The sequence below is a fragment of the Actinopolymorpha sp. B17G11 genome, assembly GCF_040196095.1.
Lineage (GTDB): Bacteria > Actinomycetota > Actinomycetes > Propionibacteriales > Actinopolymorphaceae > Thermasporomyces.
Map to the genome: position 1 here is coordinate 171,547 of NZ_JBEFTW010000006.1, position 57,671 is coordinate 229,217.

A 57,671-nucleotide genomic window follows, 5' to 3' on the forward strand; every position below is an offset into this window, starting at 1 on the left:
AGCGCTGCCACAGGCACGCGGCGAGGGAACCGTGCTTGCTGGCGTCCACGACGACGCCGCAGCCGCTGACCGAGGCGATCGCCGCGTAGAGCCGGTGGTACAGCTCGGTGTAGCGGTCGATCCTGGCGGCGAGTTCGCGCGGCGGGCGCGCGCGCAGGAGGGACGGAACGAAGCGCATCCGGTCGACCGAGTCCTTGAGGGCGAGGATCTCGCCGGCGTCGACGCGATCCCATCCGCCGTAGGCATGGTCGCCGACGGCGCGCCAGAACCCGCAGTCGCCGAAGGGTGCGCCACATCCGCAGGCTTCGTTGTCGACCAGGCTTCGCCGCCACATGTGCACGACCTCGCCGACCGAACACACGCCGGGCAGCTCGCCGAGGAGCCGCTCGACCAGCGTTGATCCTGACCGGCCCATCCCGCCGACGAAGACCAGCCGGAAATCATCCACGAGCAGGCATCTTGCCATGCCGACGTCGGCTCACAGGCGTTCGATGCGGAACACCCCGCAGTGCGGCGCGGCGGCCTCGAAGCCTTCAGGGGTAGGGCTCTCGACCGTCCCCGTCTTGAGGAACATCGTCACGCCCTGGGGCACCTTCACCGGAAACTCGCGCAGGATCCGGCCCCGCTCGTCCACCGGCAGCTCGGTCAGCCGGACCGTCTCGTGACGACGCCCACGCGTGAGGACCCCCTGGCCTGCTGCCCGAGCGTTCTTCGCCCAGTCGCCGTCCACCTGACCGGCGACGACGTAGCGCTGCCCGTCGACGGTGTACGGCGACACCGGGGTCGTGCGCGGCGCCCCGGTGCGGCGGCCAGGCACGGTGAGGAGGTGCATTGTGCCGAAGGGGAGGCCGAGCCGTTGGAGGCCGATGATGATCTTGTTGGCCCACTTCAGCCAGGGCGGGGGAAACGTCGAACTGCTCATGGGTTCTCCTTGTCGCTAGGTGTGGCGGACGTCTCCGCTCGCTCGGGCCCATCGATCCATGGAAGGGCCCCTTCGCGTATTGCGTCCACGATCTGGCGCAGCCAGTGGAGTTCCGCTCGGCGCAGAACCTGGGCGTACTCCACTTCGAGGAGGACGACGCGGGCGATGCCGGACTCGCGCAGCGGCTCGAGTTGGCGGTCGGTCTCGTCGATCTCGGCGTGCAGGGAGTCCGCGCGCGCGTCGAGCAGGTCGGCCGCGTCGCCCGCGGTCACGTTGAGGATGTGGGCCAGGCCGGCCGCGAAGACCGGGTACTCCTGCGCGGGGACGCCGACGTACTCGCGGACGAGCGCGTCCAGTAGGTCGCGTCCAGCGTCGGTGATGGCGTAGGCCGTGCGCTCAGGCCGGCCGCCGGACCGGCTGGTTTCCACCGGCTCGACCAGTCCGGCCCGATGGAGGCGCCCCACGCTGTCGTAGAGCGAACCGCCGCGCAACTTCACCACCTCGCCGATGTGGCGGGCGCGGACGAGCGCCTGCAGCTCGTACGGATGCCGCGGTTGTTCGCGGAGCAGGCTCAGCACGGCCATGGTCAATGGCGTGCGGAGAGCGCGGAGCGACATCGACGATCTCCCTTCGCACCTTGCCGTGACGGTGACGTTGACGTTAGTCGAATTCGGTTAATCGATATCGACTATACGTCCGAAGGCGGCGCGCGGACAACCGGGGCGGCGGTCCGGCGGCATGCTGGTGCGTACATCCGGCTGGTGATGTGGTCCCGGAGCGGAAAGCAGGGTGGGATGGTCGGCGACAGGGTCCACAGCGACGGTGTGATCGGAGTCGACATCGGGACGACCGGCGCCAAGGCGGTCCTGGTCGACGACGCCGGGCGGGTCCGTGCCGAGGCCGGCGAGGAGTACCCCACCCGGTACCTCGAGCCGAACGGCGCCGAGCAGGACCCCGACGACTGGTGGGCCGCGACCTGCCGGTGCGTACGGGTGGTCCTCGGTCGGTCCGGCGTCGACCCCGCGCGTATCGGCGGGATCGGCATCAGCAGCCAGGCCCCGAGCGTGGTCGTCGTCGACGCGGCGGGTGTTCCCGTGCGGCCCGCACTGCTCTGGCTCGACCGGCGTGGGCAGCCCGCCTGCCGGCAGCGCGCGGACGCCGCCGCAACGGTCGTCTCCACGACCGGCAACCGGATCGACGCGTACTTCGCGGCTCCCAAGCTCGCCTGGCTCCTGGCGAACGAGCCCGGGATTCGGCAGGCAGGCGCCGGCGTCCTGATGGCCAACGGCTATGTCGTACGCAGGCTCACCGGCGTGGCGGTCTGCGACTCCGGGCACCTCGGGCTGACCCTGCTCGGGGACCTCGACACCGGCCAGTGGTCGGCCGGCATGGTCGACCTGTGGGGCGTGCCGCCCGCGTGGCTGCCCCCGGTAGCGGAACCGACCGACGTCGTGGGAACGGTGACGAACGACGCCGCGGAGGCGACCGGACTGCTCGCCGGTACGCCGGTGGTGGCGGGTGTCGTCGACGGCGCGGCGGCCAGCCTGGAGGCGGGACTCGCCCACCACGGCGACGTCTGCGAGATGACCGGCCAGTCGACCGTCGTCAACGCGGCAGTCGAGGCGAAGCGCCTCCGCCGCGACCGGCTCGGCACCCTGAGCGTCCTGCCGTACCCCCTGCCCGGCCACCATCTCGTCTACGGCTCCATGGTCGCGACGGGCGGGATCCTGCGCTGGTTCCGCGACGAGTTCGGCGACGCCGAACCTGCCCCCGACGCGTTCGCCGCTCTCGACGCTCTCGCCGCGACGGCCCCGCCCGGTAGCGGCGGCCTCGTGCTCCTGCCGTACTTCCTGGGCGAGCGCTCGCCGCTGTGGAACGCCGACGCGCGAGGTGCGCTGGTCGGCCTGTCGATGGCGAGCCGGCGGGCCGACGTCGTCCGCGCGATCCTCGAGGGCACGGCGTACGGTCTCGCCCACAACCTCGAGGAGCTGGGACGGCTCGGCCTGCGGCCGGGTGTGCTGCGCTCGGTCGGCGGAGGCGCCCGCGGAACCACCTGGACCCAGATCAAGGCCGACGTCACGGGCCTGCCGATCGACGTGCCGAAGGAGTCGCGTGGCGCGCCCGTCGGCGCCGCACTGGTGGCGGCAGCCGGAGTCGGGCTCGTCCCCGACCTGGCCGCGACGGTGCGTTCCCGGGCCGCCGGCGTTCTCCGGCACGTCGAACCCGATCCGGCGCGTCATGAGGTGTACCAGCGCTACTACGCGGTCTTTCGGGACCTCTACCCGGCACTCGGTCGTACGTTTGACCAGCTCGCCGACCTCCGCGTCACCTGAGGACTCCGAGCCGGAAGCTCTAAGATCGTTTCGCCGCGTACCGACACGGGAGGGTTCGAACGGGTGCTGACGCGACTGCGACGCATGCTTGACCTTCAGACCAGGACGCGGAACGGCATCGTCGGACGGGTCCGCGACCGTGGCCGCGGCCGCACGCAGGAGCCCGCTGCGGAGCGTTCCGACACCAGGAAGGCCACCCGGACGACCGGCCACTACGTCGTGTGTGGCTCGGACAGCACCGCCGCGCGGATCACCACCGAGCTGCTGGCGGTCAACGAGGCCGTGACGGTGATCGTCCCCGACGCCGACTCCGACCATGCCCAGGAGATGGCGGCCATGGGAGCGACTCTCGTCGTCGCCGCGCGACCCCACGAAGCGGCGCTGCGGGAAGCCGGGGTCGAGACCGCGCAGGCGATCGCCCTCGTCGCGCCCGATGATCTCGGCAATGTCCATGCCGCCTTGACCGCGGAGGAGCTGAACAAGTCGATCCGGCTGGTCGTCCACATCGTCAACCCGCGGCTCGCCGAGTTCGTCGAAAACCTGGTCGCCTGCGAGGCCATGTCGGCGGCGGACATGGCCGCGCCGGAGTTCGTGGCCGCGGCGTTGGGGGAGTCCGAGATCCAGTCGATGACGGTGGGTGGGCGGAAGGTCGTCGCGGGGCCGGCCGAGCTCCTCGCCGACCCGCCACTGACCGGGCTCGCGCGGACATCGGACGGTCGTACGGAGCTGTTGCCGAACGAGCACGCCGACCTGGTCCTTGCCACCGGAGTCCGGCGGAGGCCCAGGCGGGTGCATCCCCGACTGGACGACTTCCTCACCGACCTGCGGCGGGTATTCGACGCCCGCCTCCGGCTGGTCGCCCTGTTCCTGGTCGCTGTCATCGCCGTGGGCAGTCTGCTCGTGCACTTCTGGCCGCGGAAGCAGAACCAGGAGATCGAGTGGCCCGACGCCATCTACATCGCCGTCTCGACCGTGACTTTGACCGGTTTCGACGACCCGCGAACGTCCGGCGCGACCACCTGGGTGAAGCTTTTCGCGGTCGGTGTCCAGCTTTTCGGGCTCGTGATGGTGTCGCTGGTGACGGCAGCGATCGTCGACGCGTTCGTGGGGGCCTCACTGGCGCGGTCGCTCGGCGTGCTGCGCGGCCGGCCGCGCGGGCATGTCGTGGTGTGCGGGCTCGGCACGGTCGGCACCAGGGTCGCCGAGTTGCTCCACGACAGGGGCTTCAACGTCGTCGCGGTGGAGGTCGATCCTGAGAAGCCGGGCGTCCGCACCGCCCGCGCGCTCCGCATCCCCGTTCTCATCGGCGATGTCAGCCAGGACGCGGTGCTTCGCGAAGCCCGGCTTCATCGCTGCCGAGCGCTGCTCGCCGTCACGAACGACGACGTGGCCAATCTGCAGGCCGGGCTGTACGCACGAGCACGCAACGCCGATGCCCGCGTCGTCCTGCGCCTCTTCGACCACGAGTTCGCCGGACGGGTCCAGGACCGTAAGGGAATGGGCTTCACCACGCGAAGCGTGTCCACGCTCGCCGCTCCCGCGTTCGCCGACGCGCTGCTGGAGCGACGGGTCGACGCGGTCGTGCCGGCCGGGCGGCGGGTGATCGTCGTCACCGAGGTGACCATCCGCGACGGTGCCTCCGTCGTCGGTGACCTGCTCGGCGACCTGGTGGAGCCGCAGATGGTCCGGTTCCTCGCCCACCGGACACTCGCCGGGGGGTGGAACTGGGATCCCGCTCTCACGACGCCGCTGCGCGCCGGCGACCGCGTGGCGGTCGTCACCAGCCGCGCCGGGCTGGCCCGCGTCCTGCTGGCCGCCAGGCCCGCGCGGCAGCCTTCGGCCTCATCCGCCGCCGACCAGGACGATTCGCTGAGTTCCGACATCCACGCTGAGGCATGAGTGGTGCCGCCTCGCCGGCGAGGCGTGACCAGCGGACCCGTCCCTGCCCAAGCGCATGGATGGGGACCTCCCGTGGCAGGGAGAAGTCCAGTCGGGAAGAATCGCCCTCATGACGTCCGAGAGCTTCTCGCGCCCCGGTGCCGTCGACCTGTCCGGCCTCAGCGCACCAACAGGCTCACCGGGAGCGACGACGGGTCAACCCGGTGCGCCCGGCCAGGGTGCTGCGGGTGGCGGATACGTCGTCGAGGTGACCGAGGCCAACTTCCAGACCGAAGTGGTCGAACGGTCGGTCACCGCACCTGTCGTCCTCGACTTCTGGGCGACCTGGTGTCAGCCCTGCAAGCAACTGAGCCCAGTGCTCGAGCGTCTCGCGACGGAGTACGCGGGACGCTTCCTGCTCGGCACGATCGACGTCGACCAGAATCCCCGGATCGCCCAGGCGGCCGGGGTCCAGAGCATCCCGCTCGTCGTGGCCGTCGTCCGGGGTCAGCTCGTGCCGTTGTTCCAGGGGGCGGTGCCCGAGGGGCAGGTCCGGCAGTTCATCGAGGAACTCCTTCGACTGAGCGAAGGTCAGGGTGCCGCCGGTACGCACCAGCCGGTCGGTGGCGCACCGGTCGAGGATGCCGGTGACGAACCCGCCCGCGACCCGCGATACGCCGATGCCGACGCGGCCCTGGAACGCGGCGATCTCGACGGGGCCGTCGCCGCCTTCGAACGGATCCTCGCTCAGGCACCCAGCGACGCCGAGGCAACCCGTGGCCTCGCCCGCGCCAAGCTCCTGCGGCGGGTTTCGGCTCTCGGCTCCGGCGCCGAGGTCCGGGCGGAAGCGGCGGCGAAGCCTGACGACGCGCGCGTCCAGTGCGCGGTCGCCGATCTCGACGTGGCCGGCGGTCATGTGGCCGACGCGTTCAGCCGGCTCGTCGACACGGTCCGGCGTACGACCGGAGACGACCGCAACGTCGTCCGGCTGCATCTGCTGGAGCTGTTCGAGGCCGTCGGGCCCGAGGACGAGCGGGTCCGACAGGGCCGGAAGGACCTGAGCGCCGCGCTCTTCTGACCCGCCGGATCGAGGGTCGCCGGGTTGTCCACCGGTGGAGAATCGTGCCTGACCCGACCTGGCTCGGCTTGGTTAGGCTACGGATCAGCAGGTACTTCCGACTTTGGTCACAGGGGTCATCAGGTGAGCATGCGTGCTTTGCGTGTGGCTGCCGGGATCCTGGCTGCCCTCGTCGGAGTGGTGGCGCTCGGCGTCGGCGCCGTGGTGGGTTTCTGGATCGTCGGCCCCGACGACGTCCTGAGCGCCGAACCGCGGCAGGTCGCCAGCAAGGGGCTGGCGCTCACGACCCCACCCGATCTCGTCGACTACTACGGAAGTCGCGCCGTGGTGAGGGTCGATCCCGCGATGGCGGACAGGGACGTGTTCGTCGGCGTTGGCCACGACATCGACGTCCGCAGCTACCTCGACAAGGTGGCGCAGACCCGGTTCACCGAGGTCAGCTACCCGTCGACGGTGAAAACCCAGGAGGTCAGAGGCGCTACCTCGCGCGTCCTGCCACCGACCGAGCTGGACTGGTGGACCGCCCACGTCTCGGGTCGCGGCGCCCAGACGCTGGAGTGGGAACTCCCCGACGGTCCCTACGACCTGGTGATCATGGCCGCCGACGGCACGCCCGGTGTCGACGTGACCGCCACGTTCGGATTGGAGATCAAGGGCGCCTTCGCAAGCTCGCTCGCCGTGGCTGGCGCAGGGATGGTGCTCCTCGCTGGCGCCGGTCTGCTCTTCCGATCCCTCCGGAAGGATTCTGCGCTCGGCAATGACGTGCTGTGGGAGGACCGGGAGCTCTGGGAGAGCAACGGCTACTGGGGATCACCCGAGCGGTCGGTGCCGTTGGCGGAGCTCCCCGGAATACCGGCAGACCCCCGCGCCGTGCCTGCCCACGCATCCAGCGCGCAAGGCACTGCGCGGAGCGCCCCCGCTCATCCCGGGCAGGGAGGGCACCCCGGTCACCAGGGAGGGCACCCCGGTCAGCAGGGACAGGGGATGCCGACAGGACCCTCGGCGGCACCACCCCCGGGCAGCGCGTGGCCGCCGCCGGGGGTGTGGAATCCCGACAGCCGGCCACAGCGCATCTCGGGCGGCTCCGCGACCGTTCCGCCCTCGCCTTCCTCAGCGCCCGCAGGGCACAACGGCAGTTGGCCGCCGGCGCATCGCCACCCTCCTGATCTGCCGGGGAGGCCGACGGACCCGCAACACCACATCCCGCGGAGCGCACCTCCGCGCACGCCACAGGGCGCGCCTCCCGGTGGTCCGACCGGCTTCAGCGAGGCGTCCGCCCGACTTCCCTGGCAACCGCCGAGCGGGCCCAGCGAACTGAGCGCCCCCGACGGCGTTGGCGGACCGAGCGGGGTTGGCGGCGTTGGCGGGCCGAGTGAGGTTGGTGGACCGAGTGAGGTTGGTGGACCGAGTGAGGTAGGTGGACCGCGTGAGGTAGGTGGACCGCGTGAGGTAGGTGGACCGCGTGAGGTTGGTGGACCGAGCGGGGGCGCCGACGTTGGCTGGTCTGGCCCACCGGCAAGCCTGACTGCGCCCGACCAGCCGACTGCGCCTGGCCGGCCGAGCACAGCCGATGGTCCGGGTTGGCAGGGCGGACCGCAGGGAAGTGGGCAGGGCGGACCCCAGGGAAGTGGGCAGAGCAGACTTCAGGGAGGTGGGCAGAGCAGACCTCAGGGAGGTGGGCAGAGCGGACCCCAGGGAAACGAATGGTGGAGCGCTGCACGTGGCGCACCCACCTCGCCAGCTTCCCGTGCACCGGAAGGGCCCGACTGGCGGCCCCAGCGAGGACCTGCAGCTTCGCCGACGCCCGATCTGTCGGACTTCCCGGCGTTCGAACCGGATCTCTCCGACTTCCCGTCCTTCCCGCCCGTCGACGCCAGCGGGCACGGTTACTCCCCGCCCGAGGACCGTGCGTACGACGACGACCGGACCACCATCGACGCCCTGTTGCGGGGCGACGCCGACCGGGCGGAAGGTCGGTGACGGAGGATGCCTGACCGGCGCCCCCGGCCCGTCCGCCGTGCCGTCCCCCTCGGTGTCCTGCTGCTCGCACTGGCCGCGAGTGCGGGCTGCGTCTCGCTGCCCGAGACCAGGACCGGAAGGTCGCCCGAGTGGTCACCGGCGAGCCAGGACAAGACGATCGGGTTCCTCCAGCGGTACGACAAGATCAACGCCAAGGCGAGCGCCGCACGCGATTCCGACCTCATCGAGTCGATCCAGTCCGGCCCGCTCCTGACGGCGAGCCAGGCCCAGTTCCGGATCGCCAAACGGCTCGACCCGGACGACAAGAATCCCGGCGCGGCGGTCAGCCACAGCGATCCACGGGCCTACCTCCCCGCGTTCGAGGGCTACCCGGTCTGGTACTTCGCCGTCTCGAAGGTCGCCGGCGAGGGCGACACCGCCGTCGACCTGGTCATGCGCCCGACCGCGGGATCATTGTGGCGGAAGGCCCAGTCCGTCGTCCTCGACGACGACGCGGAGGTCCCGGAGATCCTCGACCGTGACAGCGCTGCCGTCGTGGTGCCTCCGGGCGAACGAGAGGGCCGGGCCCGGGCACCCGCCGAGGCGGCGGCCGCCTACGCGGCCTTGCTCGAGGAGGGGCCGGAGGCGCCCCAGGCACCGGCGTTCGTCCCTCATCCGGACACCGAACGCAGCCACCGCGCCTCCCAGCAGAACCGCAGCCAGGCCAACGCCTTCACCTACGAGCAGGAGTTCTCCGTGACGTCGGTGCGGGCGCTCGCGACCAAGGACGGTGGCGCGCTCGTGCTCTTCACGATGACGGAGGCGGAGAGTCTCGCGATGCGCAACGCGAGCCTGGAGTTCGACCAGGACGACGCCGTCGCCGCCTACACCGGGCTCGCCAAGGGGGAGGCGTTCTTGCGTACGTCATGGATCTGGCAGGTGGTCGCGGCGGTCCCGACGCAGGACGCCGAGGACATCAGGGTCCGCATCCTCGGCACGGAGCGTTCCCTGGCGTCGGCTGACATGAAGTGACGGCCCGCCTCCCGACCGCCTCCCCAGCCCTCCCGTACGCGAGGGAACGCACCCGACCGCAGTGACCGCTCAGCAGGAGCCGAGCAGTGACTGCAGGGCCTGCTTCTCGGCACTGTCCACGGTGAGCCCGTAGCTGCTCTTCACCCAGATCCACTCCCGGGCGTAGATGCACCACGTGTTCTGGTTCGGTGGTATCCACTCGGCTGGGTCCTTGTCACTCTTCGAGGCGTTACTTGACGCGGACACGGCGATGAGTTGGGCGATCGAGAGGTTGTTCGCGAACTCCTGCCGCCGCGTGGTGGTCCACCCGCTGGCACCGGACCGCCACGCCTCGGCGAGGGCGACGATGTGGTCGATGTCGACGTCGGATGAGTCGGTGACCCAGGTCGCGTCGTAGACGCTGTACCACTGGCCCGAGGTGGGCTGGCAGGACGAGTCGACGGCGACGCCGGTCCCGTCCCGCTGGAGGACGACCTCACGGGTGTCGCATGACCCGCTCTGGTTGATCCAGTGCGGGAAGAGGTCGCGGTCGTATCCGTCGGACGATCCCTCCGGAGCGACCGTGAGCGCGGCGAGCATCGACGCGGCCTCGCCGCCGCTCGGCGGGGTGGGCGGGTACGCCACGGCGGACTGCTGGGTGGACAGGACGAGCGCCACGCTCGCCAGGACGACGGCGAGGATCGCCGGCCGCTTGCGGGGACTTCGACGGGCTGGGTCGGGACCTGATCGCCACCTGGACACGGCTGCCACCTCCGGGCTCATCGCCATCGCGGATCTCGCGAACTGATGCGGTGTCTTTCGGTGTCTCGGGTTTCTCATCCCAGTTTGGACCGTTTGCGGGTGAGCCGGAGGAACGCCTGGGTAAGCACCTGATGACCTGTCCGGGTCTGGCAGGGGGTGCCAGGGAAATCCCCAGAGGCGTACCGGGGGATCCGGTCACAGGTGAGGGGGACGCCGCGGCGATGGGTGGACGTGAGCGAGGCGGGCTCGTACGCCGGTTGGTCGTGGCGGCGGTGGGGGTCCTCGTGGCCGTGGCGATGCTGCCGAGCGCCGAGGCCGAGGTTGCGCGCTCCTTCGAGGGATTCGGCCTGATCGGCCCCGTCGGGATCGTCCGCGGCGTCGATTCCGACGAGCAGACCGAGCAACTGGTCCGCGATGTCCTCGCCCGCGCCGGTGTCCGCAAGGTGGTCGACACGGACGGAACACAGCCGCGCACCCACCTCACCGTGTGGCTCGGCGACGCTGCCACGACTCTGGCGGCGCTCGGCTCCAAGACGGCCGCGACGCTCCCCGCCGACAGCTACATCCTCGCTGTCGGGAAGGACCACGACGGGCGTGGTCACGTGGTGCTGGACGGTGCGGACGCCGACGGGACCTTCTACGCGGCCCACGCACTGGCCGACCTGGTTCAACGTCGCAGCGGACCCGACTTCATGCCGCCGACGCACGTGCAGGAGACGCCCTCGATGCGGTACCGCGGCGCGGTCGAGGGTTTCTACGGCACGCCGTGGTCGTTAGAGGAGCGCCTCGACCTGCTCGACTTCATGGGTAGGCATCGGATGAACACCTACGAGTACGCACCGAAGGACGATCCGTACCAGCGCAAGCTCTGGCGGATGCCGTATCCCGCCGAGAAGCGCTCCCAACTGGACACGCTGGTGCGCAGGGCACGGCAGAACCGGGTCGACCTCGGATTCACGCTGTCGCCGGGACTGTCGATGTGCTTCAGCGGCGAACAGGACTACAAGGCCCTGACGGCGAAGCTCGACTCGATCTACGCCCTCGGCGTCCGGTCCTTCACGATGGGCTTCGACGACATCGATCCCACCCAGTGGCACTGTGCCGCGGACGAGACGACGTACGCCGACAAGCCGGGAGGGGCGGCCGAGGCGCAGGCCGCTCTGCTCACCCGCCTCCAGCACGAGTGGGCGAACGGCAAGCCCGACATCGCGGCGCTGCGGATCGTGCCGACGGAGTACGACAGCGTCACCGACTCGCCCTACAAGAAGGTCCTGCGGGCCAAGCTGCAGACGGGTGTGACGGTGTACTGGAGCGGGGTGGCCAACATCCCGCGCTCAGTCAGCCGCGACCAGGCGGCGCAGGCGGCCAGGGTGTTCGGGCACGAGATCATCCTCTGGGACAACTATCCGACCAACGACTACATCCCCGGCCGGATCCCGCTCGGTGCGTACTCCGGCCGGGAGAACGGGCTGTCCGGTGAGGTCGCGGGCGTCCTGTCCAACCCGATGAACCAGTCGGCGTTGAGCAAGATCGCGTTGTCCGCGGTCGGCGAGTTCGGCTGGGACGACGAGGGCTTCGACCCGGCGGCGGCGTGGACGCGCGCACTGGCCGACCAGGCCGGTGGCGACCGGAGAGTGGCCGGCGCTCTCCGCTGGTTGGCAGACCTCAACAACTTCGACGGCGCGCTGCACTATGCCCGGGCGCCGGTGCTCTCGGTGAAACTGGCGGACTTCTGGACCGCGTGGAACGACGGCGACCGGACCCGCGCGGCGGCGGAGCTGCGTCGCACGCTGGCTGAGATCGCCGGGTCACCGCAACTGATCCGGGAAGGTGTCGACGACCCGAACTTCGCGACCCAGGCCGCCGGCTGGCTCGACGCGACCGAACTGTGGGCACGTGCCATGCAGGCATCGCTCGCCGCCCTGGTAGCTGCGGCGGAGAACGACCTCGCGGCGGCCGCGGACGCCCGCGCGGCGGCGAACGGCCTGGTCGAGCGCGCCAAGGAGGTCCGGGACACCCGAAGCCCGCACGCTGGTCGTCAGCTGATGGTCGGCGACGGGGTGGTCGACGAGTTCGTCGCCCGGGTCGACCGGGCAGTCGACGCCGCCCTCGGCATCGGGCTCGACCGGCCGCAGGCGCAGGCATCCATGGACACCTACGCGGGCCACGAACCGGCCCAGATGCTCGACGGCGACAAGAGCACCTACTACTCCAGTGCGCGGGCTCCCGTGGTCGGCGACTTCGTCCAGGTCGATCTCCGTGTCGAGCACGAAATCGGCGAGGTGCGGCTCGAGCTGGCGTACGCCAACTCACCGAAGGACTACCTCCGGTCGGGCGTACTGGAGTACTCCACCGACGGCGAGACCTGGACCGTTCTTACCCGAGGCGACGCCGCGGAGGTGCTGGCGAAGGCCCCGAAGGGGACGCGGGCGCGCTACGTCCGCTACCGCGCTGCGGCGGCGAACGCTCCGTACTGGCTCGTGGTCCGTGAGTTCGACGTCGAGGTTCTCGACCGTACGACTCTCTCCGTCGACGGTGGCTCCGACCATGAGGACGAGTCCGACGACGAGAACGAGTCTGACGACGAGAACGCGGCGGACGGCGAGAACGATGCGGGCGACGCGAGCGGTACGGCGAATGCCGCGGTGGACGGCGACCCCCACTCGAGTTACCTCGGGACCGGTCCGGAGGGCGACGATGACCATCTGGTCGTCACGCTGTCGACGGCCCGCCCGCTGGAGCGGGTGAGCGTCCTGCAGGCCGCAGGGGAGACCTCGCAGGGGACGCTGGAGGTGCGCAGGAGCGGGACATGGACGGTGATCGGCCAGGTGGGCGGCACCTACACGTCGATCCCGGTGCGGGACCATGCCCCGGTCGAGGCACTCCGCCTACGGTGGAAACGCGGCGAGGTCGCTCCCAGGGTCGCGGAGATCGTTCCGCACTACCTGCCCGACTGAGGCAGCCCACGCCGCCGTGGGGGCGGGGCGGGCTCAGGAAGTTGGACCCGGACCAGAAATATCTTGCGAAGACTGGAATGTCCGACCAGGCTACGACGTTGCCACTTATTGGTTGGGAAGGCACCAAGCCGAAGCACCGCAGAAATACTGTCCACACAAACCCGGATCATCATCGAAGGAGTGGTCAGCCAGCGAGCTGCCACGCGAGCCAGCCGGTCGCACCAGCGCCGGTTCGGCCGCCGGAGTCGACCCAGAAGTCGACGCCACTCGATGTCGGGGGGTCAAGGAAGACGCCTGGGCAAGGCGGCGTGCGGCTGGTCGTCGAGGGAGTGAACCTCCCCGTTCCCGACCATTCATCACCAAACCTACGGAGATCGAAGAACCATGTGGCCTGCCATCAGCAATTTCGCCAACGACTACAACTACCGGTACGACGAGCGGACCCGGCACCAGGTGGTGCCCTTCCCGCGTCAGCGCAACCGGTGGGTCGTCCGGTCGCTTCGCGGCACCGGGGCGCAGCTGGTCCGGTTCGCCGACCGGCTCGACGCCCCCCGTCCCAACGCCGAGACCTGCTGACCGGACCGGACGGGCCCGGTCAATGACCTGACCGGACCGTCCAGGTCACGCACGCACAGCGCTACCTGGAGCAGCACGTCCTGCGGGGCCCCTTTTGCAGGGGCCCCGCAGTCTTGTGTGCGACGGGCGGAGCGCCCCCGAGCGTTGTCCCAGACGGGGCGGCCCTGCGAGCGTTGTCCCAGACCGGGGGTCCGGGCGTTGTCCCAGACGAGGGCGCCTCGCGTCTGGTACAGACGTTGCGGCGTCGGAAAACCGCTCGCGGCGACCCGTCGTGGGGGTCATCCTTCTCGCTATGGCCAGCACAACAGCGTCGTTCGAAGAGTTGCTCGCCGAAGGCGAGGCCGTACCCGTCGAAGGGTGGGACTTCTCCTGGTTCGAGGGGCGGGCGACCGAGGAACGTCCCTCCTGGGGCTACTCACGCCTCCTCGCCGCCCGCATGGCCACCGCCGAAGCCGGCCTCGACATCCAGACCGGGGGCGGTGAGGTCCTGGCCAGCATCCCCCAAGCACCGCCCGTGCTGGCCGCCACCGAGTCGTGGCCGCCGAACATCGAGGTCGCCCGAGGGAACCTGCGCCGGCTGGGCGCGTCGGTGGTCGAGGTCGCCGACGAAGCGCCGCTCCCGTTCCCGGATGGGTCGTTCGATCTGGTGGTGAGCCGGCACCCGACGGTCACGCTGTGGGACGAGATCGCACGGGTTCTCCAGCCGGGTGGGACCTACCTGTCGCAGCAGGTGGGTGCCGGTACGGTCCGCGAACTCAAAGACTTCATGATGGGCACCCAGCCGGTGGGAGGCGACAGCACCCAGCGGGCCGCGACGGAGGCCGAGCGGGTCGGCCTCGAGGTGGTCGACCTGCGCCACGAGTCGCTGCGTGCGGAATTCTTCGATGTCGCCGCCGTGGTGCACTTCCTGCGCAAGGTGATCTGGATCGTCCCCGGCTTCACGGTCGAGGCGTACCGCCCCAGGCTGGCTGACATGCACGCGCACATCGAGCGGCAAGGGTCCTTCGTCGCCCACACCCAACGGTTCCTCGTCGAGGCCCGCAAGCCCGATGTGAGCTGACCCTCAGGCTCACTGTCGACCTGCCGGCCGCCGCCCCGCCGCCTCCCCGGTGCCGCCCCGTCCCCTCCCCGGTGCCGCCCCGCCGCCCGGTAAATGACCACGCTGAGCATGCCAGTGGTACCGGGAACAGCCATCCACGCCTCGCCGGATACCACGGGCATGCTCAGCGTGGTCATTTACCGGGCGCTGCGGTGCTCAGCGTGGTCATTTGCCTCAATCGCTTCAATCGCCGGGTCGTTGCGGAGCGCCAAGACCCGAGTCCCGGTCAGGGCGCAGGCTTGTGGCGGAGCCAGACGGTGCCGAGGGGCGGGACCCGGAGGGTCGCCGACGCCGGACGGCCGTGCCAGGGTTCGGCCACTGCCTCGACGGCACCCAGGTTGCCGACGCTACTGCCGCCGTATGCATCGCCGTCGGTGTTGAGCACCTCGTGCCACGCGCCCGTCGTCGGAAGTCCGATCCGATACCCCTCGTGCGGTACGGCGGCGAAGTTGGCGACGCACGCCAGCAGCGAGCCGTCCGGCCCGGCGCGGACGAAGCTGAAGACGTTGTTGCCCGCGTCGTTCGCGTCGATCCACGCGAACGCACCGGAGTCCTGCTCGCGCGCCCACAGCTCGGGCGACTCGCGGTAGACCCGGTTGAGGTCGCGTACCAGCGCCTGCACGCCCTGGTGTTCGGCGAACTCCAGCAGCCACCAGTCCAGCTCGCGCGACTCTGCCCATTCGTTGCTCTGGGCGAACTCCCCGCCCATGAAGAGCAGCTGCTTGCCCGGATGAGCCCACATGTATCCGAAGAACGCCCGCAGGTTGGCGAGCTGCTGCCACCGATCACCAGGCATCTTCGCGATCAGAGACCCCTTGCCGTGCACGACCTCGTCGTGGGAGAGCGGCAGGACGAAGTTCTCGGAGTACGCATAGATGAGGGAGAACGTCATCTGGTGATGGTGGTACTGCCGGTGGACCGGCTCGTGTCGGATGTACTCCAACGAGTCGTTCATCCAGCCCATGTTCCACTTGAACCCGAACCCGAGCCCGCCCAGATGCGTGGGCCTGGTGACCCCGGGCCACGAGGTCGACTCCTCGGCGGCCGTGACGATGCCGGGCACCCGCCGGTAGCAGGTCGCGTTGACGTCCTGCAGGAAGCTCACCGCGTCGAGGTTCTCCCGCCCGCCGTACTCGTTGGGGGTCCACTCGCCTTCCTTCCGCGAGTAGTCGAGGTAGAGCATCGACGCGACCGCGTCGACGCGCAGCCCGTCGATGTGGAACTCCTCCAGCCAGTAGAGCGCGTTGGCCAGCAGGAAGTTGCGGACCTCCCGGCGGCCGAAGTCGAAGACCAGCGTGCCCCAGTCCGGGTGCTCGCCGCGGCGTGGATCGGCGTGTTCGTACAGCGGAGTGCCGTCGAACCGCGCCAAGGCCCACTCGTCGCGCGGGAAGTGTGCCGGAACCCAGTCGAGCAGGACCCCGATGCCGGCCTGGTGCAGCGCGTCGACAAGCGCTCGGAAGCCGTCCGGGTCACCCATCCGCGCCGTCGGCGCGAAGTACGACGAGACCTGGTAGCCCCACGACGGACCGTACGGATGCTCCATCACCGGCATGAGCTCGACATGGGTGAAGCCGAGGTCGCGGACGTACGGCACCAGCTCGTCGGCGATCTCGCGGTAGGACCGCCCCATCCGCCACGATCCGAGATGCACTTCGTAGATGCTCATCGGTTCGGCGTGCGGCTGGGCGGCGGCGCGCCGGGCGAGCCACTCGGCGTCGTCCCAGGCATACGACGAGGTGTAGACGATGGAGGCGTTGGCCGGTGGTGCCTCGGACCGGAACGCCAGCGGGTCGGACTTCTGCCGCCACCCGCCGTCGCGCCCGAGGATCTCGTAGCGGTAGAGGGTGCCGTCGCCGACGTCGGGGATGAACAGCTCCCAGACGCCGCTGCTGCCGAGCGAGCGCATCGGATGCCCGCGCCCCTCCCAGAAGTTGAAGTCGCCGACCACTCGGACACCGCGCGCGTTGGGCGCCCAGACGGCGAACGACGTACCGGTGACCGGACCGGCCGGGGTGTCGTAGGTGCGGACGTGCGCACCCAGCACGGTCCAGAGCTGTTCGTGACGACCCTCGCCGATGAGGTGCAGGTCCATCTCGCCGAGCGTGGGCAGGAAGCGGTAAGGGTCGTCCGTACGGACGCTCACTCCGTCGGGATAGCCGACCTCGAGCCGGTAATCGGGCACCTGCGAGCCCGGGAGGACGCCGACCCAGATGCCTTCGTACTCGTGGGTGAGCTCGACGAGGGTGCTCGTGTCAGGTGTGGCGCCCACGCGGACGCAGACCTTCTCCGCCAGCGGACGCAGGACGCGGACGGTCACCACGCCGTCGGAGCCGACGTGGGGGCCGAGGATCCCGTGCGGGTCGTGGTGCTCCCCGGCGACCAGCCGGGCCAGCTCCTCGCGGGCGATCTCGGCGGGCTGGGCGGGAACGGTGGTGTGGTCGGGCATCGTGGGGCACCTTCTTCGGGCCGATGCTGCGGCGTGTCTCGCGGTATGAGGGTGGCGCACTCCAAGGTGTTCGGTGCCTATTACCTCATCAACGGACTGTTCAACCGGCGAGGCGCCGGATCGCCGCGAGGGGGATCCCGATCCAGTCGGGTCGGGTGCGGGCTTCGTAGACGACCTCGTAGACCGCCTTGTCGGTTTCGTACGCACGCATCAGGACGCCCTGGTCGCGCGGGTCGCTGCCGGCCACCTCGCCGTAGCCCTCACAGAACGCCGAGCGGTTGCGCTCGGACCACTCGGCCGCGCGGTAGGCGAGCTGGTGCTCGTCGGGGTGGTCGTGGCCGGCGAGCAGGTGCTGGGCGGCGTAGTCGAACGAGCGGAGCATCGCCGCAACGTCGCGGATCGGGGAGTCGAGCGCGGTGCGTTCGGCCCAGGCGCGGGCCGGCTCGCCCTCGAAGTCGATGATCCGCCAGCCGCCGACGGTCCGCATGGTCTGGCCGAGGTGGAAGTCGCCGTGGATCCGCTGGACCTGGACGGACTCGAGGGCGCCCTCGAGGTCGTCGTAGGCCTGGCGCAGGCCGCCGGCGTAGGTCTGCAGGGCCGGTACGACGTCGATCGCCGCGGCCAGCCGGGACCGCATCGCGCCGGCCAGGCTGACCAGCTCGTCGCGCCCCCACTCGCCGGTCGGGAGGTAGCGGGCCATGTCGGCGTGGATCTGAGCGGTCGTGGCGCCCAGCCGGTGGGACTCAGCCGCGAAGTCGCCGCCTACCTCGTCGGCGTGCAGGTCGGCTTCGGCGTAGAGGTCGCGCACACTGGTGATGGCCAGCTCCCACCCGTCGGTCGCCGTACGGAAGAAGTCGCTGAACATTCCCAGGTCGCCGCGCCCTGGCTTGCCGTCGGCGTCGGGCCACTCCGCCTCGATCCAGCCGAAGAGGCGGGCGACGTTGCCACAGTCGTGCCGGGCGAAGGCCTCGTGCACCTCGATGTCGGGGTTGCGCCCGTGGTGCACCCGCCGGAACACCTTCAGCAGCACGTCCTCACCGAACACCAGGGACGTGTTGCTCTGTTCGCCGGTCAACACCAGCGACGGCAGCTCGGTTTCGACGTCCATGGTCCCGATCCGCTGGAACGCCACGTCGCCTGTGACCGTCGTACGCAGCAGACCCTGGAGGAAGGCCGGCGTGGCCTCCTTGTCGTGCAGGGCGTCGTAGGCCCAGACGATCTTGCCGCCGAGCTCGGGCTCGGCCCAGTCGGCGATCGCGGCGTGGCCGAGGTGGTCCTCCGGTTCGTGCCGGTAGGAGACCGGGAGCTGGTAGACGTCGACCAGGTTGCCTCCCCCGTCGGCATAGCGAACGGTCACCAGCTCGATCCGGACCGCGGGCCAGGCCGTGTTGTTCGAGTCGGCCGGCGGTGCGGAGAGCCAGCTCAGGGGGTGGATGGCTTCCACGGTGAACTCTCGTCCCTTGCCCGCGAACCATCGCTGGCGTTCGAGATAGTCATGGAGACCGGTGGTCTGAGCGGCTTGTCCCATCATCGCCTTTCGGTCGCCTTCCTCGAGGGCGGTGTTGTCTCAAGACTGTGTTGGCTCAAGGAAGTGTCGTCTCGCCCTGTCGCTTTGCCTCAGGCCAAGGGCTCCTCACCTGTGGGTAGGGGCAGCCGGAACCAGTAGAACCCGTGGCCACCGAGGGTCAGCAGGTACGGCAGCTCGCCGATCTTCGGGAACCGCACCCCGCCGATCAGCTCGATGGGCTCGACCCCCTCCCATCGGCGCAGGTCGAGCTCGACCGGCTGCGGGAACCGGGACAGGTTGTTGACGCAGAGCACCGCGTCGTCGCCCTGTTCCCGAACGAACGACAGGACGCTGGGGTTGCTACCCCCAAGATCGGTGAACGAACCGGAACCGAACGCCGGATTCTGCTTGCGTACCCAGATCATCCGGCGCACCCAGTGCAGCAGCGAGGAGCTGTTCTGCAGTTCGGCCTCGACGTTGACGGCCTGGTAGCCGTAGATCGAGTCCATGATGACCGGCAGCGCGAGCCGGCCGGGGTCGCAGGCGGAGAAGCCGGCGTTGCGGTCCGGGGTCCACTGCATGGGAGTACGCACGCCGTCACGGTCGCCCAACCAGATGTTGTCGCCCATGCCGATCTCGTCGCCGTAGTAGAGCACCGGCGATCCGGGCAGCGCCAGCAGGAGCGCGGTGAACAGCTCCATCTGGTTGGTGTCGTTCTCCAGCAGGGGAGCGAGGCGCCGGCGGATCCCGATGTTCGCCTTCATGCGGGGGTCCTTGGCGTACTCCGCCCACATGTAGTCGCGGTCCTCGTCGGTGACCATCTCCAGCGTCAGCTCGTCGTGGTTGCGCAGGAAGATGCCCCACTGGCAGCGGTCGGGGATCTTCGGCGTCTGCGCCATGATCTCCGAGATCGGGTAGCGCGACTCCCGGCGTACGGACATGAAGATGCGGGGCATCACCGGGAAGTGGAACGCCATGTGGCATTCGTCGCCACCGCTGCCGAGATCCCCGAAGTACTCCACGACGTCGGCCGGCCACTGGTTGGCCTCGCAGAGCAGCACCCGGTCGGGGTACTCCTTGTCGACCTCCTTGCGGATCCGGCGCAGGAACTCGTGGGTCTTCGGGAGGTTCTCGCAGTTCGTGCCCTCCTCTTCGAAGAGGTACGGCACGGCGTCGAGGCGGAACCCGTCGATCCCGAGGTCGAGCCAGAACTTCAGCGCGTCGATGATCGCTTCGCAGACCTTCGGATTCTCGAAGTTGAGGTCCGGCTGGTGGGAGAAGAACCGGTGCCAGAAGTACTGCTTGCGTACGGGGTCGAAGGTCCAGTTGCTGGTCTCGGTGTCGACGAAGATGATCCGCGCGTCCGGGTATCCCTCGTCGGTGTCGGCCCAGACGTAGAAGTCGCCGTACGGACCGTCGGGGTCGTTGCGGGACGCCTGGAACCACGGGTGCTGGTCGGAGGTGTGGTTCATGACGAAGTCGATGATCACCCGGATACCCCGGGCGTGAGCGGCCTCGACGAACGACACGAAGTCGTCGTGGCTGCCGATGTCGGGCGCGATGGCGGTGTAGTCGGCGACGTCGTACCCGCCGTCGCGCAGCGGCGAGGCGTAGAACGGCGGCAGCCACAGGCAGTCGATACCCAGCCACTCGAGGTAGTCGAGCTTCTCCCTCAGCCCGCTGATGTCACCGATCCCGTCGCTGGTGGAGTCGGCGAAGGAACGGACGAGCACTTCGTAGAAGACCGCCCGCTTGTACCACTCGGGATCCGACCCGAGGCCGCCCACCACGCCGGACGCGCTGGCGTCCGGTGCCGTCGAGGTGGAACCAGCCGTCGAGGTGGAACCAGCCGTCGAGGTGGAACCAGCCGTCGAGGTGGAACCAGCCGTCGAGGTGGAACCAGCCGTCGATGTGGAGCCGGCCGTCGATGTGGAGCCGGCCGTCGACGTGGAGCCGGCCGTCGATGTGGAACTGGGGTCGGGAGGGCGCCCGCCGGAGCTCCCGGACGGACGGTCCCCTGGGGCAGCAGTCTGGATCATGCGATACCTCGTCGGAGGGAGAGGATGTGGGCCGGCTGGACAGCGGGGTCGAGCCGGAGATAGTTGTGCTGTCCCCAGCGCCATGTCTCGCCGGTCAGCTCGTCGTGCACGACAAAGGTGTCGTGCCAGTCCAGGCCCAGGTCGGGCATGGTGAGGGAAACGACCGACTCACGGGTCCCGTGCGGGTCGAGGTTGACTGCGACGATAACGGTGTCGGCTGCGCCGCTGTGAGCGCTGTCGCGCTGCCCGTCGGTGTGGTCGCCGTCCGGCAGCTGCCCGCGCTTGGAGAAGACGAGCAGGCTGTCGTCTGGAACATGGTGGAAACGTAGGTTGCGCAGGCGTTGCAGGGCCGGATGTGCACGGCGGATGTCGTTCAGTTGGCGCAGATAGGGCATGATCGACTGGCCCTCGCGGTCGCCGCCCGGCTCGTAGGCGGACCAGTCGCGGGGTCGGTACTGATACTTCTCGGAGTCGAGATACTCCTCGCTGCCCGGGCGCAGAGCCAGGTGCTCGCAGAGCTCGAAGCCGGAGTAGACACCCCAGGTGGGGGAGAGCATCGCCGCCAGGACGGCGCGGATCTTGAACGCCGCCGGCCCGCCGTCCTGCAGGAACGCGGTCAGGATGTCCTGGGTGTTGACGAAGAAGTTCGGCCGCAGGAACGCCGACGTCTGCTGGCTGAGCTCGGTGAGGTAGGACTCGAGCTCGTCCTTGGTGTTGCGCCAGGTGAAGTACGTGTAGGACTGGTGGAAGCCCACCTTGGCCAGCGTCTGCATCATGGCCGGCCGGGTGAACGCCTCGGACAGGAAGAGCACGTCCGGATCGGTCGTACGAATCTCGGCGAGCAGCCACTCCCAGAACTGCACCGGCTTGGTGTGCGGGTTGTCGACCCGGAAGATGCGTACGCCGTGGTCCATCCAGTGCCGGACGATCCGCAGCACCTCGGCGTAGATCCCCTCGGGGTCGTTGTCGAAGTTCAGCGGGTAGATGTCCTGGTACTTCTTCGGCGGGTTCTCGGCGTAGGCGATGGTTCCGTCGGACAGCGTGGTGAACCACTCGGGGTGCTCGGCGACCCACGGGTGGTCGGGCGCGGCCTGCAGGGCCAGGTCCAGCGCGACCTCCAGGCCCAGTTCGCCCGCGCGGGCCACGAACGCGTCGAAGTCCTCCAGGGTGCCCAGGTCGGGATGGACGGCGTCGTGGCCGCCCTCGTCGGACCCGATCGCCCAGGGCGAGCCGGGATCGCCGAGCCCAGGGTCGAGGGTGTTGTTGGGGCCCTTGCGGTTGACCTTGCCGACCGGGTGGATCGGTGGCAGGTAGACGACGTCGAAGCCGTTGGCGGCGATGGCGGGCAGGCGTTCGGCGGCGGTCTTGAACGTGCCGGAGACCCAGCGGCCCTCCTCCGCGGCGAGGTAGGCGCCCTCGGACCGCGGGAAGAACTCGTACCAACTGCCGTACAACGCCCGCTCGCGGTCGACCCGCAGCGGGAAGGGTTCGGAGGCGGTCAGCAGGTCGCGCAGCGGGTGCGCGGCCAGGACCGCGGACACCTCCGGCGCCGTGGCGACATGCAGCCGGGCCTCGGCGGGGCGGGAGTCGTCGCGGAGCGCGTGTACGGCAGCCTCGAGGATCCGGCGACCGGCCCGGTCGGCCGCCGGAAGGTTGTCAGCGGCGCGCCGCAGGACCTGCGCCCCCTCGGCGAGCATGAGTGGGACGTCGAGACCAGCGGGGACTTTGATCTCCGCAGCGTGCCGCCAGGTGGACACGGGGTCGCCCCACGCTTCGATCGTGTAGGTCCAGTCACCCTCCGCATCGGGACGGATCTCCGCGAACCACCGGTCGGTCCCCGGCTCGCCGGGGCGCATGGGGATCCAGCCGAGGGTGCGGCCGTCCGGGCCACGGGTGACGACATTGGCGCCGAGCGCGTCGTGGCCCTCGCGGAAGATCGTCGCCGCGACCGTGAACGCCTCGCCGACGACGGCCTTCGCGGGGAACTGCCCGCCGGCGCGTACGACCGGATCCACCGAGATGATCGGGATCCGGCCGATCACGGTGTGCGGGTCCCAGGACCGGTCCGCTGCCGGGTCGGGCCGGTGGCGCGCTCCGGTGGTGTCCTCGCCGACCTCCGCGACCTCGGGGGCCTCGGTTTCGGTCCCCTCCGTGACCTCGGGGGCCTCGGTCGCTTCGGCGACCTCCCCCGAGGTGATGGTGCCGCGGCCGGGATCCGGCGCGCCGTGAGCCTGCTGCCTGGGGTCTTGGGGCATCTCGTTGGGAGCCATGGAAGTCCGGGAGCTGGGGGATGGGCGGGCGTGGGATCGGTTGTTTCGGGATCGACGCTGAGACACAGCGGTGAACCTACTCATCCCAGTATCACGGGTAGAGCCAGGGCATGCTCGGGTTGGGTACGGTTGGCGCCGCGCAGCCAACGCGAGGCCCGCCACGAGGCCGACCAGCAGCAGGTTCATACCCGGGTGGTTCCCCCGGAGCGGCTGCAAAACCTTGCTTGTTCTGCAACGACAGAGCAGGCCCCACGGCGTGTCGGAGATGGCGCTGGGTTAGCGTGTGCCCTCGTGCGTGCCATCCGTCGTTTCACCGTCCGTCCGATGCTCCCCGAGCCGCTCGCGCCGCTCGGCGACCTCGCCCTCAACCTCCGCTGGTCGTGGCACCCGCCCACCCAGGACCTGTTCGCCGCCGTCGACGGCGAGTTGTGGGAGGCGAGCGGCCATGATCCCGTACGCCTGCTGGGCGAGGTCACGGCCGAGCGCCTCGCCGAACTGGGCTCCGACCAGGGCTTCCTGGCTCGCCTTGGAGAGGCAGCGGACGACCTGCGCGACTACCTCACGAGCGACCGTTGGTACCAAGCGCAGGGGCCGGATGCTCCGCGCCAGATTGCGTACTTCTCACCCGAGTTCGGGATCAGCGCGGTGCTTCCGCAGTACTCCGGCGGCCTCGGCATCCTGGCCGGCGACCACCTCAAGGCGGCCAGCGACCTCGGCGTACCGCTGATCGGTGTCGGCCTGCTCTACCGGCACGGCTACTTCGTCCAGTCACTCTCCCGCGAAGGCTGGCAGCAGGAGCGCTACCCGATCGTCGATCCGCAGGCGATGCCGCTCACGCTGCTCCGCGAGGCGGGCGGTACGCCTGCCCGGGTGAGCGTCGCGCTGCCCGGTGGCCGGCAGCTGGCCGCCCAGATCTGGGTCGCCCAGGTCGGCCGGGCGCCCTTGCTCCTCCTCGACTCCGGCATCGAGGACAACCAGCCCCTCGAACGGGACGTGACCGACCGGCTCTACGGCGGTGGCACCGAACACCGGCTGCTGCAGGAGATGTTGCTCGGCATCGGCGGCGTACGCGCCCTGCGGGTCTACAGCCGGATCACCGGCGCGACCCCACCGGAGGTGTTCCACACCAACGAGGGGCATGCGGGCTTCCTCGGCCTCGAACGGATCCGGGAGTACGTCGAGGGACACGGGCTCGACTTCGACGCCGCGCTGGAGATCACCCGGGCCGGCACCGTCTTCACCACCCACACGCCGGTCCCTGCCGGCATCGACCGGTTCACCCGCGAGCTCGTGGAGCAGCACTTCACCGTGTGGGCGCGTACGCCGGTGGCAACGTCCGCGGCATGGGAGCGCGGGCAGGACGGGTCCGGCACCACCGCAGGCTCTGGCTCCGGCGATGGCGGAGCGGCGGGCGCCGGCATCCCGATCGGCCAGGTGCTCGCACTCGGCGCCGAGGACTACGAGGGCGGCGACCCAGGCCTGTTCAACATGGCGGTGATGGGTCTGCGGCTCGGTCAGCGCGCCAACGGCGTCAGCGCCCTGCACGGCGAGGTGAGCCGGGGCATGTTCGCCGGGCTGTGGCCCGGCTTCGACGCCACCGAGCTTCCGGTGATCTCCGTCACCAACGGGGTCCACGCTCCGACCTGGGTAGCCCGGGAGATGAGCGAGCTCGAGGCTGGCGCCGACGGGTCGGGCGATCCTGACGACCGCCTCGCCGGGATCGTCGATGCCCCCGGCACCTGGGACGTCGCCGACCAGATCCCGATGGCGGAGATCTGGTCGGCCAAGGCGAAGCTCCGGGCCCGGCTCGTGGAGTTCTCCCGTGCGCGGCTGCGCAAGGCGTGGCTCGCCCGTGGTGCCTCCGAGGCCGAGCTGGGCTGGATCGACGACGCTCTGGACCCGAACGTGTTGACCATCGGCTTCGCCCGGCGGGTTCCTTCGTACAAGCGACTCACTCTCATGCTCACCGACCGCGAGCGGCTCAAGCGGCTGCTGCTCGACCCCGAGCGGCCGATCCAGCTGGTGATCGCCGGCAAGTCGCACCCGGCCGACGACGGTGGCAAGAAGCTCATCCAGGAGATCGTGTGGTTCGCCGACGATCCCGAGGTGCGCCACCGGATCGTGTTCCTGCCCGACTACGACATGTCGCTGGCGCATCCGCTGGTCACCGGCTGCGACGTGTGGCTCAACAACCCGTTGCGCCCGTACGAAGCCTGCGGAACGTCCGGGATGAAGGCGGCCCTCAACGGCGGGCTCAACGTCTCGATCCGCGACGGCTGGTGGGACGAGTGGTTCGACGGCGAGAACGGCTGGGCGATCCCGTCCGCCGACGGGGTGGACGACGCCTACCGCCGGGACGAGCTCGAGGCGACCGCGTTGTACGACCTGGTCGAGAACCAGGTCGCGAGGCGCTTCTACGACCGTGACGCCGCCGGTCTGCCGCGCCGCTGGCTGGAGATGGTGCGGCACACGCTGAAGTCGCTCGGGCCGAAGGTGCTGGCGAGCCGGATGGTCGGTGACTACGTACGCGAGCTGTACACGCCGGCCGCCCAGAGCTCCCGGGCGCTCAACTCCTCGTTCGACGGGGCGCGGGCGCTCGCGGCGTGGAAGCGCAGCGTGCGTGACGGCTGGTCCGGCGTACGCGTCGACCACGTGGAGTCGACGGGCGCCGGCGATGGCGCCCAACTGGGTGGCTCGGCCGCGTTGCGGGTCTTCGTCAGCCTGGGGTCGCTCACTCCGGAGGACGTCGACGTGCAGGTGCTGCACGGCCGGGTGGACGACTCGGACCAGCTGAGGGACCCGACCGCGGTGTCGTTGAAGCAGGCCGAGGCGTATGAGGCGGGGCGGTATCGCTACGAAGGGGAGGTCCACTTCGACCGGACCGGCCCCGTCGGCTACACGGTGCGGATCCTGCCGCACCATGAGCGACTCTCCGGACCTGCCGAGCTCGGTCTGGTTGCCTGGCCACCCTCGAGCCCCGGATTCACCAATGGCGACCTCCGCTAGGCGTTCCTGCCCGCGATGACCTGTTGGAGGTTCGTCGGCTTCTAGGGCGACGAACCTCCAACAACTGACGAGGCGGTCAGGCGTCGACCGTCACGGCCGTGTCCGCGTCCGGATGCAGGTCGAGGACGCCGATCCGGCCGGCGTTGCGGAGGTCCGCGGCGGCTGCGGCGATCCTGTCAAGCTCGGCTTGCGCCCCGCGCACGGTGACCCGGGACAGCTCTGCCTTCATGGACAGCTTGCGAGCCGACTTCGCTCCGCGGACGGCCGCGAGAACGGTGCTGATCGCGCTCAGGAGGGCTGGGTCGCCGTCCAGGTGGGCGAACTCCTCGCCGCTCGGCCACGACGCACGGTGGATGGAACCTTCCTGCCACCATGACCAGACCTCCTCGGTCACGAACGGCATGTACGGCGCGAAGAGCCGCAGCTGCACCGACAGGGCGAGTGTCAAGGCCGCCTTGGCAGACGTACTCCCCGCGTTGTTCGCAGCGCCGTTACCCGCACCGTCCTCGTCACCCAGACCGGCGTACGCACGATCCTTCACGAGTTCCAGGTAGTCGTCGCAGAAGTCCCAGAAGAACCTCTCGGCCGTCTCCAGGGCGCTCGTGTAGTCGTACACGTCGAGTGATTCCGTCGCCGCCCGCACCACCTCGGCGAGGCGGGTGAGCATGGCACGGTCGAGCGGCTCGGTCACCTGCGTGGGATCGGGCGCCGCCGAGCCGAGTCCGAGCACGAACCTGCTGGCATTGAGGATCTTCGTCGCGAGCCGCCGGCCGACCTTCATCTGCGCCTCGTCGAACGGCGAGTCCAGACCCGGCCGGGCACCGGCTGCCCGCCAGCGCACTGCGTCGGTGCCGTAGCGGTGCAGCACGTCGATCGGCGTACTGGCGTTGCCGGTCGACTTGCCCATCTTCTTGCGGTCGGGGTCCACCACGAAGCCCGAGATCGCCGCACGCTTCCACGGCAGCGAGTCGTGTGCGAGGTGGGAACGCACGACGGTGTCGAAGAGCCAGGTCCGGATGATGTCGTGGGCCTGGGCGTGCAGGTCCATCGGGAAGGTCTTCGCCCACAGGTCCGGGTCGCGTTCCCACCCGCAGATGATCTCCGGCGTCAGGGACGAGGTGGCCCAGCTGTCCATGACGTCAGGGTCGGCGATGAACCCACCGGGAACGCCACGCTGGTCTGCGCGGTAGCCGTCGGGAACGTCCGAGGTCGGGTCGATCGGCAACCGGTCCTCACCAGGCAGGAGCGGCCGGTCGTAGTCCGGATCACCCGCGGCATTCAGCGGATACCACACCGGGAACGGCACCCCGAAGAACCGCTGCCGGCTGATCAACCAGTCGCCGGTCAGCCCTTCGACCCAGTGTTCGTACCGGTGGCGCATGAAGTCAGGGGTCCAACCCAGCTCGCGACCACGCGCAAGGAGAGCTTGACGTAGCGTCGGATCCGTTCCACCGTTACGGATGTACCACTGCCGGCTGGTCACGATCTCGAGCGGCAGCTCGCCCTTCTCGTAGAACTTCACCGGATGGGTGATCTCACGAGGTTCGCCGATCATCTCACCGGACTCGCCCAACAGCTCGACCATCCGCCGCTGTGCCTGCTTGACGGTGCGGCCGGCGAGTTCCGCGTACGCCGTTTTCCCTTGTGGGGCAAGGCCTTCTGGCGGATCGGCGAGGAACCGTCCGTTACGTCCGATCACCGCGCGGATCGGCAGGTCGAGCTCGCGCCACCAGGTGACGTCGGTGGTGTCGCCGAAGGTACAGATCATGGCGATCCCGGTGCCCTTCTCGGGATCGGCCAGCCGATGGGCGAGGACCGGGACCCGCGCACCGAACACCGGCGTACGCACGGTCGATCCGAACATCGGCTGGTAGCGCGCGTCATCTGGATGCGCGACGAGTGCGACGCAGGCAGGCAGGAGTTCGGGCCGGGTGGTCTCGATCTCGATCGTGCGGGGGTACTCGTTCGGGCGGGCGTTGTCAGAGCCTTCGTCGGCGTGGAACGCCACACGGTAGAAGGCTCCGGGGCGTTCCCTGTCGTCGAGTTCGGCCTGGGCGACCGCGGTCTGGAACGTCACGTCCCACAAGGTCGGCGCCTCCGCCTGGTAGGCCTCGCCACGGGCCAGGTTGCGAAGGAACGCCCGCTGCGACACCTGGCGGGCGGGTGCGCCGATCGTTGTGTAGAGCTGCGACCAGTCGACCGAGAGCCCGACCTGACGCCAGAGTCGCTCGTAGGCCTGCTCATCCTGCAGGGTCAGGGTTTCGCAGAGTTCGATGAAGTTCCGCCGGGAGATGGCGGTCTGCTGGTCGCGGATCGCCTTGGGCCGCTGGTTGCGCGGCGTCGCGACGAGGTTCGGGTCGTACGCCAACGACGGATCGCACCTGACGCCGTAGTAGTTCTGCACCCGGCGTTCGGTGGGCAGGCCGTTGTCGTCCCAGCCCATGGGGTAGAAGACCTCGCGTCCGCGCATGCGCTGGAAGCGGGCCACGATGTCGGTGTGGGTGTAGGAGAAGACGTGGCCGACGTGCAGGTCGCCGGACGCCGTGGGCGGGGGCGTGTTGATCGAGAAGATCTGCTCGGCCGGCGCTGCGGGGTCGAACCGGTAGGTGTCGTTGGCGTCCCAGGAGTGCAGCCACTTGTCCTCGAGACCGTCGAGGGAGGGCCGGTCGGGAATCTGGATGGGCGTGGGCATGTCTGCAGGCAGCATGGATGGCTCACCTTCGAGATGTCGCGGCACGCGTCGTGGGCGTGCCACGCAAAAGGTCGGAAGAACGAGAGGGTTCGGAGAGCGCTCAGAGGCGCGTGGCTACTCGCGCCCGCGCGCTGCCGACGCGGGCGTGGACGCTGTGAGGGTGCGCTCCGTTAGCCATCGGGGCCAATGCTAACCCAAAGCCTCGACCCACCGCAGTTCTACTACCGTACGTAGTACTACAATGCGGAGAATCCTGCATGCCCACCTGACGGAGGAAGCGCGATGATCGGCGTCCTGGTGACCGTGCTCGTGGTGCTGGGGCTGGTGTTTTCCGTAGGTTCGTTGCTGACCGGCCTGTTCAACCGGATCCCGGGGATCGTTCTGGTCGGCGGAGCCGCGCTGCTGGAGCTCGCGCTGATCGGCCAGCTCATCGCCGCGGTCGTGCTGATGCTGGGCGGTGAGCGGCCGGCGGAGTTCGCGACGTTCCTCGCGTACCTCGTCGTCTCGGTGCTCGTGCTGCCGATCGCCGTCCTGTGGGCCGCGTCGGAACGCAACCGGTGGAGCGGAGTGGTCCTCGGGGTCGGCGGACTGGTCGTCGTCGTTCTCGTCGTACGCCTGCAACAGGTGTGGGCCGGTGTCTGACGGGCTCGAGACCCCTGACCGGCCTCGACGACCCGGCGCGCCGGCGCCGGGCGGCGGCCACCCCAGGTCGACCCGGTCCGGGCCCGGCCGGGTGCTCGTCGCGGTGTACGCGGTCTTCGCGGTGGCCGCCAGCGCCCGGGCGGCGGTCCAGATCGCGTCGCGGTTCGATGAGGCGCCGGTGGCCTACGCACTCTCGGCGTTCTCGGCCATCGTCTACGTGGTGGCGACCGTCGCCCTGGCCCGTGGCGGTCGGGTCGCCCGGCCGGTTGCGTACGCCGCGTGCGGGATCGAACTCGCGGGGGTCCTTGCGATCGGGACGTTCAGCGTCCTCGACCCGGCGGCGTTTCCGGACGAGACGGTGTGGTCGGCATACGGGCGCGGCTACCTCTTCATCCCGCTCGTCCTCCCCGTCCTCGGCCTGCTCTGGCTCCGTCGCACTGCCCGCGGCTGACGTTGGCCATGGCAGGTGACCGCTCCTGGCCTGGTCGGCTGGGCTTGTGGGCTGTGGGGCAGGTGTCGGTGCCTGTGGGGTGGTGAGTGGCCTGGCTGGCTGGGTTTGTGGGCCTGGATGCGGGCCTCGGTGATCGAGGGAGGACCGGCTGGCACTCGGTGATCGAGGGGCTCGGCTACTGGCCTGGTCGGCTGGGCCTGTGGCCTCGGACGAGGCATCGGCGCCTGGTCATGTGACCACCAGCATGGGCAGCGTGGTCATTTACCGCAGGTGCTTCACCCGCGTCTCGGCGGACTCGTCGACGGCGACGATCTCGTACCCCTCTGAGGCGTAGAGGCGGGCGGCCGGGTTGGCACGCTCCACGCTCAGGCTCAGCCGGGAGACTCCGGCGGCCCTGGCCCGGTCGGCGATCCCGCGCAGCAGGGCCCGCCCGAGGCCACGGCCGCGCCACGACGCCACGACGGCGATGCCGATCTCGGGTACGTCGTCGGCCACGTAGCCGTAGCCCGGCTCGGCTGACGAGAAGTACCGCCACCACGCCGCCCCGATCGGCACAGGACCCGTGCCGATCGAACCCGAACCGGCGTCTGTCGACCCCGAAACCGGCCCGGTCGACCCCGAACCGGCGCGGGTCGACCCGGGACCCGCGCCCGTCGCGGAGGGACCTCCGCCGCTCGCGGTACCCGACGTCTGGGCGATCACCCCCTCCTCACCGGCCGCCGGCCAGCCTTCGACGTACTTCGCGAGCGCCGGATCGGCCAGCAACTGCGCCATCGTGAAGGGGGTCCGGTCGGGATCCCAGTTGAACGCCTCCAGCGTCATCAGCGCGATGAAGTCGGCGTCGCTGTCCGTCGCCGGTCGTACGACATAGGAGGATTCCGTCGGCTCGCTCACCCGCACGAGTCTGCCGCCGACCCGCCCGACCGCCATCGCGGGGTGGGGCGGGAGGGTCCCTACACTGCACCGCATGAGTGCGCCCGAGCGTCCCGATCCCTCCCCGCAGGCCCCAGCACCGGCTCCCGCGCAGGCCCCAACCTCAGCGCAGCCCCCGGCTCGCACGCCCGCGCGCGAACTGCCTCAGGCGTTCGCCCCTGCCGAGGTCGAGCAGCGGTTGTACGACCGGTGGATCGAGCGCGGGTACTTCTCCGCGGGTGGCGAGGGCTCGGACAAGCCGGCGTACTCCATCGTCATCCCACCGCCCAACGTCACCGGCTCCCTGCACGTCGGCCACGCGCTCGACCACACGATCCAGGACGTCCTGATCCGCCGCCGCAGGATGCAGGGCTACGACGCCCTCTGGCTCCCGGGCATGGACCACGCCGGCATCGCCACCCAGAACGTCGTCGAACGCGAACTCGCCAAGGAAGGACTCTCCCGCCACGACCTCGGCCGGCAGGCGTTCGTCGAGCGCGTCTGGCAGTGGAAAGCCGAGTCCGGTGGCGCGATCCTCGGCCAGATGCGCCGGCTCGGCGACTCGGTCGACTGGAGCCGCGAGTGCTTCACGATGGACGAGAGCCGTTCGCGCGCCGTGCTCACGATGTTCAAGCGGTTGTACGAGGACGACCTGATCTACCGCGCCGAACGCATCATCAACTGGTGTCCCCGCTGCCTCACCGCACTGTCCGACATCGAGGTCGAGCACTCCGACGACGACGGCGAGCTGACGTCGATCCGCTACGGCGAAGGGGACGCCTCCGTCGTCGTCGCGACGACGAGACCCGAGACGATGCTCGGCGACACGGCGGTGGCCGTCCACCCCAGCGACGAGCGGTACGCCCACCTGGTCGGCACCGAGGTGGAGCTGCCGTTGACCGGGCGGCGGATCCCGATCGTGGCCGACGTCCACGTCGACCCGGAGTTCGGCACCGGCGCGGTCAAGGTCACGCCGGCGCACGACCCCAACGACTTCGAGATCGGCCAGCGGCACGACCTGCCGAGCATCACGATCATGGACGAGCACGGGGTGATCACCGCCCACGGTCCGTTCCAGGGGCTGGACCGGTTCGAGGCACGTCCCGCCGTCGTCGCCGCGCTGCGGGAGCAGAGCCGGATCGTGAAGGAGGTACGCCCGTACCGCCACGCCGTCGGCCATTGCCAGCGCTGCGACACGGTGGTCGAGCCCCGCGTCTCGTTGCAGTGGTTCGTCCGGGTGGAGCCGCTGGCCGCGGCCGCGAGCGACGCCGTACGCGACGGCCGGATCGAGATCCACCCGCCCGAGATGGCGAAGCGGTACTTCTCCTGGGTCGACCACATGCACGACTGGTGCATCTCCCGCCAGCTGTGGTGGGGGCACCGGATTCCCGTCTGGTACGGCCCGGCCGGCGAGGTCGTGTGTGTCGGCCCGGACGACGAGCCTCCCACCGGCGACGGCTGGACACAGGACGAGGACGTGCTCGACACCTGGTTCTCGTCCGGGCTGTGGCCGGTGTCGACGCTCGGCTGGCCCGATGAGACGCCCGACCTCGCGCGCTACCACCCGACAAGCGTTCTGGTCACCGGCTACGACATCCTCTTCTTCTGGGTGGCGCGGATGGCGATGTTCGGGCTCTACGCCATGCAGGACAAGGGCCCCGTCCACTCCGTCCCCTTCAGGGCCGTCGTCCTCCACGGCATGGTCCGCGACGCCCACGGCAAGAAGATGTCGAAGTCGTTCGGCAACGTCGTCGATCCGCTGGACTGGATCACCCGCTACGGCGCGGACGCGACGCGGTTCACCCTGGCCCGCGGCGCCAACCCCGGCGCCGACGTACCCGTCAGCGAGGAGTGGTGCCAGGGCTCGCGCAACTTCGCCACCAAGCTGTGGAACGCGACCCGCTTCGCGCTGATGAACGGTGCCGATCCCGCCCTGCCGCTGCCGCCCGCCGACCAGCGGTCGGCCGCCGACCGGTGGATCCTGTCTCGGCTGCACCGGTTGATCGCCGAGGTCGACGCGTCGTACGAGACGTACGAGTTCGCGAAGGTGTGCGAGGCGATTCAGGCATTTGCGTGGAGCGAGTTCTGCGACTGGTACCTCGAGCTTGCCAAGACGACCTTGACAGCGGGCGGTGCGGCGGCTGACGGCACGCGGGCGGTCCTTGGACACGTGCTCGACCGCCTGCTGCGGCTGCTCCACCCGGTGATGCCGTTCGTGACCGAGGAGCTGTGGCTCGCCGTCACGAGAGGCGAGTCGGTGGTCGTCGCGGAGTGGCCGGCCGCCGACCCGTCGTATGCCGATGACGAGGCGGAGGCGGAGATCGGGTCACTGCAGCGGCTGGTGACCGAGGTCCGGCGCTTCCGGTCCGACCAGGGCCTGAAGCCTGGTCAGCGCGTGCCGGCCCAGCTGGTGGGGATCAACGCGACCGTTCTCGCGTCCCATGAGCGGGCCATTCGTACCCTCCTGCGGCTCGAGGCGCCCGGTGACGGCTTCTCGCGGACGGCGTCGGTGCTGATCGAGAACGTCACCGTCGAGCTCGACACCGCCGGCACGATCGACGTCGGCGCCGAGCGCAAGCGCCTGGAGAAGGACCTCGGCAGCGCCCGCAAGGAGCGGGACCAGGCGGGCCGGAAGTTGGGCAACACGGACTTCCTGGCGAAGGCGCCGGCCGCCGTGGTGGAGAAGGTCCGCGGCCAGCTCGCGTCGGCCGACGCCGAGATCGCCCGGATCGAGAGCCAGCTGGCCGGCCTGCCCGAGGGCTGACGGGATGCCACGGATTCGCCAGCGGCGAATCCCGTGGCATCCGCGTGCTCCACGTGACAGACTGTGGGCATGGCTAAGCGGAACCTCACCGTCCAACTCGACGAGGAAACAATCGCCAAGGCCCGCGTCCTCGCCGCGAACCGCGGCACGTCGGTGAGTCGGCTGGTCGCTCAGCAGATCGAAGATCTCACCGCCGCTGACGAGCGCTACAACGAGGCGTGGCGGATCGCGCGGGAGTCGCTCGAGGACGCCACTCACGGGGGAGGCCGGAACTGGAAGCGCGAAGATCTCTACGACCGTTGACGCTGGTGCCTCCACTGACCTTCGTCGACACCAACATCCTGGCCTATGCCTACGATCTGGACGAGGCGAAGAAACGACCAATCGCCCTGGAGGCGCTGGACATCCTCTGGCGCACAAAGGCCGGCGTCGTCAGCACGCAAGTTCTGCAGGAGTTCTACAACACGGCGACGCGGCGTTTCCGGCAGCCGCTGTCACATGCAGCTGCGCGCAGGGTGCTTCGCGGCTACTCCGGATGGCCAGTGGTATCGCCCGACGCTGCGTTGATCCTCGCTGCGTCGGAGTTGCACGAGCGGCATTCGGTGTCGTTCTGGGACGCCCTGATCGTCGAGGCTGCCCGACGTGCCGGTGCGAGCAGGTTGCTCACCGAGGACCTCCAGCACGGCCGAACGTTCGGCGCTCTCACCGTGGAGAACCCCTTCGCCGACGCCTCCGGCTAACGGCACGTCGGTGGACGCGTGATGGTGCGGCCACCAGCCGGCGCGCCGCCAGCTCGATGAACCCCCTCTCACCGCGTGGGCCGACCGGCGCGGAACAATACGTGGGTGACCCAGACAGCGATCGAAGGCAGGCATGGCCAGTCCTGAGGAGCGTGCGAACGCGAAGACCACCGGTTCGGCGTACGTCGAGGCGGAGAAGGCACTGCTCGGTCGGCTCGCCGAGCACAAGTCGATCGAGCGACCCGACATCAACCGGATCCGCCACCTCTGCGAACTGCTCGGCGACCCGCAGCACTCGGCCCCGGTCATCCACATCACCGGTACGAACGGCAAGACCACCACGGCCCGGATGATCGACGCCCTGCTGGTGGCGTTCGGCCTGCGGACAGGGCGGCTCACGAGCCCGCACCTGGCCGAGGTACGCGAGCGGATCAGCCTGTCGGGCGAGCCGGTGGAGCCGGACCGCTTCGTCGAGGCGTACGCGGAGCTCGCCCCCTTCCTCGAACTCGCCGATGCCCGGCTCGACCGGCCCCTGTCGTTCTTCGAGGCCTCCACAGCGCTGGGCTTCGCGGTCTTCACCGACGCTCCGGTCGACGTCGCCGTGCTCGAGGTCGGTCTCGGCGGCCGATGGGACACCACCAACGTCGCCGATGGCAAGGTGGCCGTGGTCACGCCGGTCGCGGTGGACCACGCGAAGTACCTCGGGAGTACGCCGGCGGAGATCGCGGAGGAGAAGGCCGGCATCATCAAGCCGGGCGCCGTTGCGGTGATCGCCCAGCAGGAGCTGGAGGTCGCCGAGGTCCTGATGCGCCGGGCCGCCGAGGTCGGCGCGAGCGTGGCGCGGGAGGGGCTGGAGTTCGGCGTCGTCGAACGTGAGCTCGCCGTGGGCGGGCAGCAGGTCACGATCCAAGGGCTGTCCGGGACGTACGACGGGATCTACCTCCCGCTGCACGGCGTCCACCAGGCGCACAACGCCGCGTGCGCGCTCGCCGCGGTCGAGGCGTTCCTCGCAGGTGGCGTGACCGAAGGCGAGGGCCTGGACGCCGAGCTGGTCCGGGCCGGCTTCGCGGCGGTGAGCTCACCCGGTCGGCTGGAGGTCGTACGCCGGAGCCCGGCGGTCGTGCTCGACGCCGCCCACAACCCGCATGGCGCGCGGGCGACAGCGGCCGCGGTGGGGGAGGCGTTCTCGTTCGAGCCGCTCGTCGGCTGTGTCGCGATGATGCAGGACAAGGACATCGAAGGCGTGCTGGAGGCGTTCGAGCCGGTGATGGACCGGATCGTGTGTACGCAGAACTCCACCGCCCGGGCGATGCCCGCCGCTGAACTGGCCGAGGTCGCCGTCGACATCTTCGGCGAGGACCGGGTCGAGACGGCCGCGGGCCTCGACGACGCGATCGACCTCGCGGTCCGGCTCGCCGAAGAACAGAGCACCGCCCTCGGCAGCGGCGGCGTCCTCATCACAGGGTCCGTCATCACCGCCGGCGAGGCGCGGGTCCTGCTCGGGGCCGGGTGAGTTGGCGGTCATGCGTCCGGTCCTGTCGGCGATCCTGGTGTTCGAGGCGATCATCGTCGCGCTCGCGATTCCGGTCGCGGTCGCACTGAGTGGTGTGGACGGAGGGCTCGCCGGCGCGGTGGGTGCGGGACTCGCGGTGGCGTGCCTCGTGGTGACGGGTCTGCTGCGCTACCGGGTGGGGCGGATCGCCGGCTCGGTGTTGCAGGTCGTCGCGATCGGGCTGGGGTTCGTCGTACCGCTGATGTTCCTCCTCGGGGCGATCTTTGCCGTGCTGTGGTTCGTGTGCCTGCGCCTCGACCGGCGGATCACGGCGGAACGCGCGGAGCGCGAGAACGCTGAACGTGAGGGTGCCGGGCGTGAGGGTGCCGAGCGTGAGGGCGCGGAGCGTGAGGGCGCGGAGCGCGAGAACGCAGAACGTGAGGGCGCAGAGGGCGCGCGGGCTGAACCGGAGGGCGGGCAGCGGCGAGACCCGGATACGTGAGGGGCGCGCGGTGAGCGTGGCCGCACCGACCCGTTACGCTGCGCACGTTTGATCGCCTCTGGAGGAGTTGACGCGTGTCCGAGCGCACCCTGGTCCTACTCAAGCCCGACGCCGTACGCCGGGGTCTTGTCGGCGAGATCCTTGGCAGATTCGAACGCAAGGGGCTCACCCTTGTCGCCATGGACCTGCGGACGATCGACGGTGCCATGTCGGACCGGCACTACGCCGAGCATGTGGAGAAGGCGTTCTACCCGCCGTTGCGCGACTTCGTGACGAGTGGTCCGCTGGTGGCCGCGGTACTCGAGGGTGACGAGGCGATCGAGGTCGTACGCCTGATGTGCGGTGCGACGGACGCCCGCAAGGCCGCGGCGGGGACGATCCGGGGAGACCTCGCCCTGTCCAATCGAGAGAACCTCGTCCACGGCTCAGACTCGCCCGAGTCGGCGAAGCGTGAGATCGCCCTCTGGTTCCCCCACCTCGCCTGACGGCCTGTTCTCCTCCGCGAACGTCCCGCCGGCGCCGCCTCCCCGTGATCATGATCGTGATCATGAAGCTTTGGCGTACGTATTGCCCCGTTTCTCTTCATGGTCCGGTTTCGCTTCATGACCGCGCTATGGCCCGGTCTCGCTACCCGGTCTCGCTACCCGGTCTCCTTCATGGTCCGGAGTCGGAGGTCGCGGAACCACGATCATGAACGCAAACAGAATGGTGAACGTCACGCGGACCTATGGCCCCGTTTACTTTCATGATCACGATCATGATCACAAGGGGATCAGCATTCGTCGGAGGGTAGGCATCCTGGGGGGTAGGCAACTGTCAACGAACCCGCGAAGGGATCAGGCCGCTCAGCCGGAAGCGAGAGCGCGGACCCGGCGGACGACCTCCTCGGGCCCCAGCGCCTGCGCCACCGCGAAGAGGTCCGGACTCCGCGTCGAACCCGTGAGCGCCACCCGGATCGCCTGCGCCGCCTCACGAATCGACCCCGGATAGGCGTCCGGATCCCGCTTGTACTCCTTCGCGTTCTTGGCGAACCCGTGCCGCGCGGCCAGCGCCCGGATCTGACCGAACCACTCCTGCGGATCGTCGAGTGGCTGGTAGCCGGACGCGAACTCCTCCGCCACCGTGCGTACGAGCTCCGGCGCCAGCCCACCGAGCCGCGGATCGGCGGCGTCGGAGACGACCTCGAACAGCCCCGGGAAGAAGAAGCCGTACGCCGGACGGAAGTCCGACCACTTGCGCAGGTCCTTGCGCGGGTTGTCGACCCCTTCCCGTTCGACCGCGAGGGCACGCAGCGCCAGGTCGCGCTCGCCGTCCAGCACCGCCCGCACCGGTGGGTCGTAGGTCGCGGCCCACTCCTTGACCGCCTCCAGAATCGTCTCGCCGGACAGGGCGGCGATGTGGTCGGCACTGATGTCCTCGAGCTTCACGACGTCGAAGAGTGGACCCGCGACCCCGAACTCGGCCAACGAGATGGGCGTCGCCAGCGCCTCGTCCAGCGGCAGGTCGGCGAGCCGCCCGTTGGCCAGTCCGCGCAGGTAGTGGAGCACCGCCTCCCGGGGATATCCGGCCTCGATGTAGAAGTCGACCGACATCTCCGGGTCCTTGCGCTTGGACAGCTTGCGCTTGCTGCCCCCCTCCTGCTTGAGGAGTGGCGCGATGTGGGCGTACTCCGGCGGCTCGAAGCCCAACGCCTCGAACAGCTGCAGGTGCAGCGGCACCGACGAGATCCACTCCTCGCCTCGGATCACGAGGTTGACCCGCATCAGGTGGTCGTCGACGGCGTGCGCGAAGTGGTAGGTCGGCAGCCGTGGCTCGGTGTCGGACGACTTGAGGATCACGGCGTCGTTGCGGTTGGCCTCGTGCTCCAGCGGGCCGCGGATCGCGTCGACGAAGCGGGCCCGCGCACCGGTCTCGCCCGGCGAGCGGAAGCGCACGACGTACGCCTCCCCGGCGGCGAGCCGCTTCTCGACCTCCTCCGCGGGCGCATCGCGCCACGTCGCCCATTTGCCGTAGTAGCCCGTGGGAAGCCGCGCCGCCTGCTGTGCTTTCGTGGTGCGCTCGAGGTCCTCCTTGGTGGCGAAGCAGAGGTAGGCCTTGCCTTGGCGGAGCAGCTCACGGACGTACGACTGGTAGATGAGGGAGCGCTGTGTCTGCCGGTACGGACCATAGGCCCCGGACTCTCCGTGTCCGGCGACGTCTTCTGCCTCGTCCGGCGTGATCCCGAAGTACGCGAACGCCCGCTCGAACTGCTCGAGTGCCCCCGCGACCTCCCGCGCCTGGTCGGTGTCCTCGACGCGGAGGATGTACACACCGTCGGTGGAGTGTGCGATGTCGCGGTCGATCATGGCGACGTACATGAGACCGATGTGCGGCGAGCCGGTGGGCGACGGACCGACCCGGGTGACCTTCGCTCCCTCGGGCAGGTCGCGCGGTGGAAAGCGCTGCTCCCAGTCCGCCGGCTCCGGAAGGTCGGCGGGAAAGAGGGCGTCGACGGCGGCGCGGTCGAGCATCGGTGGCGGCTCCACATTCTGGAAGGGCATATCTTCGTCGGGGCTTCGTCGGGGCGGGCTCGGTTCTCCGGTGGGGGTTCGGCGCGCGACCGGAGACAGCGCCCGCGTACGAAGTCTCTCAGGACCCGGTTGTCGCGATTCGAGTGGTCACCGGAGTCGATCAGGAATCGAGGACCTGTACTGTCCGCGAGCCGTCGTACGGTGCCGGGCATGACCTACCTCAAGTCTGACCTGGTCGGCCTGTCCGACTACGCGTGGAGCCGGCTGCGGACCCGGCTCACGGGGCTCACGGACGAGGAGTACCTCTGGGATCCCGCGCCCGACTGCTGGTCCGTGCGCGCGGTGGGGGACGGGACCTTCGCCATGGACTCGGCGGCTCTGCCGCCGGAGCCCGCGCCCTTCACCACGGCCGCCTGGCGGATCAGCCACGTCATCGACGTTCTCCAGGCCGCGCGTACGGCGACCTGGGTCGACGTGGCGCCGACGCCTGAGGACGGCGAACCGGCCGTGCCTGGCACCGCGGCCGACGCACTGCGGGCGCTCGACCGCGCCCACGCTGCCTGGCGCCGCCGGTTGACGGCGGTCGACGAGGACGGGCTGGGTACGACGATGGGCCCGATCGCCGGTCCGTACGCCGCACACACGCGGCTGTCGTTCATCCTGCACATCCTGGACGAGCTCATCCACCACGGTGCCGAGATCGCGGTCGTGCGCGACCTCTACCGTGCGAGTCGGCCGCGGGAGCCGTTCGTTGCCGCCTGCCTGGGGGGTGACATGGCAGTGGCCAAGGCGTTGTGGGCCGCCGATCCCGGCGTGGTCGACGTGGCGCGGTCCGGCCAACCGGACCTGCTGCGTCTGGCCGCCGCCCGCCAGCGGTGGGATGTCGTACGCCTGCTCGTCGAACTCGGGTTTCCGGTCAACCTCGCGGCGGGCGAACCGGGTGCGTCGGCGCTCCACTACGCCGCCGGGGCGGGCGAGGTCGAGGTGGTCAGGCTTCTCGTCGAGCGCGGTGCCGACCGGGGTGTCGCGGATCCGACGTTCAGCGACACTCCGCGGGGCTGGGCGGCGCACTTCGGCCACGACAAGGTAGCGGCCTATCTCGACGCTCTGCAGGCGTAGCGCGCGCCGCTGCAAATGACCACGCTGAGCAGGTATGTGGTAGCCGGCAGCGTGTCGGTGCCTGTCCCGGTGTACAGGCGCCGTGCTCGGCCCGGAGATTGACCACGTTGAGCAGGCTTGTGGGACTCCGCAAAGTGTCGGCGCCTGTTCCGGCGAGCAGACGCCTGGTTGGCGCGGTGAGTGACCTTGGTGAGCAGGCTTGTGGAGCCTGAGTGACCTTGGTGTGCAGGCTTGTGGAGTCCCGCGGCGCGTGGTGCCTGTTCGGGCGAGCAGACGCATGCTCAGCGTGGTCATTCTCCGGCGTTCGCCGCCCTATTGCCCGGCGCTCACGGTCATCCGCGGCGACCTGCAGGTCTTGCGCAGGGTTCACCTGCTGGCGGGCGGCTGGTGGCCGAAGCGGGTGGGCGTACGTGTCGACGTGTGGACGGCCGGGTCGGTTCTGCGCTGAGCGACCGCGGGCACGGCGGGCGCCGGCTCGATCTGCGCCTCCGCCTCGCCGGCCTCGCGCATCCGCGCGACCAGCCGCGCCCGCAGGCCGTCCGCCACCTTGCGGTGCGACGGCATCCCCGCCAGGTTGACCAGTTCGTACGGATCGTTGGCGAGGTCGTAGAGCGCCGTCTCCACGTACCGGGTCCCAGCGGCGTCGTTCCACGGGTGCGCGTCGGGGTCGACGACGTAGTACTTCCACCGGGACGTACGCACCGCCCGGCCCACTTCGGACTCGCTGACCTGGACGAACACCTCCTCCGGCCACTCGGCCGCAGGGTCGCGCAGCAACGGCAGGAACGACCGCCCCTGCATCTGCGCCGGCACCTCCAACCCCGCCGCGTCGAGCAGCGTCGGCGGTAGGTCGATCGTGCTGACCGGCCGATCCAACGCACCGCCGCCGTCGAAGCCCGGACCCCGCAGGGCCAGCGGCACCCGGATCGAGGCGTCGTGGCAGGACCGCTTGTACTCCGTGTTCCGGGTCTTGAAGTGGCTGCCGTGGTCGGAGGTGAACGCCACGATCGTGTCGTCGGCCAGTCCCATGCTCCGCAGCGCGTCGAGCAGCCGGCCAAACCCCTCGTCGATCCTGCGTACCTGTCCGCAATAGCCACCGAGGTGCTGGTGCGCCGTGCCGAGCCCTTTCGCCGACAGCGCGGCCAGGTCGGGCGGCATCCACCTGCCCTGGTAGCGCTCCGCGTAACCCTCGGGCGCCGGATAGGTGTCGACCTCGTTCTGGTGGTGCGGCTCGATCAGCGAAAGGAAGAGGTAGAACGGCGTGGCCGCGCCGGAACCGTCGGGCGACGAGCGATCGGCAACGAACCGGATCGCCGCGTCGATCAACGCGTCGGACCGGTAGCCGGGCAGCATCACCGGCGTACCGGAGTCGTCGAACACTGTGGTGCGGTAGGCGTCGGAAACGAACTCCAACACGTTGGCCCCAAGCCACGACTGGTAGTTGCCGCGCTGCGCCTCCGGCACGGGTTCGGTATTGGCGAGGTGCCACTTGCCGATGTAGCCGGTCGCGTAGCCGGCCGATCCGAAGTGGTGGGCGAGCGTGCGGGCGTCGTCGGGAAGTATGCGGCCGTTGCGATAGACGCCGGACGTCGTGGGATAGACCCCGGTCTGGATCGCCGCACGGGCGGGTGCGCACACCGGCTGTGGTGTGAACGCCTGTACCGCATGGGTTCCGGCCCGCGCCAGCGCATCGAAATTCGGCGTGAGGTCGAGCGGGTTTCCGTGCACGCCGGTCGTGTCCCAGCGCTGCTGGTCGGTGAAGACCACGATGACGTTGGGACGTCTGGCCGGGGAACTCGACGGCGTGGGCGAATCTGATGGCATCGACGAACCTTTCGCAGGGGGTTGGGGCGACGGCGTGGCGTGGGAAGCCCGGCTCACACTGATACCACTCGAGGCATCAGGCCGAGCCGCGGCGGATGAAGGACCAGGGAGTGAGGCGTTCGCGCCCTGGCAGCGGTGTGTCGCGCAGGACGCGGTCGAACAACAGGCGTGCGACCTCCGCGTAGTCCTGCGCCGCCGGTCCGACGGTGCTGAGGGCGGGTCTGGTGACGACGCCCTCCTCCAGGTTGCCGACCCCGATCACGGCCACGTCCTCTGGTACGGCGAGCCCGGCATCAACCGTGGCACGGATCGCGCTGATGGCGGCCCGGTCCGACGCCGCGAAGATCGCGTCCGGCCGGTCGGGCCGGGCAAGGAGATCCGTCACGGCCCGGTAGCCGGCAACGCGCGAGTTCGCCCCCGGCACGATGATCTGCTCTCTAGCAGGGACGCCGTGGCGTTCGAGGGCGTCGACATACGCGGTCCGGCGTTCAGATGCTTCCTCGGCTGCCACCTCGTGCGCGTGCCCGACGAAGGCGATCCGTCGCCGGCCACTCCGGAAGAGATGGTCGAGAGCATCGCCGCACGCCTGGCGTTCCGGGGCTCGTACGACATCGAAGCCGTCCGGCCTCACGCTGTTGCTCATCACGACCAACGGGAGTCCCGCGCGGGCAAGGCTGGCGAGAGTGTCCTCCTGCATGTGCGGGACGGAGGATGCGATGACGGCGCCGTCGGCGATCCGCTGGCGCAGGAGATCGACGGCCTTGAGCGCCCGAGCAGGCGTGTCGACGACGAGTGTGATCACGCCGTAGCCGGCATCGTCGGCACTGGCGTGCAGGTCGATCGCGAGTTCGTCATAGGCGGGTACGCCGATGGATCCCACGACCAGAACGACCCGTTCAGTTCGCCGGCGTCGCAGGCTGCGGGCGGACTGGTTGGGTGCGTACGCCAGTTGCTGGGCGGCAGCCAGTACCCGATCCCTCGTCTGGGCGCTTACCCGGCGGTCGTCTCGTCCGTTCATGACGTAGGAAACGGTCGCGATCGAGACGCCGGCGAGTTCGGCGACGTCCCGTGAGGTCGGATGCTGGCGACCTGGCATGGTTATACGTTTAAGGAGGCGACCTCCAGGGTCAACCTTCTGTCCGCCACCGGGCACCGGGGCCATCACGGATGCAAAAGTACGCGGTCTACGAGCCGGCACACGAAGCGGCACGGCCGCCGTGAGTGCCGGCGAAGCGCGCGGGCCTGGTCAGGATACGAGGGCGGGTCCCGAGCCGAAGACTGCCGGCGGCGGCGCTCCTCGGCCGGCGGGCCGCCTCGGGGCTCCAGGCTCCGCCTCAGCGGCAGAGCCGACCTTGACCTCGGCCTCGGGCCCGACCGCACCGGCCCTGACCTCGGGCTCAGGTTCAGCCTCGGGCTCAGGTTCAGCCTCAGCCTCAGGTTCGTCCGCGACCTCAGCGTCCGGCTCCGGCGTGGCGGGAGCGGCGCCAGGGATGATCGTGCGCGACACGGTGACCGGAACGCTGAGTGCCACCTCGGCGCTGTCGTCACCTGCCAGGGGTGGCGTGCCGACCTGAACGGGCGCGGAGTCGGCGGCGCCGAGCGCCCTCGCCCGCGCGACCCAGGTCTCGACATCGGCGAGGGTCAGGTCGGCGCCAGTGGGGAGCAGCAAGAACGCAGCCATGCGCCTATGGTGCCATCCGCCAGCCCCTGCGCCGATCACGCCTTGCCGGGAACCCCGACGGCGACCCTCCAACTGGTTGGGGGTGCCCGCCCCTGTGGCGGAGCCGCGCTGGTGGGGGGTGCCCCTGTGGCGGAGCCGGGCTGGTGGGGGGTGCCCCTGTGGCGAACCCATTGGTCGGGGTGCCCCTCTTCCACGTGAGGGGAGCGGTGGACGCGCCGCCCCTCAGAGCCAGCCGCGGATCTTGAAGAAGGCGTAGAGGATCAGCCCCACCACGAACATCAGTCCGAGCGCGAACGGATAGCCATAGGCCCAGTCCAGCTCGGGCATGGAGGCGAAGTTCATGCCGTAGACCGTGCCCACCAGCGTCGGCGCGAAGATGATGGCGGCCCATCCCGAGATCCGCTTGACCTGTTCGTTCTGCTCGAAGCTTGCCTCGGAGAGCCGCTTCATCTCCTCGTTCTGCCTCTGGGCGACGAGCGCGGAGTTGACGGTCAGCATGGACCCCAGCAGTTGCCGGAACGAATCAACCCGCTCCGCGACCCGTACCGCGTGGTCCCGGACGTCACGCAGCAGCCGACGCAGCTCGAGGTCGACGGCGTATTTGTCGAAGCCCGCCATCAGCGCGTCGAGCACCTCGACCAGCGGCCGGCACGCCCGGTCGAACTCGATCACCTCGCGGGAGAGCTGGTAGACCCGGCGGGACACCTCGATCTCGCCGCCGAAGACCTCGGTCTCGATCTCGTCCAGGTCGTGCTGCAGGCCCCGGAGGACGGGCTGATAGTCGTCGACGACCTGGTCCATGATCGCGTAGAGCACGGCCTCCGGACCCATCTTCAACAGGTCCGGCTGTCCCTCCAGGCGACTGCGTACCGGCTTCAGCTCGGGCGCGGGGCCGTGCCGGATGGTGACCACGAAGTCGGGCCCGACGAACACGTGCAGCTCATCGATCTCGACGACCTCTTCGTGGTCGACGTAGCGGGCCGGCCGCAGGACCACGAACAGCGTGTTGCCGTAGCGTTCGAGCTTCGGTCGCTGGTGGGCGTGCACCGCGTCCTCGACGGCGAGCTCGTGCAGGCTGAACTCCCGGGCGACCGACCTGATCTCGTCGTCGTCGGGTCGGTAGAGCCCGATCCACCCCATGCCGCCACTCTGGCGGAGCAGGTCGTAGGTCTGGTCGAGCGACTCCGGCTCCATCCGGTGCCCGCCCGCGTAGATCGCGTTGTCGACGACGCTCATTGCGGTCCTTTGTGTCAGCGGCTCCTACTCGGGTGCCATTGTGCCCGCAATGTCGTACGCATTCCGGCTGCCGAGCCGGCGTGGTCTTCGGTGTCGTCCGGATGCCGCCTCTACCTCGGCGTAACTCTGGCGCTACGCACTGCCGCCGGCGAGGAAGGTCGCGAACTCGGCAGGCGTCCGCACCCCGTGGTTCAGGACGGCGTCGTAGACCTCCATGCCGCCGACCTCGTACGGATAACAGTCCAGGCGATGCCACACGTCCTTGATCCACAAGACGGCGAGGCGTGTCTCGTCCGTGAGCCGCTCGCGGAGCCGCCCCGCGTCGATGAACTCGCCCCGAGGTCCGGCGTCGGTCCAGAAGGACAGATCGATCTTCCACTCCTGGTCCCCGGCGCCGAGGTAGTGGAGGACGGCGTAGTAGCGCTGGTCGTGGGTGCCGCCTGACGGGCTGCGGGGACCCACCTCGTTCCGGTACTCCGCCTCGAGCAGGCGCGGATCGGCGAGCAGGTCGCGGAGCGCTGTCGCCACGTCACGGCCAGGCTCCGCACCGGTGCAGTAGATGCTGAGGTCGAGGTCACGCCACACCATCAACCCGGACGCCGCGCTGCCGATCGGCACCACCCGCCCCACCTGGCCGAGTACGACGTCGAGCCTGAGGTCGGCGCTCACCTGCCCCGCCTCGGCCTGGAGATCGTCCTGCCGCTGGAGCAGTTCGGCGACGCGGGCGGGATCGAGGGCCCGATCCGCCGCCGCGGCGTCCGCCTCGGTCCGCGGAGCTTCCGGGTTCCCGGTCCCGGTTACGCTGTCTGCTTCGTACGACCCCACCGATACCTCCGACCCACTGAGTTCTCCGACCCCATCGAGCCTCGAGTCCAAACCTGACGATCTGGCCCTCGGACCCAGGTATTTCCGCTACAGATCCACAGAGTGTTGCGTACATCCCGCCCCGGAGGCACCACGAAAATGCCCGTCGAGTCGCTCTTCCCCCGGTTGGAACCGCTGTTGCCGCAGGTGCAGAAGCCGATCCAGTACGTCGGCGGCGAGCTGAACTCGACCGTCAAGGACTGGAACGCGGCGCAGGTCCGCTGGGCGTTGATGTACCCCGACGCCTACGAGGTGGGCCTGCCCAACCAGGGCATCCAGATCCTCTACGAGATCCTGAACGAACGCGACTGGATCCTCGCCGAGCGCACGTACTCCGTCTGGCCCGACATGGAGCGGGTGATGCGGGAACACGGCATCGGCCAGTTCACGGTCGACGGGCACCGCCCGGTCCAGGCGTTCGACGTCCTTGGTGTGTCGTTCGCGACCGAGCTGGGCTACACGAATCTCCTCACGGCGCTCGATCTCGCCGGCATCCCGCTGGAGTCGCGGGACCGTACCGACGCGCACCCGATCGTGCTGGCGGGCGGGCACTCGGCGTTCAACCCCGAGCCGATCGCCGACTTCCTCGACGCCGCGGTCCTGGGCGACGGTGAGGAGATCGTCCTGGCGATCAGCGAGGTGATCCGCGAGTGGAAGGCCGAGGGTGGCCCAGGCGGGCGGACCGAGCTGCTGCGTCGCCTCGCCGCGTCCGGCGGTGTCTACGTACCAGCCTTCTACGACGTCGACTACCTCCCGGACGGACGCATCAAGCGGGTGGTTCCCAACCGCAGTGGCATCCCGATGCGCGTCGTCAAGCACACGTTGACAGACCTCGACGAGTGGCCGTACCCGAAGAAACCCCTTGTGCCGTTGGCCGAAACCGTGCACGAGCGGTACTCGGTCGAGATCTTCCGCGGTTGTACGCGCGGTTGCCGGTTCTGCCAGGCGGGCATGATCACCCGGCCCGTCCGCGAACGCAGCATCACCACGATCGGGGACATGGTCCAGCAGGGCATCGAGGCGTCGGGCTTCGAGGAGGTCGGGCTCCTGTCGCTGTCGAGCGCCGACCACTCCGAGATCGGCGACGTCGCCAAGGGCCTTGCGGACCGGTACGAAGGCAGCAACGTCTCGCTGTCGCTGCCGTCCACCCGCGTCGACGCGTTCAACGTGACGCTGGCCAACGAACTCTCCCGCAGCGGCCGGCGGTCCGGGCTGACCTTCGCGCCAGAAGGCGGCAGCGAACGCCTTCGCAAGGTGATCAACAAGATGGTGTCCGAGGAGGACCTCATCCGTACCGTCAGCACGGCCTACGCCGGCGGCTGGCGCCAGGTGAAGCTCTATTTCATGTGCGGGCTCCCGACCGAGACCGACGAGGACGTCCTCGAGATCGCCGACCTCGCCCGCAAGGTCATCGCGGCCGGGCGTGAGGCGACCGGCCGGCGCGACATCCGGTGCACGGTGTCGATCGGTGGGTTCGTCCCCAAGCCGCACACGCCGTTCCAGTGGGCGGGCCAGGCGTCGTGGGAGGTCGTCGACGCGCGGCTGGCGAAGCTTCGCAAGGCGATCCGGAGTGACCGGAACTACGGCAAGGCGATCGGTCTGCGCTACCACGACGGCCAACCGTCGGTGATCGAAGGGCTCCTGTCGCGCGGCGACCGTCGGGTCGGTCGGGTGATCCGGGCGGTCTGGGACGGCGGTGGCCGCTTCGACGGGTGGAGCGAGCACTTCTCCTACGACCGCTGGGTGAAGGCGTGCGAGGAGGCGCTCGCGGACGAACCGGTCGACCTCGACTGGTACACCACGCGGGAGCGGGAAGCGGCGGAGGTCCTGCCCTGGGACCACCTGGACGCAGGGCTCGACCGCGAGTGGCTCTGGGAGGACTGGCAGGACGCCCTCGACGAGGTGGAGGTCGACGACTGCCGCTGGACGCCGTGCTTCGACTGCGGTGTCTGCCCGCAGATGGGTACGGAGATCCAGATCGGCCCGACCGGCAAGAAGCTCCTCCCCATCGCCGCCGTCTCCCACAGCTGAGTGCCGCGAGATGAGTCGCAAACCCACACCTCCCGACCGCCACACGCCGGCCACCGTCCAGCGGCTACGCCTGAGGTACGCCAAGCGCGGGCGGCTGCGGTTCACGAGCCACCGCGACTTCCAGCGGGCGCTGGAGCGGGCGCTGCGGCGGGCCGCCGTACCGATGGCGTTCTCCGCCGGCTTCAGCCCGCACCCGAAGATCTCCTTCGCGGGAGCGGCGCCTACCGGCGCGGCGAGCGAGGCAGAGTACGCAGAACTCGGGCTGGCCGTCGTCCAGGATCCCGAGGCCGTCCGGATTGCCCTGGACGCGGCGCTACCTGACGGTCTGGACGTCCTCGAGATCGTGGAGGCGCGAGGACAGTCGCTGGCCGAGCGGCTCCAGGCGTCCCACTGGCGGATCGAGGTGCCGGTCGCGGAGATGGACGGGCTTGCCGCTGCGGTGGAGGCGTTCCTCGCCCGCGAGACCGTCGAGGTGGAGCGGCTGACCAAGAACGGCCGGAAGGTGTTCGACGTCCGTCCGGCGATCCTGTGCCTCCTGGTTGCGGACCCACCGTACGACCCGGAGGCGGTCGCCGCGGCTCCTGGCGAGGTGGCTCGGGCAGTGTCTGGCAGCCCGCAACCGGTCGGTTACCAGGTGTCGAGCCAGGCCTGTGCGATACTGCAGGTGGTCGTCCGGCATGGAACGCCCGCCGTACGACCCGACGATGTCCTCTCCGGGCTCCGCCTGGCGTCTGGGTTCGAGCTGTCGATGTCGCCTCGTGCGACCCGGCTGGCGCAGGGCCCTTGGGACGAGGTGTCCGGCACCGTGGGCGATCCGTTGGCGCTCGACCGCGACGCCCCCGTCACACCGAAAGTGGCGGAGGCCGTTCCGCGGTAGGCCAGAGCAGCCGGGGTTGCGGTGCTGCCGGTGAGAACGTCGTCGCGGCGATCGGAGAGAACCATTTCTCCCGGTCGGAGCCGACGAAGACGACTTACGTCCGCGTTGCCCAGCGCAACGCAGGCGACCGACAGGGCCCTTGTGCGGCTTTCGAGCCCGAGGGCTGACAGGAGAAAGACTGCATGCTCGACCACGAGCAAGACACCAACAAGTCAGAACCAGCTGAAGATCCTTCGCAGACCGCCGCGAATCCGGCCGACGACCAGCAGGCCGACTCGCCCGGGCGGCGGTCGAGCCGGAAACGGACGACCTCGCGGAAGTCCGCCCGCTCGAAGTCCGACGCGGGGGAGTCCTCCGGCGACCCGGGCACCACGCGTGACAGCGGCGACAGCGGCAGTGTCGGCACGGGTGGCAGCCCCGGGGAACCACCGGCAGGATCCGGGCGAGCAGCCCAGCCCCCCGCGCAGACCGTGGCGTTCCAGGCGCCGTCGGTGCTGTTCCAGCCGCCGACGATCGAGACCGCGCAACCGGTGACCGACGAGGTTGTCGACGAGCCCGCCCCCGGCCGGCGCAAGCGGGGCCGGACCGCCAAGGCCAGCGACACCGGCGACTCCTCTGATGCCCGCGAGGAGGCCGACACCAGCGGCGGCTCCGAGAGCGACAGCGCCGGTAGTACCGGCGCCAGCTCGGACGGCGACGACTCCGACGACGAAGGTGGCCGACGCCGGCGACGCCGGCGTGGTGGCCGGCGGCGCAACAAGAACGCCTCCGACGACGACTCCGGCGCGGACGGCGACGACAGCTCCGACGAGGACCGGTCCGAAGGTGACCGCACCTCCGGAGACGACGACGCCGAGGCCGACCGCGCAGGCGACACCGACGACAGCCAGGCCGACGACGCCGACGGGTCGGGCACTGACGACGAGTCCGGCGGCAACGGGTCCCGTCGGCGCCGGCGCCGGCGCCGGCGCAAGGGAGAGGCGATCGAGGCCGCTCCGGACGACCCAGAGACGACCATCGTCAAGGTGCGGGAACCCCGCAAGTCCGACGAGGTGACCTCGGTCGAGGGCTCGACCCGGCTCGAGGCGAAGAGGCAGCGCAGACGTGAGGGCCGCGAGGCCGGCCGCAGACGGCCGCCGATCCTGTCCGAGTCGGAGTTCCTCGCCCGCCGCGAGTCCGTCGAACGCACGATGGTGATCCGACAGCACGGCGACCGGACCCAGATCGGCGTTCTCGAGGACGACGTACTCGTCGAGCACTACGTCACCCGTGAGACCCAGTCCTCGATGATCGGCAACGTCTACCTCGGCCGGGTTCAGAACGTCCTGCCCAGCATGGAGGCCGCGTTCGTCGACATCGGCCGCGGCCGAAACGCCGTGCTCTACGCCGGTGAGGTCGACTGGAGCGGCCTGGGCCTCGAGGGTCAGCCCAAGCGGATCGAGACCGCGCTCAAGTCCGGCCAGGCCGTGCTGGTCCAGGTCACCAAGGATCCGGTCGGACACAAGGGTGCGCGGCTGACCAGCCAGATCAGCATCCCGGGGCGCTACCTCGTCTACGTACCCCACGGCTCCATGAACGGCATCAGCCGCAAGCTCCCCGACACCGAACGCAACCGGCTCAAGCAGCTGTTGAAGGAGATCGTCCCCGAGGAAGCCGGCGTGGTCGTCCGCACCGCTGCCGAGGGTGCGAGCGAGGAGGAACTCTCCCGCGACGTGTCGCGCCTCCAGGCACAGTGGCAGGAGATCGATAAGAAGGCATCGAACGGGCAGGCGCCGAACCTCCTCTACGCCGAGCCGGACCTGCTGATCAAGGTCGTCCGCGACCTCTTCACCGAGGACTTCACCCGCCTCGTCGTGTCCGGCGACGACGCGTGGGACATGGTCGAGGGCTACGTCCGCCACGTTGCCCCGCACCTGGGCAGCCGGCTGGAACGCTGGACGACGCCGAAGGATGTCTTCGCGTCGTTCCGGATCGACGAGCAGATCATGAAGGCGCTCGACCGCAAGGTGTGGCTGCCGTCGGGCGGGTCGTTGATCATCGAACGCACCGAGGCGATGACGGTCATCGACGTCAACACCGGGAAGTTCACCGGCGCTGGCGGCAACCTCGAGGAGACGGTCACCAAGAACAACCTCGAGGCGGCCGAGGAGATCGTCCGGCAACTCAGACTGCGCGACATCGGCGGCATCATCGTGGTCGACTTCATCGACATGGTGTTGGAGTCCAACCGTGACCTGGTGCTACGCCGTCTGGTGGAGTGCCTGGGCCGGGACCGTACGAAGCACCAGGTGGCCGAGGTGACCTCGCTCGGGCTGGTCCAGATGACCCGGAAGCGGATCGGTACCGGCCTGCTCGAGTCGTTCAGCGAGCCCTGCGAGGCGTGCAACGGTCGCGGGTTCCACATCCGGCTCGATCCTGTCGAGTCCGACGATCACCCGGCGGACGGCGAGGGCGGACGCCGGTCGCGCCGGCGGCGGCGCGGAGGGGGCGGGGGAGCCGCTACGGCGGAGGGCCTCGATACCGACGAGGCATCGTCGGAGCCGGACGCCCAGCCCGAGACGGACGACCAACCTGCCGCAGAGGCTGGGTCCGACGCGGACACCGCAGAAGCTCCGACCGCGGTGGAGGCCGATACCGCGCCAGCGCCCGAGGCGCCGGTTGCGGCAGACGCCCACGCCCAACTCGTGGCGGCGGCCGACGCTCAACTCGCCGCGGAGGCTGAGACACACGAGGCCGTCGAGGCCAGGGCTGAGGAGGCGGTCGAGGCGGTCGGGGCCCGGCCTGACGAAGTGGTCGAGGCGGTCGGGGCCCGGCCTGACGAAGTGGTCGAGGCGGTCGGGGCCCGGCCTGACGAAGTGGTCGAGGCGGTCGCGGCCAGGGCTGACGAGGCGGTCGAGGTGGAGCCGTCAGCACCGGCGGTGGCTGAGGTCCAGCCTTCCCCCGCCCAGGAACCCGCCCACGTCGACGAACCTAGTCAGCTGGGCGAACCTAGTCAGCTGGGCGAACCTAGTCAGCTGGGCGAACCTAGTCAGCTGGGCGAACCTAGTCAGCTGGGCGAACCCGGTCAGCCAGGCGAACCCGGTCAGCCAGGCGAACCTAGTCAGCCAGGCGAACCTAGTCAGCCAGGCGAACCTAGTCAGCCAGCCGAGCCCAGCGACCAGGGCGAAGCGCCCGGTCACGGCGAAGCACCCGATCACGGCGAAGCGTCTCAGCAGGGCGAAGCGCCGGAGCACGATGAAGCGCCCCATTCGGACGAAACGGTCCTGGAGGGGGCACAGCAGGAGACACAGCAGGAGACACCGAAGGAGACACCGCAGGCCCAGGGGAGTCCCGTCGGTCGTACCAGCTGGTGGTGACCGACCAGGGACCGACGGTGCTCCGTGGGGCGGTCTCGACCTCGCCTCGGTCCACCCTGGCGCCGGCCGCGCGCTCACCCGCTTTGGACCCCATCGCCTCGGTTGGGTATCCTCAACGATCGGCGCGGAGTTCGCGTCTTCGTCGTGTCTGCCGTCGTTGGTCCGGCGCAGTCCTCTGAACTTCGAAGGCGCATAGATCCGAAGCTGCACTTCCCGAAGAGCTTTATCCCGAAGAGAGTGAGACGAGCGGTGTACGCGATCGTGCGCAGTGGCGGCCGGCAGCACAAGGTTGTGGTCGGCGACGTCCTCGAGGTCAACCGGCTCGCCGAGGAGACTGGTGCCACAGTGCAGCTTCCGGCGGTGCTGTTGGTCGACGGCGAGACCGTCACCTCCGACGCCGCGGCGCTCGGCAAGGTCGCGGTCACCGCCGAGGTCCTCGGCGACGCCAAGGGACCGAAGATCAACATTCTCAAGTTCAAGAACAAGACGGGCTACCGCCGCCGCCAGGGTCACCGCCAGAAGCTGACGCAGCTCAAGGTGACCGGCATCGAGACGAAGTAGTCCTCACACAGCACGGCAGGACCACCGGATCCTGCTCCCCACCGCGAACGACAGGCAAAGGGTCGACCGATGGCACACAAGAAGGGCGCCTCGTCCTCCAGGAACGGGCGCGACTCCAATTCGCAGCGGCTCGGCGTCAAGCGCTACGGCGGCCAGCTGGTCAACGCCGGCGAGATCATCGTCCGGCAGCGTGGCACGCACTTCCACCCCGGTGTCAACGTCGGGCGTGGCGGCGACGACACGCTGTTCGCACTGTCCCAGGGCAAGGTCGAGTTCGGCCGCCGGCGCGGGCGCCGGGTGGTGAGCATCGTCGCGGGCGACGGTGCTCCGTCTGAGTGACGCCACTTTCCTGGACAACGGAGTGATGCCGCGAACGCGGCAGTGAGACCTCGAGGGGCGGGCCAGCTGGCCCGCCCCTCTTCACATCGCCGGGGCCGTTCGCACGGGGTTTCCGGTCGCACGCCGACCGCACAGAGCACGTCGTACGCATGAAGGTTCGAGACGAGGGAGGTGAGCCGTGGCGGTTCCGACGTTCGTGGATCGGGTCACCCTGCACGTGGCCGGCGGGGATGGCGGTCATGGCTGTGCCTCCATCCACCGGGAGAAGTTCAAGCCGCTCGGCGGGCCGGACGGCGGTAATGGTGGGCGGGGCGGAAACGTCGTCCTCCAGGTCGATCCCGGCGTGACGACGCTGGTCGACTACTACCACGCACCGCACCGCCGCGGCGGCAACGGCAAGCGTGGCCAGGGCAACAACAAGTCGGGCGCCGAAGGACCCGACGTCATCCTGAGGGTTCCCGACGGCACAGTCGTCAAGTCCATAAACGGCGAGGTGCTGGTCGACCTGATCGGTTCTGGCACGTCGTACGTCATCGCGTCCGGAGGCCATGGCGGTCTCGGCAACGCGGCACTGGCCTCGAAGAAGCGTCGTGCGCCCGGTTTCGCGCTGCTCGGCGAGCCGGGCGAGCGTCGGACGGTGGTCCTGGAGCTGAAGCTGGTCGCCGACATCGGCCTGGTGGGGTTCCCGAGTGCGGGCAAGTCCAGCTTGATCGCCGCGGTGTCGCGGGCACGGCCGAAGATCGCGGACTATCCGTTCACCACACTCGTTCCCAATCTCGGTGTCGTCACGGCGGGGGACACGTCGTTCACGGTGGCCGACGTTCCGGGCTTGATCGAAGGGGCGAGCGAGGGACGCGGGCTCGGCCACGCGTTCCTGCGTCATATCGAACGCTGCAGCGCGCTGTGTCACGTGATCGACTGCGCCACGATCGAATCCGGCCGTGACCCGCTGACCGACCTCGAGGTGATCGAGGCGGAGTTGCGTGCGCACGGTGGGCTCGACGACCGTCCCCGCCTGGTGGCCCTGAACAAGGTGGATGTGCCCGAGGGGCGGGAGCTGGCCGAGATGGTACGCCCGGAGCTGGAGAGCCGCGGCTACGCCGTCTACGACGTGTCGGCGGCCACCAGGGAAGGCATGACCGAGCTGACGTACGCCATGGCCCGGCTCGTGCAGGGGCGCCGTGCCGCCATGCCGCAGGCCGAGCCGACCCGGATCGTGCTCCGCCCGAAGGCGGTGGACGACTCGGAGTTCACGGTCGTCCGCGAGGGAGAGATCTGGCGGGTCACCGGCAGCCGGCCAGAGCGGTGGGTACGCCAGACCGACTTCGCCAACGACGAGGCGGTGGGCTACCTCGCCGATCGGCTGAACCGGTTGGGCGTCGAGGACCGACTGCGCCAGCTCGGTGCGGTGCCGGGTGACGCGGTGGCGGTGGGCTCGGATGAGAACGCCGTCATCTTCGACTTCGACCCGTCGGTGGAGTCAGGGGCGGAGCTGCTCCGCGGGCCGCGCGGCAGCGACCCGCGGCTGGAGGGTCGGTGATGGCCGAGGTTCGGGCCGATGTGGCCGGGGCCCAGCGGGTGGTGGTGAAGGTGGGTTCGTCCTCGCTGACGACCCGCCGAGGTGGGATCGACCCGCACCGGATCGACGCGATGGTCGACGTCCTCGCCGACCGACTTTCCGCGGGAATCGAGATCGTCCTGGTCTCGTCCGGCGCGATCGCGAGCGGGATCGCACCGCTCGGCCTGCGTACCCGCCCGCGCGACCTCGCCACCCAGCAGGCGGCTGCCAGTGTGGGGCAGGGCCTGCTCGTCGCGCGCTACACGGAGGCGTTCGGGCGCCACGGGTTCAGGGTGGCGCAGGTCCTGCTCACGCTCGATGACGTGACCCGACGGTCCCATTACCGGAACGCCTACCGCACCTTTGCCCGGCTGCTCGAGCTCGGCGTCGTCCCGCTCGTCAACGAGAACGACTCCGTGGCCACCGAGGAGATCCGGTTCGGTGACAACGACCGGCTGGCCGCGTTGGTCGCGCACCTGGTCCACGCCGATCTGTTGGTGCTGTTCTCCGACGTCGACGGGTTGTACGACGGAGACCCCCGACGCGCCGGTACGCAACGGATCGCGGAGATCCGGGCCGAGGCCGACCTCGACCAGGTGATGCTCGGCCGGACGGGCCGCTCAGGTGTCGGGACCGGTGGGATGACGACCAAGGTGGAGGCCGCCCGAATCGCCACGGGCGCCGGCGTCCCCGTGATCCTCGCCGACGCGGCCGATGCGGCACGGGCACTCGTCGGCGAACGGGTCGGGACGTACTTCCACGTCACCGGCCGCCGACGTCCGACCCGGCTACTCTGGCTCGCACACGCGACCACGCCACGCGGGCGGCTACGCCTTGACCCGGGTGCGGTGCGTGCGGTCTGCGAACGTCGGGCATCCTTGCTCCCAGCAGGGATTGTCGAGGTCGAAGGCAGCTTCGATGCCGGCGATCCGGTGGACCTGATAGACCCGGATGGCCAGACTGTCGCTCGCGGCCTGGTCAACTTCGACGCACAGGAGCTGCCCGGTCTGCTCGGGCGGTCGACTCGTGACCTCGCGCGGGAGTTCGGTCCGGCCTACGAGCGCGAGGTCGTCCATCGGGACGATCTCGTCCTGACCCAGCGCCGGCACGGCGCCCGAGCGTGAGGAGCGCCGGCGGTGGTGAGCTCAGAAGAGCCACGGATGTGGCACATCACCGTCACGGTGGCCGGTGAGCCGCATGATGTCACCGAGGTCCAGGCTGGTCTGGAACGTCTGACCGAGGAGCGGCCCTTCCTGCTGACGGTCCGTTACCGGGCCGACCGGGTGGAGGTGCGGTACTGGGAGCAGGCGACCACGATCCTCGACGCGGCCTCCCTCGCCCTTCGGCTCTGGACCGAGCATCGCGACAGCGCCCGGCTCCCGCGGTGGGAGGTCATCGGGCTCGAGGTACTCGACCGGGAGACCTTCGCCATGCGGGTCGACGAGGGGACCGCCCCGCCGCCCGTCGCCGGTGCCGCCGACGTCCGCCCGTACTGATCTGTCGTCTGTACGGATCTGTCGGATCTGTCGTACCCCTCCGTTCCCGATCCTCGGACAACTCGTGCAGCGCACGGTGTGGCCCGCGTCGAAGCTGGACATTCTCAAAAGGAAGGGACAGCTGGCGACAAGTACGCGGAGGCTCGCATGAATCGGGTCGTTCACTTCGAGATCAAGGCCGACAACCTGGATCGGGCCGAGCGGTTCTACGCGAACGTGTTCGGCTGGTCGTTTCGGCGCTGGAACGGTCCGACGGAATTCCGGTTGATCACCACCGGGTCCGATGACACGGCAGGCATCAACGGGGGACTCGCGCCACGTCAGGGCGATGCCAGCGTGGATCACACGAACGAGGCAGGGGCGTTCCTGTGCACGATCGAGGTGGACGACCTCGACGTCGTGGAGAAGGCCGTCGCCAACGCCGGTGGCCGCCAGGTCGGCGAACGGCGGGCACTTCCGAGTGTCGGCTGGATGGCGTACTTCGTCGATCCCGAAGGCAACCACTTCGGCGCGCTGCAGCCCGACGACACGGTGGTCGCGCCCCGCATGTGAGAACCGCGCTCCCGCTGAGAACCGCGCTGCCGCTGAGAACCGCGATCTCACGCAAAGAACCGCGCTCGCCCAAATGACCACGCTGCCGCTGAGAACCGCGCGCGCAAATGACCACGCTGAGCATGCTTCCGGTAACCGGGCCATGCGTACATGCCGGGTCCGGCTACCACAGGCATGGGCAGCGTGGTCATTTGCGGCCGGGACTGGCGGGGCGCCTAGGATCGGACCATGAGCACTGATCGCGATGCCGTCCGCGAGACGGCCTGCCGGGCGCGGACCGCGGCGGTCGATCTCGCGAGCCGCTCCCGGGCCGACAAGGACGCCGCGCTCCACGCGATGGCGTCCGGCCTCGAGGCGGCGGCGCCCACGATCATCGCCGCCAACGCCGGTGACGTCGAGCGGGCCCGCGACGGGGGTACGTCCGAGGCGATCATCGACCGGCTTCGGCTCGACGAGAAGCGCGTCCATGCGATGGCCGACGGACTCCGCGACGTCGCCGCCCTGACCGACCCGGTGGGTGAGGTAGTCCGCGGCTACACCCTTCCCAACGGGCTCGAGCTGCGACAGGTGCGGGTGCCCTTCGGTGTGGTCGGGATCATCTACGAAGCCCGCCCCAACGTCACCGCCGACGCCGCCGGCCTGTGCCTCAAGAGCGGTAACGCCGTGCTGCTGCGCGGCTCGTCGTCGGCCCGTGGCTCCAACGAAGCGATCGTCGCAGCCCTCCGCAACGCCCTTGTGAGCAAGGGATTCCCAGCAGATTCGGTCCAGCTGGTCCCCGGCGACAGCCACGAGTCCGTCAAGCACCTGATGCGGGCCCGCGGCCTCGTCGACGTGCTCATCCCGCGCGGGGGAGCCACCCTGATCCGCAGCGTGGTCGAGGAGTCGACCGTGCCGGTGATCGAGACCGGCGTCGGCAACTGCCACGTCTACGTCGACAGCGCGGCAGACCTCGACATGGCGATCGACATCCTCCTCAACGCCAAGACCCAGCGGCCGAGCGTCTGCAACGCCGCCGAGACCTTCCTCGTCCATGCCGACATCGCCGACACGTTCGTTCCCCGTGCGTTGGCGGCACTTGCCGGGGCCGGCGTGACGGTCCACGGGGACGAGCGGATCCGGTCGTACGGCAAGGACCACGTCGTGCCGGCCACACCAGAGGACTGGGGCACCGAGTACCTCTCGCTCGACATCGCAGGTGCTGTCGTCGACTCTCTGGACGATGCCTGCCGGCACATTCGTACGCACGGATCGGGTCACACCGACGCGATCGTCACCGGCTCCCAGCAGGCAGCTCGGCGGTTCGTGCAGGCGGTCGACTCGGCGGCGGTGGTCGTCAACGCGTCGACGCGGTTCACCGACGGCGGGGAGTTCGGGTTCGGTGCCGAGATCGGGATCTCCACGCAGAAGCTCCACGCCCGCGGTCCGATGGGCCTGCCGGAGTTGACGTCGACGAAGTACGTCGTGGTCGGCGAGGGTCAGATCCGCGCCTGACCGCCGGACTGGATCGACGGACTGGATCGCCGGACTGGATCGCCGGACTGGATCGCCGGACTGGATCGCCGGACTGGATCGCCGGACTGGATCGACGGTCGGGCCTCGCGGCGGGGGCGGCATGGCGCGCCCGGTAGG

44 protein-coding genes (1 of these 44 running past the window's edge) are annotated in these 57,671 nt (G+C 69.7%); 28 read left to right on the forward strand and 16 right to left on the reverse strand.

Going from position 1 to position 57,671, the window contains the following annotated elements; all coding sequences use genetic code 11:
- The 3 genes in view from ABN028_RS09245 to ABN028_RS09255 are tightly spaced (at most 30 nt apart) and all read right to left on the reverse strand, a layout consistent with a single transcriptional unit that may run on beyond the window.
- Positions 1 to 448: the start of a sulfotransferase family protein gene (locus ABN028_RS09245; protein WP_349326065.1), read on the reverse strand. The gene continues 476 nt to the left of window position 1, outside the view; only the first 448 of its 924 coding nucleotides appear in the window; it begins with the start codon at positions 446 to 448; its stop codon lies beyond the left edge, outside the window.
- A 30-nt stretch (positions 449 to 478) separates the two neighbouring features.
- Positions 479 to 922 carry a nitroreductase/quinone reductase family protein gene (locus ABN028_RS09250; RefSeq protein WP_349696298.1) on the reverse strand — a complete coding sequence of 148 codons (444 nt, stop codon included), beginning with the start codon at positions 920 to 922 and terminating at the stop codon, positions 479 to 481.
- The gene (locus ABN028_RS09255; RefSeq protein WP_349326067.1) at positions 919 to 1,539 is read right to left on the reverse strand and encodes a PadR family transcriptional regulator; all 621 of its coding nucleotides are present in this window, start codon (positions 1,537 to 1,539) and stop codon (positions 919 to 921) included. The genes ABN028_RS09250 and ABN028_RS09255 overlap by 4 nt, the downstream gene beginning before the upstream one ends.
- 177 nt (positions 1,540 to 1,716) lie before the next feature.
- On the opposite strand from ABN028_RS09255, the gene ABN028_RS09260 reads away from it, so the two are divergent.
- The 5 genes from ABN028_RS09260 to ABN028_RS09280 all read left to right on the forward strand — a co-directional run bounded on the left by ABN028_RS09260 (position 1,717) and on the right by ABN028_RS09280 (position 9,202).
- Positions 1,717 to 3,255, forward strand: a complete 1,539-nt coding sequence (locus ABN028_RS09260) for a xylulokinase (RefSeq protein ID WP_349696299.1) — start codon at positions 1,717 to 1,719, stop codon at positions 3,253 to 3,255.
- Positions 3,256 to 3,339: 84 nt separating this feature from the next.
- A complete protein-coding gene (locus ABN028_RS09265; protein ID WP_349696300.1) occupies positions 3,340 to 5,154 on the forward strand; it encodes an NAD-binding protein in 1,815 nt (604 codons plus the stop codon).
- Positions 5,155 to 5,263: 109 nt separating this feature from the next.
- Positions 5,264 to 6,211, forward strand: coding sequence for a tetratricopeptide repeat protein (locus ABN028_RS09270; RefSeq protein ID WP_349326070.1), 948 nt, complete (start codon positions 5,264 to 5,266; stop codon positions 6,209 to 6,211).
- A 129-nt stretch (positions 6,212 to 6,340) separates the two neighbouring features.
- Positions 6,341 to 8,191 carry a hypothetical protein gene (locus tag ABN028_RS09275; protein WP_349696301.1) on the forward strand — a complete coding sequence of 617 codons (1,851 nt, stop codon included), beginning with the start codon at positions 6,341 to 6,343 and terminating at the stop codon, positions 8,189 to 8,191.
- Positions 8,192 to 8,197: 6 nt separating this feature from the next.
- Positions 8,198 to 9,202, forward strand: coding sequence for a DUF8094 domain-containing protein (locus tag ABN028_RS09280; RefSeq protein ID WP_349696302.1), 1,005 nt, complete (start codon positions 8,198 to 8,200; stop codon positions 9,200 to 9,202).
- A gap of 69 nt (positions 9,203 to 9,271) precedes the next feature.
- Here ABN028_RS09280 and ABN028_RS09285 read toward each other — a convergent pair whose 3' ends face one another.
- Entirely contained in the window at positions 9,272 to 9,943 is a 672-nt protein-coding gene (locus ABN028_RS09285) for an HNH endonuclease family protein (protein ID WP_349326073.1), read from the reverse strand.
- 221 nt (positions 9,944 to 10,164) lie between these two features.
- Here ABN028_RS09285 and ABN028_RS09290 point away from each other — a divergent pair, with 221 nt between their 5' ends.
- From ABN028_RS09290 to ABN028_RS09300, 3 genes are all read left to right on the forward strand, one after another.
- A complete protein-coding gene (locus ABN028_RS09290) occupies positions 10,165 to 12,900 on the forward strand; it encodes a glycoside hydrolase family 84 protein (RefSeq protein WP_349696303.1) in 2,736 nt (911 codons plus the stop codon).
- A gap of 384 nt (positions 12,901 to 13,284) precedes the next feature.
- Positions 13,285 to 13,476, forward strand: a complete 192-nt coding sequence (locus tag ABN028_RS09295; protein WP_349326075.1) for a hypothetical protein — start codon at positions 13,285 to 13,287, stop codon at positions 13,474 to 13,476.
- A gap of 292 nt (positions 13,477 to 13,768) precedes the next feature.
- Complete coding sequence (locus ABN028_RS09300) at positions 13,769 to 14,536, forward strand: class I SAM-dependent methyltransferase (protein ID WP_349326076.1); 768 nt, start codon at positions 13,769 to 13,771, stop codon at positions 14,534 to 14,536.
- Between the two features lie 265 nt (positions 14,537 to 14,801).
- On the opposite strand, the gene glgB is transcribed toward ABN028_RS09300, so the two are convergent.
- From glgB to ABN028_RS09320, 4 genes are all read right to left on the reverse strand, one after another.
- Positions 14,802 to 17,021 (reverse strand): 1,4-alpha-glucan branching protein GlgB, encoded by a 2,220-nt coding sequence (glgB, locus tag ABN028_RS09305; RefSeq protein ID WP_349696304.1) that lies wholly within the window; start codon positions 17,019 to 17,021, stop codon positions 14,802 to 14,804.
- 100 nt (positions 17,022 to 17,121) lie between these two features.
- A complete protein-coding gene (locus tag ABN028_RS09310; protein WP_349326078.1) occupies positions 17,122 to 18,552 on the reverse strand; it encodes a maltokinase N-terminal cap-like domain-containing protein in 1,431 nt (476 codons plus the stop codon).
- 86 nt (positions 18,553 to 18,638) lie between these two features.
- Entirely contained in the window at positions 18,639 to 20,318 is a 1,680-nt protein-coding gene (gene treS, locus ABN028_RS09315) for a maltose alpha-D-glucosyltransferase (RefSeq protein WP_349326079.1), read from the reverse strand.
- A 245-nt stretch (positions 20,319 to 20,563) separates the two neighbouring features.
- Entirely contained in the window at positions 20,564 to 22,837 is a 2,274-nt protein-coding gene (locus ABN028_RS09320; protein WP_349696305.1) for an alpha-1,4-glucan--maltose-1-phosphate maltosyltransferase, read from the reverse strand.
- A gap of 291 nt (positions 22,838 to 23,128) precedes the next feature.
- On the opposite strand from ABN028_RS09320, the gene glgP reads away from it, so the two are divergent.
- Positions 23,129 to 25,843, forward strand: a complete 2,715-nt coding sequence (gene glgP, locus ABN028_RS09325) for an alpha-glucan family phosphorylase (RefSeq protein ID WP_349326081.1) — start codon at positions 23,129 to 23,131, stop codon at positions 25,841 to 25,843.
- 76 nt (positions 25,844 to 25,919) lie between these two features.
- Here the strand turns inward: glgP and valS are convergent, their stop codons facing one another.
- Positions 25,920 to 28,550: a valine--tRNA ligase gene (valS, locus tag ABN028_RS09330; RefSeq protein WP_349696306.1), complete on the reverse strand. Its 2,631-nt coding sequence runs from the start codon at positions 28,548 to 28,550 to the stop codon at positions 25,920 to 25,922.
- 267 nt (positions 28,551 to 28,817) lie between these two features.
- Here valS and ABN028_RS09335 point away from each other — a divergent pair, with 267 nt between their 5' ends.
- Together ABN028_RS09335 and ABN028_RS09340 are read left to right on the forward strand one after the other, a co-directional pair.
- Complete coding sequence (locus ABN028_RS09335; protein WP_349696307.1) at positions 28,818 to 29,177, forward strand: hypothetical protein; 360 nt, start codon at positions 28,818 to 28,820, stop codon at positions 29,175 to 29,177.
- Positions 29,170 to 29,628 (forward strand): hypothetical protein, encoded by a 459-nt coding sequence (locus ABN028_RS09340; protein ID WP_349326084.1) that lies wholly within the window; start codon positions 29,170 to 29,172, stop codon positions 29,626 to 29,628. The genes ABN028_RS09335 and ABN028_RS09340 overlap by 8 nt, the downstream gene beginning before the upstream one ends.
- 261 nt (positions 29,629 to 29,889) lie before the next feature.
- Here the strand turns inward: ABN028_RS09340 and ABN028_RS09345 are convergent, their stop codons facing one another.
- Positions 29,890 to 30,522, reverse strand: coding sequence for a GNAT family N-acetyltransferase (locus tag ABN028_RS09345; RefSeq protein WP_349696308.1), 633 nt, complete (start codon positions 30,520 to 30,522; stop codon positions 29,890 to 29,892).
- Positions 30,523 to 30,595: 73 nt separating this feature from the next.
- Between ABN028_RS09345 and ABN028_RS09350 the strand changes: the two genes are divergently transcribed.
- From ABN028_RS09350 to ndk, 6 genes are all read left to right on the forward strand, one after another.
- Entirely contained in the window at positions 30,596 to 33,304 is a 2,709-nt protein-coding gene (locus tag ABN028_RS09350; RefSeq protein ID WP_349696309.1) for a valine--tRNA ligase, read from the forward strand.
- A gap of 69 nt (positions 33,305 to 33,373) precedes the next feature.
- Positions 33,374 to 33,607 carry a DUF6364 family protein gene (locus ABN028_RS09355; protein WP_349326087.1) on the forward strand — a complete coding sequence of 78 codons (234 nt, stop codon included), beginning with the start codon at positions 33,374 to 33,376 and terminating at the stop codon, positions 33,605 to 33,607.
- 5 nt (positions 33,608 to 33,612) lie between these two features.
- Positions 33,613 to 34,044 (forward strand): PIN domain-containing protein, encoded by a 432-nt coding sequence (locus ABN028_RS09360; RefSeq protein ID WP_349326088.1) that lies wholly within the window; start codon positions 33,613 to 33,615, stop codon positions 34,042 to 34,044.
- Between the two features lie 133 nt (positions 34,045 to 34,177).
- A complete protein-coding gene (locus ABN028_RS09365) occupies positions 34,178 to 35,557 on the forward strand; it encodes a bifunctional folylpolyglutamate synthase/dihydrofolate synthase (protein ID WP_349326089.1) in 1,380 nt (459 codons plus the stop codon).
- 10 nt (positions 35,558 to 35,567) lie between these two features.
- Entirely contained in the window at positions 35,568 to 36,038 is a 471-nt protein-coding gene (locus ABN028_RS09370) for a DUF4233 domain-containing protein (protein ID WP_349696310.1), read from the forward strand.
- A 74-nt stretch (positions 36,039 to 36,112) separates the two neighbouring features.
- Entirely contained in the window at positions 36,113 to 36,523 is a 411-nt protein-coding gene (gene ndk / locus ABN028_RS09375; RefSeq protein ID WP_349326091.1) for a nucleoside-diphosphate kinase, read from the forward strand.
- Between the two features lie 360 nt (positions 36,524 to 36,883).
- On the opposite strand, the gene ABN028_RS09380 is transcribed toward ndk, so the two are convergent.
- Positions 36,884 to 38,548, reverse strand: coding sequence for a glutamate--tRNA ligase (locus tag ABN028_RS09380; RefSeq protein WP_349326092.1), 1,665 nt, complete (start codon positions 38,546 to 38,548; stop codon positions 36,884 to 36,886).
- A 210-nt stretch (positions 38,549 to 38,758) separates the two neighbouring features.
- Here ABN028_RS09380 and ABN028_RS09385 point away from each other — a divergent pair, with 210 nt between their 5' ends.
- Positions 38,759 to 39,667 (forward strand): DinB family protein, encoded by a 909-nt coding sequence (locus tag ABN028_RS09385; RefSeq protein ID WP_349696311.1) that lies wholly within the window; start codon positions 38,759 to 38,761, stop codon positions 39,665 to 39,667.
- Between the two features lie 366 nt (positions 39,668 to 40,033).
- Here ABN028_RS09385 and ABN028_RS09390 read toward each other — a convergent pair whose 3' ends face one another.
- The 5 genes from ABN028_RS09390 to ABN028_RS09410 form a co-directional block, all read right to left on the reverse strand.
- The gene (locus tag ABN028_RS09390; protein ID WP_349696312.1) at positions 40,034 to 41,491 is read right to left on the reverse strand and encodes a sulfatase family protein; all 1,458 of its coding nucleotides are present in this window, start codon (positions 41,489 to 41,491) and stop codon (positions 40,034 to 40,036) included.
- 76 nt (positions 41,492 to 41,567) lie between these two features.
- A complete protein-coding gene (locus ABN028_RS09395; RefSeq protein WP_349696313.1) occupies positions 41,568 to 42,587 on the reverse strand; it encodes a LacI family DNA-binding transcriptional regulator in 1,020 nt (339 codons plus the stop codon).
- A gap of 150 nt (positions 42,588 to 42,737) precedes the next feature.
- Entirely contained in the window at positions 42,738 to 43,172 is a 435-nt protein-coding gene (locus ABN028_RS09400) for a hypothetical protein (protein ID WP_349696314.1), read from the reverse strand.
- A gap of 222 nt (positions 43,173 to 43,394) precedes the next feature.
- Positions 43,395 to 44,408 (reverse strand): magnesium/cobalt transporter CorA, encoded by a 1,014-nt coding sequence (corA, locus tag ABN028_RS09405; protein WP_349696315.1) that lies wholly within the window; start codon positions 44,406 to 44,408, stop codon positions 43,395 to 43,397.
- Positions 44,409 to 44,540: 132 nt separating this feature from the next.
- On the reverse strand, positions 44,541 to 45,233 hold the full coding sequence (locus ABN028_RS09410) for a hypothetical protein (RefSeq protein ID WP_349326098.1): 693 nt from the start codon (positions 45,231 to 45,233) through the stop codon (positions 44,541 to 44,543).
- Between the two features lie 138 nt (positions 45,234 to 45,371).
- On the opposite strand from ABN028_RS09410, the gene ABN028_RS09415 reads away from it, so the two are divergent.
- The 10 genes from ABN028_RS09415 (at position 45,372) to ABN028_RS09460 (ending at position 57,533) form a co-directional block, all read left to right on the forward strand.
- Positions 45,372 to 47,303, forward strand: coding sequence for a TIGR03960 family B12-binding radical SAM protein (locus ABN028_RS09415; RefSeq protein ID WP_349696316.1), 1,932 nt, complete (start codon positions 45,372 to 45,374; stop codon positions 47,301 to 47,303).
- 10 nt (positions 47,304 to 47,313) lie between these two features.
- Entirely contained in the window at positions 47,314 to 48,180 is an 867-nt protein-coding gene (locus ABN028_RS09420) for a TIGR03936 family radical SAM-associated protein (protein ID WP_349326100.1), read from the forward strand.
- Positions 48,181 to 48,362: 182 nt separating this feature from the next.
- Positions 48,363 to 51,536, forward strand: a complete 3,174-nt coding sequence (locus ABN028_RS09425) for an Rne/Rng family ribonuclease (RefSeq protein ID WP_349696317.1) — start codon at positions 48,363 to 48,365, stop codon at positions 51,534 to 51,536.
- Positions 51,537 to 51,785: 249 nt separating this feature from the next.
- Complete coding sequence (gene rplU / locus ABN028_RS09430; protein WP_349326624.1) at positions 51,786 to 52,097, forward strand: 50S ribosomal protein L21; 312 nt, start codon at positions 51,786 to 51,788, stop codon at positions 52,095 to 52,097.
- A 69-nt stretch (positions 52,098 to 52,166) separates the two neighbouring features.
- Positions 52,167 to 52,436 carry a 50S ribosomal protein L27 gene (gene rpmA, locus ABN028_RS09435; protein ID WP_349326102.1) on the forward strand — a complete coding sequence of 90 codons (270 nt, stop codon included), beginning with the start codon at positions 52,167 to 52,169 and terminating at the stop codon, positions 52,434 to 52,436.
- Positions 52,437 to 52,614: 178 nt separating this feature from the next.
- Positions 52,615 to 53,976, forward strand: a complete 1,362-nt coding sequence (gene obgE / locus ABN028_RS09440; RefSeq protein WP_349696318.1) for a GTPase ObgE — start codon at positions 52,615 to 52,617, stop codon at positions 53,974 to 53,976.
- Positions 53,976 to 55,118, forward strand: a complete 1,143-nt coding sequence (gene proB / locus ABN028_RS09445; RefSeq protein WP_349326104.1) for a glutamate 5-kinase — start codon at positions 53,976 to 53,978, stop codon at positions 55,116 to 55,118. Before obgE ends, proB begins: the two co-directional genes overlap by 1 nt.
- Positions 55,119 to 55,133: 15 nt before the next feature.
- Positions 55,134 to 55,490, forward strand: coding sequence for a DUF8830 family protein (locus ABN028_RS09450; protein WP_349326105.1), 357 nt, complete (start codon positions 55,134 to 55,136; stop codon positions 55,488 to 55,490).
- Positions 55,491 to 55,637: 147 nt separating this feature from the next.
- Positions 55,638 to 56,042, forward strand: coding sequence for a VOC family protein (locus tag ABN028_RS09455; RefSeq protein WP_349696319.1), 405 nt, complete (start codon positions 55,638 to 55,640; stop codon positions 56,040 to 56,042).
- Between the two features lie 228 nt (positions 56,043 to 56,270).
- A complete protein-coding gene (locus ABN028_RS09460) occupies positions 56,271 to 57,533 on the forward strand; it encodes a glutamate-5-semialdehyde dehydrogenase (protein WP_349696320.1) in 1,263 nt (420 codons plus the stop codon).
- Positions 57,534 to 57,671 lie beyond the last annotated feature (138 nt).

Bases quoted from the DNA above. Each gene is read 5' to 3' on its own strand.
- ABN028_RS09250 (WP_349696298.1), bottom strand. From the start codon at position 922: ATGAGCAGTTCGACGTTTCCCCCGCCCTGGCTGAAGTGGGCCAACAAG.
- ABN028_RS09255 (WP_349326067.1), bottom strand. From the start codon at position 1,539: ATGTCGCTCCGCGCTCTCCGCACGCCATTGACCATGGCCGTGCTGAGC.
- ABN028_RS09260 (WP_349696299.1), top strand. From the start codon at position 1,717: ATGGTCGGCGACAGGGTCCACAGCGACGGTGTGATCGGAGTCGACATC.
- ABN028_RS09265 (WP_349696300.1), top strand. From the start codon at position 3,340: ATGCTTGACCTTCAGACCAGGACGCGGAACGGCATCGTCGGACGGGTC.
- ABN028_RS09270 (WP_349326070.1), top strand. From the start codon at position 5,264: ATGACGTCCGAGAGCTTCTCGCGCCCCGGTGCCGTCGACCTGTCCGGC.
- ABN028_RS09275 (WP_349696301.1), top strand. From the start codon at position 6,341: ATGCGTGCTTTGCGTGTGGCTGCCGGGATCCTGGCTGCCCTCGTCGGA.
- ABN028_RS09280 (WP_349696302.1), top strand. From the start codon at position 8,198: ATGCCTGACCGGCGCCCCCGGCCCGTCCGCCGTGCCGTCCCCCTCGGT.
- ABN028_RS09290 (WP_349696303.1), top strand. From the start codon at position 10,165: ATGGGTGGACGTGAGCGAGGCGGGCTCGTACGCCGGTTGGTCGTGGCG.
- ABN028_RS09295 (WP_349326075.1), top strand. From the start codon at position 13,285: ATGTGGCCTGCCATCAGCAATTTCGCCAACGACTACAACTACCGGTAC.
- ABN028_RS09300 (WP_349326076.1), top strand. From the start codon at position 13,769: ATGGCCAGCACAACAGCGTCGTTCGAAGAGTTGCTCGCCGAAGGCGAG.
- glgB (WP_349696304.1), bottom strand. From the start codon at position 17,021: ATGCCCGACCACACCACCGTTCCCGCCCAGCCCGCCGAGATCGCCCGC.
- ABN028_RS09310 (WP_349326078.1), bottom strand. From the start codon at position 18,552: ATGATGGGACAAGCCGCTCAGACCACCGGTCTCCATGACTATCTCGAA.
- ABN028_RS09320 (WP_349696305.1), bottom strand. From the start codon at position 22,837: ATGGCTCCCAACGAGATGCCCCAAGACCCCAGGCAGCAGGCTCACGGC.
- valS (WP_349696306.1), bottom strand. From the start codon at position 28,550: ATGCTGCCTGCAGACATGCCCACGCCCATCCAGATTCCCGACCGGCCC.
- ABN028_RS09335 (WP_349696307.1), top strand. From the start codon at position 28,818: ATGATCGGCGTCCTGGTGACCGTGCTCGTGGTGCTGGGGCTGGTGTTT.
- ABN028_RS09350 (WP_349696309.1), top strand. From the start codon at position 30,596: ATGAGTGCGCCCGAGCGTCCCGATCCCTCCCCGCAGGCCCCAGCACCG.
- ABN028_RS09355 (WP_349326087.1), top strand. From the start codon at position 33,374: ATGGCTAAGCGGAACCTCACCGTCCAACTCGACGAGGAAACAATCGCC.
- ABN028_RS09365 (WP_349326089.1), top strand. From the start codon at position 34,178: ATGGCCAGTCCTGAGGAGCGTGCGAACGCGAAGACCACCGGTTCGGCG.
- ABN028_RS09370 (WP_349696310.1), top strand. From the start codon at position 35,568: ATGCGTCCGGTCCTGTCGGCGATCCTGGTGTTCGAGGCGATCATCGTC.
- ABN028_RS09380 (WP_349326092.1), bottom strand. From the start codon at position 38,548: ATGCTCGACCGCGCCGCCGTCGACGCCCTCTTTCCCGCCGACCTTCCG.
- ABN028_RS09385 (WP_349696311.1), top strand. From the start codon at position 38,759: ATGACCTACCTCAAGTCTGACCTGGTCGGCCTGTCCGACTACGCGTGG.
- ABN028_RS09390 (WP_349696312.1), bottom strand. From the start codon at position 41,491: ATGCCATCAGATTCGCCCACGCCGTCGAGTTCCCCGGCCAGACGTCCC.
- ABN028_RS09395 (WP_349696313.1), bottom strand. From the start codon at position 42,587: ATGCCAGGTCGCCAGCATCCGACCTCACGGGACGTCGCCGAACTCGCC.
- ABN028_RS09400 (WP_349696314.1), bottom strand. From the start codon at position 43,172: ATGGCTGCGTTCTTGCTGCTCCCCACTGGCGCCGACCTGACCCTCGCC.
- corA (WP_349696315.1), bottom strand. From the start codon at position 44,408: ATGAGCGTCGTCGACAACGCGATCTACGCGGGCGGGCACCGGATGGAG.
- ABN028_RS09415 (WP_349696316.1), top strand. From the start codon at position 45,372: ATGCCCGTCGAGTCGCTCTTCCCCCGGTTGGAACCGCTGTTGCCGCAG.
- ABN028_RS09420 (WP_349326100.1), top strand. From the start codon at position 47,314: ATGAGTCGCAAACCCACACCTCCCGACCGCCACACGCCGGCCACCGTC.
- ABN028_RS09425 (WP_349696317.1), top strand. From the start codon at position 48,363: ATGCTCGACCACGAGCAAGACACCAACAAGTCAGAACCAGCTGAAGAT.
- rpmA (WP_349326102.1), top strand. From the start codon at position 52,167: ATGGCACACAAGAAGGGCGCCTCGTCCTCCAGGAACGGGCGCGACTCC.
- proB (WP_349326104.1), top strand. From the start codon at position 53,976: ATGGCCGAGGTTCGGGCCGATGTGGCCGGGGCCCAGCGGGTGGTGGTG.
- ABN028_RS09455 (WP_349696319.1), top strand. From the start codon at position 55,638: ATGAATCGGGTCGTTCACTTCGAGATCAAGGCCGACAACCTGGATCGG.
- ABN028_RS09460 (WP_349696320.1), top strand. From the start codon at position 56,271: ATGAGCACTGATCGCGATGCCGTCCGCGAGACGGCCTGCCGGGCGCGG.